This is a genomic window from Corynebacterium parakroppenstedtii (genome assembly GCF_019754935.1).
GTDB lineage: Bacteria > Actinomycetota > Actinomycetes > Mycobacteriales > Mycobacteriaceae > Corynebacterium > Corynebacterium parakroppenstedtii.
The window spans coordinates 1,325,450-1,382,690 of the sequence record NZ_JAGSOA010000001.1; the positions used below are offsets into that span (position 1 = coordinate 1,325,450).

57 protein-coding genes (1 of these 57 only partly in view) are annotated in these 57,241 nt (G+C 57.6%); 23 read left to right on the forward strand and 34 right to left on the reverse strand.

All coding sequences use genetic code 11. The features are described from left to right. Positions 1-40: 40 nt before the first annotated feature. Together efeO and efeB are read left to right on the forward strand one after the other, a co-directional pair. Entirely contained in the window at positions 41-1,381 is a 1,341-nt protein-coding gene (gene efeO, locus KCQ76_RS05630) for an iron uptake system protein EfeO (RefSeq protein WP_046203362.1), read from the forward strand. 119 nt (positions 1,382-1,500) lie between these two features. Further along, positions 1,501-2,949, forward strand: a complete 1,449-nt coding sequence (efeB, locus tag KCQ76_RS05635) for an iron uptake transporter deferrochelatase/peroxidase subunit (protein ID WP_046203363.1) — start codon at positions 1,501-1,503, stop codon at positions 2,947-2,949. Between the two features lie 71 nt (positions 2,950-3,020). Here efeB and KCQ76_RS05640 read toward each other — a convergent pair whose 3' ends face one another. The 3 genes from KCQ76_RS05640 to KCQ76_RS05650 form a co-directional block, all read right to left on the reverse strand. Beyond that, on the reverse strand, positions 3,021-3,374 hold the full coding sequence (locus tag KCQ76_RS05640; protein WP_046203405.1) for a metal-sensitive transcriptional regulator: 354 nt from the start codon (positions 3,372-3,374) through the stop codon (positions 3,021-3,023). Then, positions 3,371-5,788 (reverse strand): heavy metal translocating P-type ATPase, encoded by a 2,418-nt coding sequence (locus KCQ76_RS05645; RefSeq protein ID WP_082090010.1) that lies wholly within the window; start codon positions 5,786-5,788, stop codon positions 3,371-3,373. The genes KCQ76_RS05640 and KCQ76_RS05645 overlap by 4 nt, the downstream gene beginning before the upstream one ends. 66 nt (positions 5,789-5,854) lie before the next feature. Further along, entirely contained in the window at positions 5,855-6,064 is a 210-nt protein-coding gene (locus KCQ76_RS05650; RefSeq protein ID WP_046203407.1) for a heavy-metal-associated domain-containing protein, read from the reverse strand. A gap of 383 nt (positions 6,065-6,447) precedes the next feature. Here KCQ76_RS05650 and KCQ76_RS05655 point away from each other — a divergent pair, with 383 nt between their 5' ends. Next, on the forward strand, positions 6,448-7,914 hold the full coding sequence (locus tag KCQ76_RS05655; RefSeq protein ID WP_046203364.1) for a TIGR01777 family oxidoreductase: 1,467 nt from the start codon (positions 6,448-6,450) through the stop codon (positions 7,912-7,914). 25 nt (positions 7,915-7,939) lie between these two features. Here the strand turns inward: KCQ76_RS05655 and KCQ76_RS10985 are convergent, their stop codons facing one another. The 4 genes from KCQ76_RS10985 to KCQ76_RS05675 all read right to left on the reverse strand — a co-directional run bounded on the left by KCQ76_RS10985 (position 7,940) and on the right by KCQ76_RS05675 (position 11,543). Continuing rightward, positions 7,940-8,587: a GtrA family protein gene (locus tag KCQ76_RS10985; protein ID WP_231725440.1), complete on the reverse strand. Its 648-nt coding sequence runs from the start codon at positions 8,585-8,587 to the stop codon at positions 7,940-7,942. A gap of 100 nt (positions 8,588-8,687) precedes the next feature. Continuing rightward, complete coding sequence (locus tag KCQ76_RS05665; RefSeq protein ID WP_102215125.1) at positions 8,688-9,755, reverse strand: hypothetical protein; 1,068 nt, start codon at positions 9,753-9,755, stop codon at positions 8,688-8,690. 74 nt (positions 9,756-9,829) lie between these two features. Beyond that, complete coding sequence (locus KCQ76_RS05670; RefSeq protein WP_046203367.1) at positions 9,830-10,516, reverse strand: hypothetical protein; 687 nt, start codon at positions 10,514-10,516, stop codon at positions 9,830-9,832. Positions 10,517-10,658: 142 nt separating this feature from the next. Beyond that, a complete protein-coding gene (locus KCQ76_RS05675) occupies positions 10,659-11,543 on the reverse strand; it encodes a helix-turn-helix domain-containing protein (RefSeq protein ID WP_046203368.1) in 885 nt (294 codons plus the stop codon). Positions 11,544-11,585: 42 nt separating this feature from the next. Here KCQ76_RS05675 and KCQ76_RS05680 point away from each other — a divergent pair, with 42 nt between their 5' ends. The 4 genes from KCQ76_RS05680 to KCQ76_RS05695 all read left to right on the forward strand — a co-directional run bounded on the left by KCQ76_RS05680 (position 11,586) and on the right by KCQ76_RS05695 (position 14,424). Beyond that, the gene (locus tag KCQ76_RS05680; protein WP_046203369.1) at positions 11,586-11,816 is read left to right on the forward strand and encodes a hypothetical protein; all 231 of its coding nucleotides are present in this window, start codon (positions 11,586-11,588) and stop codon (positions 11,814-11,816) included. Next, positions 11,813-12,451: an SDR family oxidoreductase gene (locus tag KCQ76_RS05685; protein ID WP_046203370.1), complete on the forward strand. Its 639-nt coding sequence runs from the start codon at positions 11,813-11,815 to the stop codon at positions 12,449-12,451. Before KCQ76_RS05680 ends, KCQ76_RS05685 begins: the two co-directional genes overlap by 4 nt. A 97-nt stretch (positions 12,452-12,548) precedes the next feature. Then, entirely contained in the window at positions 12,549-13,451 is a 903-nt protein-coding gene (locus KCQ76_RS05690) for an alpha/beta hydrolase (protein ID WP_046205325.1), read from the forward strand. Positions 13,452-13,509: 58 nt separating this feature from the next. Next, positions 13,510-14,424 carry an alpha/beta hydrolase gene (locus tag KCQ76_RS05695; protein WP_046203372.1) on the forward strand — a complete coding sequence of 305 codons (915 nt, stop codon included), beginning with the start codon at positions 13,510-13,512 and terminating at the stop codon, positions 14,422-14,424. A 51-nt stretch (positions 14,425-14,475) separates the two neighbouring features. On the opposite strand, the gene KCQ76_RS05700 is transcribed toward KCQ76_RS05695, so the two are convergent. Beyond that, a complete protein-coding gene (locus tag KCQ76_RS05700) occupies positions 14,476-15,177 on the reverse strand; it encodes a hypothetical protein (RefSeq protein WP_102215126.1) in 702 nt (233 codons plus the stop codon). Then, positions 15,168-15,434: a hypothetical protein gene (locus KCQ76_RS05705; RefSeq protein ID WP_046203374.1), complete on the reverse strand. Its 267-nt coding sequence runs from the start codon at positions 15,432-15,434 to the stop codon at positions 15,168-15,170. Before KCQ76_RS05705 ends, KCQ76_RS05700 begins: the two co-directional genes overlap by 10 nt. Positions 15,435-15,636: 202 nt before the next feature. Here KCQ76_RS05705 and KCQ76_RS05710 point away from each other — a divergent pair, with 202 nt between their 5' ends. The 5 genes from KCQ76_RS05710 (at position 15,637) to KCQ76_RS05730 (ending at position 20,601) form a co-directional block, all read left to right on the forward strand. Then, on the forward strand, positions 15,637-16,911 hold the full coding sequence (locus KCQ76_RS05710) for an esterase-like activity of phytase family protein (protein WP_046203409.1): 1,275 nt from the start codon (positions 15,637-15,639) through the stop codon (positions 16,909-16,911). A 231-nt stretch (positions 16,912-17,142) separates the two neighbouring features. Continuing rightward, on the forward strand, positions 17,143-17,766 hold the full coding sequence (locus KCQ76_RS05715; RefSeq protein ID WP_046203375.1) for a DJ-1/PfpI family protein: 624 nt from the start codon (positions 17,143-17,145) through the stop codon (positions 17,764-17,766). A gap of 120 nt (positions 17,767-17,886) precedes the next feature. Then, positions 17,887-18,123, forward strand: coding sequence for a hypothetical protein (locus KCQ76_RS05720; protein WP_046203376.1), 237 nt, complete (start codon positions 17,887-17,889; stop codon positions 18,121-18,123). Positions 18,124-18,328: 205 nt separating this feature from the next. Then, entirely contained in the window at positions 18,329-19,762 is a 1,434-nt protein-coding gene (locus KCQ76_RS05725) for a decaprenylphosphoryl-beta-D-ribose oxidase (RefSeq protein WP_046203377.1), read from the forward strand. A gap of 77 nt (positions 19,763-19,839) precedes the next feature. After that, entirely contained in the window at positions 19,840-20,601 is a 762-nt protein-coding gene (locus KCQ76_RS05730; protein WP_046203378.1) for a decaprenylphospho-beta-D-erythro-pentofuranosid-2-ulose 2-reductase, read from the forward strand. Positions 20,602-20,701: 100 nt separating this feature from the next. Here KCQ76_RS05730 and KCQ76_RS05735 read toward each other — a convergent pair whose 3' ends face one another. The 6 genes from KCQ76_RS05735 to KCQ76_RS05760 form a co-directional block, all read right to left on the reverse strand. Then, positions 20,702-22,357, reverse strand: coding sequence for an alpha-keto acid decarboxylase family protein (locus KCQ76_RS05735; protein WP_046203379.1), 1,656 nt, complete (start codon positions 22,355-22,357; stop codon positions 20,702-20,704). 187 nt (positions 22,358-22,544) lie between these two features. Then, positions 22,545-23,366 (reverse strand): PspA/IM30 family protein, encoded by an 822-nt coding sequence (locus tag KCQ76_RS05740; protein WP_046203380.1) that lies wholly within the window; start codon positions 23,364-23,366, stop codon positions 22,545-22,547. A gap of 541 nt (positions 23,367-23,907) precedes the next feature. After that, on the reverse strand, positions 23,908-24,282 hold the full coding sequence (trxA, locus tag KCQ76_RS05745) for a thioredoxin (protein WP_046203381.1): 375 nt from the start codon (positions 24,280-24,282) through the stop codon (positions 23,908-23,910). A 226-nt stretch (positions 24,283-24,508) separates the two neighbouring features. Continuing rightward, the gene (locus KCQ76_RS05750) at positions 24,509-25,420 is read right to left on the reverse strand and encodes an ABC transporter ATP-binding protein (RefSeq protein ID WP_046203382.1); all 912 of its coding nucleotides are present in this window, start codon (positions 25,418-25,420) and stop codon (positions 24,509-24,511) included. Then, a complete protein-coding gene (locus KCQ76_RS05755) occupies positions 25,417-26,124 on the reverse strand; it encodes a hypothetical protein (protein WP_221914813.1) in 708 nt (235 codons plus the stop codon). The genes KCQ76_RS05750 and KCQ76_RS05755 overlap by 4 nt, the downstream gene beginning before the upstream one ends. Positions 26,125-26,170: 46 nt before the next feature. Further along, complete coding sequence (locus KCQ76_RS05760) at positions 26,171-26,437, reverse strand: hypothetical protein (protein ID WP_046203385.1); 267 nt, start codon at positions 26,435-26,437, stop codon at positions 26,171-26,173. Positions 26,438-26,813: 376 nt separating this feature from the next. Between KCQ76_RS05760 and KCQ76_RS05765 the strand changes: the two genes are divergently transcribed. After that, a complete protein-coding gene (locus tag KCQ76_RS05765) occupies positions 26,814-27,014 on the forward strand; it encodes a heavy-metal-associated domain-containing protein (protein ID WP_046203386.1) in 201 nt (66 codons plus the stop codon). A 77-nt stretch (positions 27,015-27,091) separates the two neighbouring features. Here KCQ76_RS05765 and KCQ76_RS05770 read toward each other — a convergent pair whose 3' ends face one another. The 11 genes from KCQ76_RS05770 to KCQ76_RS05820 all read right to left on the reverse strand — a co-directional run bounded on the left by KCQ76_RS05770 (position 27,092) and on the right by KCQ76_RS05820 (position 38,191). Continuing rightward, positions 27,092-27,430, reverse strand: coding sequence for a fluoride efflux transporter FluC (locus tag KCQ76_RS05770; protein ID WP_046203387.1), 339 nt, complete (start codon positions 27,428-27,430; stop codon positions 27,092-27,094). After that, positions 27,427-27,891, reverse strand: coding sequence for a fluoride efflux transporter FluC (locus KCQ76_RS05775; RefSeq protein WP_082090003.1), 465 nt, complete (start codon positions 27,889-27,891; stop codon positions 27,427-27,429). Before KCQ76_RS05775 ends, KCQ76_RS05770 begins: the two co-directional genes overlap by 4 nt. 7 nt (positions 27,892-27,898) lie before the next feature. Continuing rightward, positions 27,899-29,488 (reverse strand): cation:proton antiporter, encoded by a 1,590-nt coding sequence (locus tag KCQ76_RS05780; protein ID WP_046203388.1) that lies wholly within the window; start codon positions 29,486-29,488, stop codon positions 27,899-27,901. Between the two features lie 331 nt (positions 29,489-29,819). Next, positions 29,820-31,310 carry a replicative DNA helicase gene (gene dnaB, locus KCQ76_RS05785; protein ID WP_046203389.1) on the reverse strand — a complete coding sequence of 497 codons (1,491 nt, stop codon included), beginning with the start codon at positions 31,308-31,310 and terminating at the stop codon, positions 29,820-29,822. A gap of 902 nt (positions 31,311-32,212) precedes the next feature. Further along, positions 32,213-32,665, reverse strand: coding sequence for a 50S ribosomal protein L9 (rplI, locus tag KCQ76_RS05790; RefSeq protein ID WP_012732665.1), 453 nt, complete (start codon positions 32,663-32,665; stop codon positions 32,213-32,215). A gap of 28 nt (positions 32,666-32,693) precedes the next feature. Continuing rightward, positions 32,694-33,272: a single-stranded DNA-binding protein gene (locus KCQ76_RS05795; protein ID WP_012732666.1), complete on the reverse strand. Its 579-nt coding sequence runs from the start codon at positions 33,270-33,272 to the stop codon at positions 32,694-32,696. 79 nt (positions 33,273-33,351) lie between these two features. Then, positions 33,352-33,639, reverse strand: a complete 288-nt coding sequence (gene rpsF, locus KCQ76_RS05800) for a 30S ribosomal protein S6 (RefSeq protein WP_012732667.1) — start codon at positions 33,637-33,639, stop codon at positions 33,352-33,354. Positions 33,640-33,823: 184 nt separating this feature from the next. After that, on the reverse strand, positions 33,824-34,012 hold the full coding sequence (locus KCQ76_RS05805; RefSeq protein WP_046203390.1) for a hypothetical protein: 189 nt from the start codon (positions 34,010-34,012) through the stop codon (positions 33,824-33,826). Next, complete coding sequence (locus tag KCQ76_RS05810; protein WP_102215128.1) at positions 34,009-35,580, reverse strand: glycosyltransferase family 87 protein; 1,572 nt, start codon at positions 35,578-35,580, stop codon at positions 34,009-34,011. Before KCQ76_RS05810 ends, KCQ76_RS05805 begins: the two co-directional genes overlap by 4 nt. A gap of 26 nt (positions 35,581-35,606) precedes the next feature. Continuing rightward, entirely contained in the window at positions 35,607-37,751 is a 2,145-nt protein-coding gene (locus tag KCQ76_RS05815; protein WP_231725439.1) for a transglycosylase domain-containing protein, read from the reverse strand. A 38-nt stretch (positions 37,752-37,789) separates the two neighbouring features. Beyond that, the gene (locus tag KCQ76_RS05820; protein WP_052723090.1) at positions 37,790-38,191 is read right to left on the reverse strand and encodes a DUF5318 family protein; all 402 of its coding nucleotides are present in this window, start codon (positions 38,189-38,191) and stop codon (positions 37,790-37,792) included. A gap of 140 nt (positions 38,192-38,331) precedes the next feature. Between KCQ76_RS05820 and KCQ76_RS05825 the strand changes: the two genes are divergently transcribed. The 3 genes from KCQ76_RS05825 to KCQ76_RS05835 are packed head-to-tail and all read left to right on the forward strand — an operon-like array spanning position 38,332 to position 40,388. Beyond that, on the forward strand, positions 38,332-38,898 hold the full coding sequence (locus KCQ76_RS05825) for a MarR family winged helix-turn-helix transcriptional regulator (RefSeq protein ID WP_082090002.1): 567 nt from the start codon (positions 38,332-38,334) through the stop codon (positions 38,896-38,898). A 53-nt stretch (positions 38,899-38,951) separates the two neighbouring features. Then, on the forward strand, positions 38,952-39,869 hold the full coding sequence (locus KCQ76_RS11075; RefSeq protein ID WP_046203392.1) for a universal stress protein: 918 nt from the start codon (positions 38,952-38,954) through the stop codon (positions 39,867-39,869). 30 nt (positions 39,870-39,899) lie between these two features. Continuing rightward, positions 39,900-40,388, forward strand: a complete 489-nt coding sequence (locus KCQ76_RS05835) for a hypothetical protein (protein ID WP_052722444.1) — start codon at positions 39,900-39,902, stop codon at positions 40,386-40,388. A gap of 59 nt (positions 40,389-40,447) precedes the next feature. On the opposite strand, the gene lepB is transcribed toward KCQ76_RS05835, so the two are convergent. Next, positions 40,448-41,206 (reverse strand): signal peptidase I, encoded by a 759-nt coding sequence (gene lepB / locus KCQ76_RS05840; RefSeq protein WP_046203393.1) that lies wholly within the window; start codon positions 41,204-41,206, stop codon positions 40,448-40,450. A gap of 24 nt (positions 41,207-41,230) precedes the next feature. Beyond that, positions 41,231-44,353, reverse strand: a complete 3,123-nt coding sequence (locus KCQ76_RS05845) for a leucine--tRNA ligase (RefSeq protein ID WP_156441649.1) — start codon at positions 44,351-44,353, stop codon at positions 41,231-41,233. 118 nt (positions 44,354-44,471) lie between these two features. Between KCQ76_RS05845 and KCQ76_RS05850 the strand changes: the two genes are divergently transcribed. From KCQ76_RS05850 to KCQ76_RS05865, 4 genes are read left to right on the forward strand one after another with little or no spacing between them, the layout of a single operon-like run. Beyond that, positions 44,472-45,608 carry a hypothetical protein gene (locus KCQ76_RS05850; protein WP_046203394.1) on the forward strand — a complete coding sequence of 379 codons (1,137 nt, stop codon included), beginning with the start codon at positions 44,472-44,474 and terminating at the stop codon, positions 45,606-45,608. Between the two features lie 52 nt (positions 45,609-45,660). Then, positions 45,661-46,383 (forward strand): SDR family oxidoreductase, encoded by a 723-nt coding sequence (locus KCQ76_RS05855; RefSeq protein ID WP_046203395.1) that lies wholly within the window; start codon positions 45,661-45,663, stop codon positions 46,381-46,383. 23 nt (positions 46,384-46,406) lie between these two features. After that, positions 46,407-46,862, forward strand: coding sequence for an SdpI family protein (locus KCQ76_RS05860; protein WP_046203396.1), 456 nt, complete (start codon positions 46,407-46,409; stop codon positions 46,860-46,862). 4 nt (positions 46,863-46,866) lie between these two features. Then, positions 46,867-47,403, forward strand: a complete 537-nt coding sequence (locus tag KCQ76_RS05865) for an NUDIX hydrolase (RefSeq protein ID WP_221914814.1) — start codon at positions 46,867-46,869, stop codon at positions 47,401-47,403. Positions 47,404-47,529: 126 nt separating this feature from the next. Here KCQ76_RS05865 and KCQ76_RS05870 read toward each other — a convergent pair whose 3' ends face one another. Continuing rightward, positions 47,530-49,659: a YhgE/Pip domain-containing protein gene (locus tag KCQ76_RS05870; protein WP_046203398.1), complete on the reverse strand. Its 2,130-nt coding sequence runs from the start codon at positions 49,657-49,659 to the stop codon at positions 47,530-47,532. Continuing rightward, positions 49,649-50,563: an ATP-binding cassette domain-containing protein gene (locus tag KCQ76_RS05875; protein ID WP_160296135.1), complete on the reverse strand. Its 915-nt coding sequence runs from the start codon at positions 50,561-50,563 to the stop codon at positions 49,649-49,651. The genes KCQ76_RS05870 and KCQ76_RS05875 overlap by 11 nt, the downstream gene beginning before the upstream one ends. Before the next feature lie 289 nt (positions 50,564-50,852). On the opposite strand from KCQ76_RS05875, the gene KCQ76_RS05880 reads away from it, so the two are divergent. Beyond that, positions 50,853-51,830, forward strand: coding sequence for a bile acid:sodium symporter family protein (locus KCQ76_RS05880; RefSeq protein ID WP_330914479.1), 978 nt, complete (start codon positions 50,853-50,855; stop codon positions 51,828-51,830). Positions 51,831-51,871: 41 nt separating this feature from the next. Here KCQ76_RS05880 and KCQ76_RS05885 read toward each other — a convergent pair whose 3' ends face one another. From KCQ76_RS05885 to KCQ76_RS05900, 4 genes are read right to left on the reverse strand one after another with little or no spacing between them, the layout of a single operon-like run. Beyond that, positions 51,872-52,237: a branched-chain amino acid transport AzlD family protein gene (locus tag KCQ76_RS05885; RefSeq protein WP_046203399.1), complete on the reverse strand. Its 366-nt coding sequence runs from the start codon at positions 52,235-52,237 to the stop codon at positions 51,872-51,874. Further along, entirely contained in the window at positions 52,234-53,034 is an 801-nt protein-coding gene (locus KCQ76_RS05890) for an AzlC family ABC transporter permease (protein WP_241864697.1), read from the reverse strand. The genes KCQ76_RS05885 and KCQ76_RS05890 overlap by 4 nt, the downstream gene beginning before the upstream one ends. Positions 53,035-53,076: 42 nt before the next feature. Next, complete coding sequence (locus KCQ76_RS05895) at positions 53,077-53,682, reverse strand: YqgE/AlgH family protein (protein ID WP_046203400.1); 606 nt, start codon at positions 53,680-53,682, stop codon at positions 53,077-53,079. After that, positions 53,679-55,190: a CCA tRNA nucleotidyltransferase gene (locus KCQ76_RS05900; protein WP_060942039.1), complete on the reverse strand. Its 1,512-nt coding sequence runs from the start codon at positions 55,188-55,190 to the stop codon at positions 53,679-53,681. Before KCQ76_RS05900 ends, KCQ76_RS05895 begins: the two co-directional genes overlap by 4 nt. A gap of 151 nt (positions 55,191-55,341) precedes the next feature. On the opposite strand from KCQ76_RS05900, the gene KCQ76_RS05905 reads away from it, so the two are divergent. Continuing rightward, positions 55,342-56,235, forward strand: a complete 894-nt coding sequence (locus KCQ76_RS05905) for an NUDIX hydrolase (protein WP_082090008.1) — start codon at positions 55,342-55,344, stop codon at positions 56,233-56,235. After that, positions 56,229-57,241: the beginning of a hypothetical protein gene (locus tag KCQ76_RS05910; RefSeq protein ID WP_046203495.1), read on the forward strand. 1,720 nt of this gene lie beyond the right edge of the window; the window shows 1,013 of its 2,733 coding nt (coding positions 1-1,013); its start codon is at positions 56,229-56,231; its stop codon lies beyond the right edge, outside the window. Before KCQ76_RS05905 ends, KCQ76_RS05910 begins: the two co-directional genes overlap by 7 nt.

Genomic DNA, 57,241 nt, shown 5'->3' on the forward strand with positions numbered 1-57,241 from the left:
TTCCTATTCACCATTTCCCACTCCCCGAGAGAAAGCCATCATGACATCTCACTCGCGCTCCCCACGCATCATCGCAGCAACCATTGCATCCGTCGCCACTGCTCTCACGCTCGGCGCGTGCACGGACAATCCTCAGAACTCGGCCAGCGATGACAACACCAAAGCCGACCAGACGATTCAGGTCACCATCACGGACGATTCGTGCGAACTGTCCACGTCAGAGGTGCCGTCGGGCGTCGTCAAGTTTGAAATTACTAATAACGGCACAAAGCCCAATGAGCTCGAGATTCTGGCCGAAAACAAACTCCAGATTGAATCAGAGCAAGAAAATATTGGCCCCGGGACCACAGCAAACCTGACGACCGCGCTGAAGCAGGGGTCGTACCACACGGCGTGCAAGCCAAACATGGTTGGCGATTTTGTTGGGCTCAAGGATTTCACGGTCACCAAGGGCAAAGAAGTCACGCTGACTGACGACGAAAAAGAGGCAGAGGACCGGGCGATCACCAACTACACCGCGTACGTGAAGGATCAAGTCGGGCAGCTACTCACCGGGACGCAGGCGTTCACCGAGGCCTACACCAGCGGAGATACCGAGAAGGCCAAGCAACTATTCCCGCTCGCCCGCGCGAACTATGAGCGAATCGAACCCACTGCGGAGTCCTTCGGCATCAAGGAAGCGGGCGACCTCGACACCGCGCTCGATGCCCGCATCCAGGACCTTGCCGCGGACGCCGGCAAAGATGTCACTGATAAAGATGTGCTCAAGAAGTGGACCGGCTGGCACCGCATCGAGGCTGACCTGTGGGGCGGGGACGACTTCCACTTCGCCACTGACGAGGACCGGAAGAAGGCCGCTGACCAGCTCAATGAGGACACGAAGAAACTGTACGACCTGGTCTACGGCAACCTTGAGGGAACCGACGGCAAGTTCAAACTCGACCTTTCCGACGTCGTTGATGGCGCATCCAGCTTGATGGAGGAAGTAGCGACCTCGAAGATCGTCGGGGAAGAGGACACGTTCTCGCACACCGACCTCTACGATTTCAAGGCGAATGTTGAGGGTGCCACGGTTGCCTACGGCAACGTTGCTGACCTGGTGAAGAAAAAGGACGCGGACCTGGACAAGAAGATCACCCGCGCCTTCGACAAGGTCAATAAGCTTATCGACGAACAGAAGACCGGCGAGGTCACCGGCCTCGGTGACGGATTCGATGGCGACCCGACCTACAAACCGTATGACGAGATCGCCACCGTTCAGAAGGACGCGGGCGAGGCCCCCAAGGAGTCGGATTACACCGACACGCAGCGCGACTTCTCTGACGCGATCAACGGTTTGTCGGAGCCATTGTCGCAGGTTGCGGGAACGATTCTGCACTAGCAGGCGTGCAGGCTTTTCTGAACGCGAGTGGACGCGCGGAAGCGGATTCTGCTCAGCGGAAGCATGTGAGCGGGCGCGGATACCCCTGACAAGGGTTATAGGTACACGATGAGGAGGAAATGGTGTCACCCCACAAGGACAACCCTGAGCACAGGTCGAACCGCGGTGGTTACGGCGAACCGGGCCGCGATGCCGCTGGACAAGGACACGGTGACGTCGGCAAGCCGGATAGTTCGGCGCATGAACCGACGGGGTCGGCTGACGCGTCAAGCGGCACGTCGGGCGCCGAGGAACAGGGCCGTACGCGGGGTATTTCACGACGCCGACTCTTCACCACTGCCGGATTCGCTGGCCTTGCCGGGATAGCCGGCGCGGGCATCGGCGGTTTTGCTGTTCATGCTGCGGAAAACAAGGACACATCTGACCCAACTTCGCTCATTTACCCGTTCCGTGGCGAACATCAGCAGGGAATTACAACGCCGGCGCAAGACAATATGTACACCGCCGCATTCGACATCACGACCGATGATCTGGACGAGCTCAAGGACATGCTGACCTCGTGGACGTCCGCCTCGGAACAAATGTGCGCGGGTGAATTGATTGGTGGCGAACCGAACGCTAACCCCAAGGCCGTACCTCGGGACACTGGTGAGGCGTGGAATTACCCCGTCGGCGGTTTGACCATTACTTTTGGCTTCGGGAAGGGGCTTTTTGTCGACGGAGACGGCAAGGACCGCTTTGGTCTGAAAGCGAAAATGCCGGACGTCATCAAGGAAGGGATGCCCAAGTTCGCCAATGAGGCGCTTCGGTCTGAACAGAGCGATGGTGATCTGTTGGTTCAGGTGTGCTCCAATGATGCTCAGGTGTGCGTGCATGCGATTCGGAATCTGACGCGGATCGGATTCGGCACTGTGCGGCTGCGGTGGGGGCAAATCGGGTACGGGCGAACGTCGTCAACCAGTACTGACCAGGACACTCCCCGGAACTTGTTTGGCTTTAAAGACGGCACCCAGAACATCAAGAGCGATGAAACCGACGCTCTGGATAAAGATGTGTGGGTGACGGATGGGTGGATGTCCGGCGGCAGTTTCTTCGTCGCCCGGAAGATTCACATGTATCTCGAGGTGTGGGATCGCGTTATTTTGGAGGAACAAGAGGATGTGATCGGGCGTGATAAGCGCTACGGTGCCCCTTTGTCCGTTGAGGACCCCTCCGACGATCGCGAGTTTGACGATGTTGATTACACTGCCCGGCGCGGCGGAAAGCTGGCTGTACCAGCGGATTCTCATGTGGCTGTTGTTGCCCCGGAACATAATCAGGGTCATAGGATGCTTCGGCGTGGGTACAACTACACCGATGGAAATGACTCCTTGGGCCGGTTAAACGCCGGACTGTTCTTTATTGCGTATTCGAAGGATCCGCGGGAAGGGTTCTATCCGATATTGAAGAAAATGACGGAAAAAGACGCTATGCCTGAGTACCTTCAGCATCAGGCGTCTGCCTTGTTTGCTGTCCCCGGCGGTGTTCGAGAGGGCGATACTATGGTCGGCCAGCGGTTATTCGAATAATCCGCATCTCTTTGCCTCGCTCTATGCGGTGAGAGGAGCCGATCGATGGTTCCACCGGCTCTGGCATGACATTAGGACTTCACTAATCGGGCAATAGCTTGTGATGCCTCGTGAAGTTTTTGTTCGGCTTCATCGCCCCCAGCTTGGGCTGCATTAAGGACGCAGTGATTTAAGTGGTCATCAAGTAAGCCCAATCCAACGGCCTGTAAGGCCTTTGTTAACGCGCTGATCTGCGTCAGAATGTCGACACAGTATTTTTCGTCCTCAATCATCTTGGTGATGCCACGAGCTTGTCCTTCGATCCGCTTCATCCGGTGGAGGTACCGTTCCTTTTCCGAAATATAGCCATGGGGGGCGTGGGTTTCATGGCATGCATGACATAATTCCTGTTCAGCCGTGCTATCCACGGTAGTTGGTGTGGTCATTTCACCCATTCCTCCTCATCAGTGCGAGTACGCGTGCTCGTATTACGGCGGACGTCAATACCCCTACCAGTGTGGATACCGATGTTCCCATTAACGCTGGTAAACCCACGCAGCCGGAGGCTGTTGCCCACCACAAAGACGCTAGAAAACGCCATCGCTGCTCCCGCGATCATGGGATTAAGAAGCCCCAGAGCAGCTATTGGAATAGCGGCGACGTTATACGCGAAAGCCCAAAACAGGTTTGTCTTAATGGTCGCGAGCGTTGCGTGGGAGAGGCGCACTGCGTCAACGGCGCTGGATAGGTCTCCGCGAACTAGTGTGATGTCGGCTGCTTCGATGGCCACATCTGCGCCAGTTCCCATCGCAAGGCCGAGGTCTGCTTGAGCCAACGCAGGGGCATCATTGACGCCGTCGCCCACCATGGCCACGGTTTTTCCTCGGCTCTGAAGTCCACGGATGACCTGTACTTTATCGGCGGGAAGGACATCTGCTTTGACATCGGCAATGCCAACTTCATCGGCAATGCGCTGGGCAACAACTCTATTGTCTCCTGTTAGCAAGACAGGGTTGAGCCCTAGCTCTTTGAGTTGTTTTATTGCTGTGGCACTCGTTGTTTTCACAGTGTCTGCGATAACAAGAATCCCTCGGGCTTCGCCATCCCAAGCGATAGCGACTGCTGTTTTTCCAGCTTGTTCGGCATCATTTTTCGCGCACCGAAGTTCGTCGTCTAGAGGAATTCCGACGTCATTGAGCAGAGATTCCTTACCGACGTACACGTCGTGGCCGTCCACGGCCGCATGTACCCCGAGGCCCTCATGGTTCCGGAAGTCGGTGACCGTGTGAACCCCGAGACCTTGAGCGTTCGCTGCCTGCGCTATGGCGTGCGCAATGGGGTGTTCTGATGACGACTCCACTGCTCCCGCGATGGCTAGAACTTCATCACGGGATGAGGTGGCGGCAGCATGAACACTAGTTAGCGCCATGGTGCCCGTAGTCACCGTGCCTGTTTTATCCAACACGATGGTGTCAATGCCCCGAGTGGATTCTAAAACTTCTGGCCCCTTGATCAGCACACCCATTTGTGCACCGCGGCCTGTGCCAACTAAAAGTGCTGTTGGCGTGGCAAGCCCCAAGGCGCAGGGGCACGCTACAACAAGAATCGCGACCGCAGCTGTCATAGCGGTGGCGAATCCGTGGCCTAAAGCAAGCCAGACGATCAGGGTCAGTAGGGCAATGCCAATGACGGCGGGGACAAAAACACCGGAAATGCGATCGGCTAGGCGCTGAACCTGAGCTTTTCCGGTTTGGGCGTCTTCAACCATGCGCGCCATCTGGGCGAGCTGAGTATCTGCACCAACGCGGGTTGCCTGGACGACCAACCGGCCACTGGTGTTGACTGTTGCCCCGGTGACGTGATCCCCGGAGCCAACTTCTGCGGGGACAGATTCGCCCGTCAACATGGATTCGTCGATTGCTGAGGATCCACTCACTATAACGCCGTCGGTGGCAATCTTTTCGCCGGGTCGAACAACAAAGGTGTTTCCTACCTCGAGTTGCTCAACGGGAATGCGGATTTCTTGGCCGCCGTCGAGAAGGGTGACTTCTTTGGCTCCCATGTCCAGTAGCGCGCGAAGAGCAGCCCCGGATTCTCGTTTGGACTTTTTCTCGAAGTAACGTCCTGCCAGGATAAATAACGTGACACCGGAGGCGACTTCTAAGTAGATATTGGCCGACGCATCGGTGTGCGACGCCATCATGGTGAACGTATGTTTGAGCCCTGGTTCACCGGCGTGTCCGAAGAAAAGGGCGTATAAGGACCACGCAAATGCCACCAGTGTTCCCATTGAAATGAGCGTATCCATGGTGGTTGCGCCGTGTTTGAGGTTCGTCCAGGCTGCCTTATGGAAGGGAAGCGCGCCCCACACGATAACGGGAGACGCCAATGTCAGGGACAGCCACTGCCAGTTACGGAACTGCAGCGCCGGGATCATCGCCATGGCGATAACGGGGATAGCCAGCCATGCGGAGACAATAAGGCGTTGCCGAAAACGTGCTGTCTCCTGCTCGATAGGACTTGCGTCCTGCTTAGAGCCAACAGCGCTACCGCGCTGGGTCTGACTTTTCGAAGCACTGCTGGTCGTGCGCTCCCCAGGAGCGGAGGTACGTGGTTCACTGAGAGTGGCCGAGTATCCTGCTTTTTCCACTGTTTGGATGAGGTCGTCGGTCGATACTGTCGACGGCACCGTAACTTTGGCTTTTTCAGTTGCCAAATTCACTGTGGCCTGCACTCCATCGAGTTTGTTGAGCTTACGCTCTACCCGGTTAGCACACGATGCACAGGTCATCCCACCGATGTCGAGCTCAATGGTTGAGCCTTCGGCTGTGGCCACACCGCCGGTGGCAATCGGTGTCATGGAATCAGGGTTCGTCGCCGCTGTGTGTGGCACTTCTCTCGCTTCCCTTTACTTCAGCCGGTTGATTTACAGGCGGGTACCTGTGTAACCCGCTTCCTCTACGGCCTCAAGAACCTTCATATCTTTGATGTCGCCATCTGAGCTGACGGTCAACATTCCCGTTTCCAAGCTGACCTCATCAACATGGATACCGGGTAGTTCGCTGACTTCGTCACGAATTGCACGTTCGCAGTGGCTGCAGGTCATGCCCGAAATCTTGTACTTGTGGGTGTTCATGGCGATCTCCTTGTCGTCGCTGTTGCTGCTGGCGTCCGCGTGTTTATAGTCCACACGAATGCACGTGTCCGAGTCAGGGGCTCATAATTCCGCATTACCGGAATACACGCAGGCGATCACATACCCTCCGGGGGTATCTGATACACCCAACGCTATACCCCCCTTGGGTATTCCGCAACGATATTGTCGTCGCACCACACCCGCCCCGACGTAACTCGCCACAACATACCCCCACCAGGTACTCCCTACGCTTGTCTGTCCATCATGTCTATCCATCACGACACGTCACCCACTCTCCGTATCGGCCACGCGTGTCGGAGGTTTCTGCAACAATGGGCCACATACCGTCCATGATCCGATTACCAAGGAGGACGAAGAGAATTATGACTATCGAGTATTCACATACCGCACGGATCCCCTTTCCCCGGCGCGACGTCGTGGAGTATTACGAATCCGCTGGAGGCGCTGCGCGTTTATGCCCTGATTTTTCAACAACGTTGACTTCGGGCCCCAGCAAAGGTCTAGCGGAGGGCTCCGAGACTGAGTTAGAAATGGGCTTGCCCTGGCTAGAGGGCCTGGCGCCAGTGTCGACGACAGTAAAATGGAAGGCGCGTCATACTGCGTACACCCAAGGCGAGTCGTTTACGGACATGATGGTGCAGGGGCCTCTCGATTCATGGGAGCATACCCACACATTTTTGGACGATAAGTTTTCCGATTCCAATGGTGGTTCCTCACTAGTTCAGGATCAGGTAACAGCGGAGCTTCCGGGCAAGACGTCAGCACTGGGTAAGAATTGGCTGGTCAAGAAAAAGATTGACAAAGAGCTGGAGCGGACGTTTGATTTCCGCACACGCCAGACGGTGGCTGACTTAGCCTTTAAACAGCAATTACGTGATATCGGCAGCACGGATAGGGCTACTGATCCCACAACTCCTCAAACTTTTGTCATCGCAGGCGAAACCGGATTAGTCGGGCAAGCAATTTCGGCGCTCCTCCGTTCACTAGGCCACAGTGTTATCGCCCTAACCCGCAGTTCTCGCACGTCGCAAGTTCCCGGTGTCACATACAAGCGCTGGGATCCCAGCAACGGCACCCTTGACCCGTCTCTTCTGAAAGGTGCGACGGCTGTCATCAACTTGGCAGGGACGTCGATTATGGGGCGTTTTACTGATGACCACAAGAAATCAATTCTTCATTCGCGTCTCGACGCCACTACGACTCTTGTCGAGGCAATGAAAAAGGCCGCGCCGGATGGTGGACCGACTACGCTAATTAATGCCTCAGCCAGCGGGTATTACGGAGCTGATGCGGGTTCGGTGACGGAAGAGTCTCCAGCGGGCGACGATTTCCTTGCCGACGTATGCCAGCGCTGGGAGGACGCTGCGCTACAGGCGGAAGAGGCTGGTATTCGGGTGGCACTCATCCGGACTGGCCTGGTGTTATCCGCCCGTGGGGGCCTCCTAGGCGCCCAGCTCCCGCTGTATCTCATGGGTGGGGGCGGCCCACTGAACGGCGGTGAGATGTGGCAGCCGTGGATTGGTATTGATGACCTTGCCCAGATCTATATTTGGTCGGCGTTTAACCCCGAGGTATCAGGGCCGGTTAATGCCGCTGCTCCCAACCCGGTAAAGCAAAAAGAATTCGCGTCCATACTGGCGAAAGTTCTTCGTCGCCCGTCTGTCATTCCGACGCCACGTCTGGGACCGGATGCTCTGATGGGTAAGGAGGGCGCAGATCAGCTTGCTCTCTCGTCGGTCAAGATGGAACCCGAGGTGTTAAAGAAGAACAAATACACGTTCCGCTTCACTGATTTGGAAGAGGCGTTGCGCCACACGCTGGGGAAATGAGGTGAAAGCCCCCTAGCTGGTCCCGCTAGTTGGTTTTGAAGATGACCCACCGCTGGACAACGAAGTTTACGGCGGTGGCCACGCCCTGGCCAATGACATAACCGACGGTGCCGGCAATGAAAGCGCTGGCCCCGGCATTAAGCAAGAGATGGTTCACTGAGACCGCAAGGCCCCACTGGACGGCGAACATCAGTGCGTAGAGGGACATCGTCTGAACAAATTTCTTTGCCGATGCTTCAGCCTCAAAAGTCCAGCGACGGTTGATGATGTAAGCCGTGATGGTGCCGAAGATAAAGCCAATGGCCTTCGCGAGTGGGTACGACTGCCCAAACGCATGCTGGATGATCATGGTCAGGCCGTAGTCCACAACAGCGGAGATTCCGCCTGCGATCACGAATTTATAGAGGTGAGTGAGGACGCTCGCTCCCTGCGGAGCGGGGGCATCGACGCCGGCGGTGCCGGATGTGGTGGCACTGTCGTGCGACGCTGGGGTTCCATTCTGTGCAGCCGCGTCACTTACCGTTGCGACGTTTTCCGCCATACCGTTGTCTGTTACAGCATCGGAGTTATCCATTGCGGCACTCTCAGCAGCTAATGCCCCCGATAGGTTGGGTGTCAGTAGTTCCGGCTCGGCGTGATCATCGGTTGGGTGGTCAGGCTTGGTTTCACTCACGTCCTGGCAGCTTACTCTTCACCGCGCTTCACGGTCCTCCCCCGGGCTCATGTCCGCTATCGGCCGACCGGTCACCGTCATACCTAGTCCGCGCCGTTACCTAGTCCGCACGGATTATTGCGCGGCACAATTCAAGACGTTCCAGTGAAGACAATCGCTTGTCCCCCGTGAGCCCTATGTGCTCGAAGGCCTGCAAAGTTTCGCTGGCCAGTTGATCAATCTCAGGAAGTTTCAGTTCCGAACCGTCGTCAGCTACCCAGCCAATTGCTTCCATCATCGTTTCAATGATGTCTGCTCGCAGGGGGCCTTCAACCAGGGCTGCTTGGGCCAAGATTTCAGCAACTGCTGCATCACGGCCGGCCGGATCCTTTTCTTTCGGGAGGGAGCGGCAGACATCTAAAGTGTCGGGGTCTACGTTAATTTCTCTGCCTAAATCCAGCGCTTGAAGCAGCGGAATGAAGTCAAATATGCCACTGCGTTCAATAGCCAAGCGGATCATCGGTTTCGTCGCGCACAGAATGTGCTGCGTTGTCGCTGCACCGGTTAGCTCTGCATTGATGCTGTCTAAATCTGCGTGTTCGTCCCCACCGACACACAACGCGTCGGGAGTCCCGTGATCACGGAGATAGCACTCGGCAACGTCGATATGAAACTGCAGGTCATCGTGTTCATCAACATTCTTATCGACAACATCCTGATCAGCGCTCCCCTCCCCAGGTTTAGAGTTCCCAGCCGCATGTTGGTGGCGGGTCACATCGAGAGTGTCGCCGGGGGCATTGAGCAGCTCGTATAACGGCCAATCCTCAACGACATGCTCGCTTTCTCCAGCTATCCCGTCGATTTCGCCGACCCCATCGTTCCCGTCTGTACCGTGAAGGATCCATTCTGCGTCACCATCACACCCGAAGCATGTGTCCAACACAGTGAAGAGATCAGTGATGTGAAGGGCATCGTTAATCCCGATGATTCGGTATTGGGGTCCGTCTCCACCGCTTTGGTGCACAGAGATCACGAGGCTGGCGGGTTCTCTCGCGACGGATTCGCTGTCATCTGGTGCGGGTTCGCTTTGGCTCTGGGGAAAATGGCTGCTGTCACCGCTGCGCGCGCGATTCGCATAATCGCTCAGTTCGATGACGTTGTCATCGTCGCGGGCGGTGTTTGTGCTCATAAAACCCAGGGTAGACACAAATCCCGGGGCTGGTGCGCCAATTGTTCCCTACTTTGGGTTTGTGGGACCGTCTGCTAGCCCTCAGTTGTGCGCGTGACCAGGGGAATCGGCTGCGGCTCTTTGCTGCCAAAGTGCTGCAAATAATCGGTGGCTTTGGCCCGGCGCTGAGCGTCGATGCCGTTCCACGTGTCCACTAACCGCCGCATTCCCTCCGCCCAGGCCCAGCACTCTTTAGCCAGCGGGTTATCGACACCCAACGCGTCTGCGGCATCATAGGCAGGCTCCACATCCACAACGTCGGGATACGCTTGCCCCTTCAAGGTGCTCTTCCCGTCCGCTTTCCGACGCGCATTTTCGTCCTTCAGCGCCTCTTTATATGAGGCCACTGCTTCCTTGATCGCTACGACGGTGTCATCAACATTGACGACGCTCCACGTCGCACTCCCCTTATCGGACGTCGCGCTTCCTTCGTCATCGGCTTCAATCGCGGCAAGTACCTTCCTGCCGCTATCAGTCGCCACAACAGGATGCCCGTCGATAAGCATGGGAAGAACGGATTGATCGAGTTTCGCACCCGCCCAGGATAAATTGTTCGTTTCACCAGGCTGGATGCTTGTTTTCCCCGTGCCGACGATCCACGCGCCGACGAACTGCCCTGTTTTGGCTAGCGGATCGGTGTCGATATGCCACACTGCGGTGGGCCCTTCACCGGCTACCACTGCAATGACGGGGTAGTTGCCGTCGGATTCAGCAGACGTCATGTGGTCCTCTTTCTTGCCTCTGTTCGTTGAGTACCGCGAGGCGTTGTGTACCGCGAGTTATCGTGCGTACCACTTTATGACGTTCACCGTGCGAGCATCTCATTCAAGCACCTAGCCTTATGGCTTAAGCCCAGCACCCAGGTCATGGTCGCTGCATTTCAGATGGGCTGTTCGCGTCATTAGTCGCAGCCATACTGGCAAGCAAACGCAGTCCATCGCGCGTGGCTGGGTGGTCTGGTTCGGGGGCATAGCCCAGGAGTTGGAGACCAGGACTACCCGCCACATCAAGGGCCTCGTAGCGTAGCCAGAGTTCGCCAACCTCGGCGTCGTGCACGACCTTGGTTCCCCGTCGGTGATCAGCGACGTCACGCGCGGACCAGCGCGCATCGAAGGCCTCGCTCTGCTGGGACAATTCAGCGATCAGTGCATCGATGACCCGGCTAGGTGTGCGTGCCTGCTCAAGGCGGAGCATGGCGACCGCTTCATCAGCGATAGCATCCCAGTCGTCGAAGAAACGCAGCGAATCCTCGTCAAGGAACACGTAGCGCGCAAGGTTCGGGCGTGGCCAGTTCTCAAACACTGGGCGATACAATGCGCGACCAAGCTTGTTCGCAGCAACAATGTCGAGCGAACCATTCTGGACAAGTGCTGGGGCATCGACCATGGCATCCAGCAGCTGCTCTAACCCGAGCGGCAGGCGCGTCGCAGTCGGCTTGGCACGATGATGGGAGGGACTAGGCCGATGAGAGGGACGTTCGCCGGCCAACTCGAATAAGTATGTGCGTTCGGCATTGTTCAGTCGGAGGGCACGCGCAATCGCGGTCAGCACATCATCGGAAACGCCTTTTGCCAAGCCACGTTCAACCTGGACGTAGTAGTCAACGCTGATAGCCGCGAGTGAGGCCACCTCTTCACGCCGGAGCCCCGGCACCCTACGACGGGTACCCCGCGGTAAGCCGACTTCCTCCGGCTGTAGCTTGTCGCGACGTGAAATAAGAAACTCGCGCAGTTCGGTGTTGGCAGACACAACCTCAAGAGTAATGAGGAGCCCACTCCGTAGCCATAGGTTATGGGTACTCCCCAACAGCTCCCCTGCGACGACGAAACCCCAGTCATCGGCGCTCCCCGTATGGTGGAGGGTCAACGGCTGGGGTTGATGGAGTTAAAGATACGGCTCTTCGAACAGGCACTGACAACCCCTGGATGGCATGGGGAACCGTCGATACTCTCGGACATGTTGACGTTAATAGTCAGCGTTGTTATGTCACAACAAAGCAAGACAACAAAGGAGTTAGCATGACCAACGTTATCGTTCTAGGCGCCAGCGGCCAGATCGCCCGCCACGCCATCCCCATGATCGCAAACCAGGCCGGCCACGGGGACAGCCTCACACTGTTTGCCCGCAATGCTTCCAAAGTCGATGCGCCCGACGGGGCCCGCGTCGTCGAAGGTGATGTGCTCGACGCGGACGCTCTCGGTGCAGCGCTCGAGGGGCAGGACATTGTTTATGCCAACCTTGCAGGAAACCTCGACGAGCAGGCACGCGCACTTATCGATGCCATGAAGGCGGCCGGAGTAGCGCGCCTGATTTTCGTCGACGCGCTAGGAATTTACGATGAGCTGCCCGAGAAATTTAACACCTGGAACCGAGAGGCCATCGGCAACGAGGCGTTGACGATTTACCGCCGTGCAGCAGACATTATTGAGGACTCGGACCTGGACTACACGATCGTCCGCCCAGCGTGGCTGACTAATAAGGACGAGACCGATTACGAACTCACCCAACGTGATGAGCAGTTCAAGGGGACCGAGGTGTCACGCAAGGCCGTCGCTGCGTTCATCGCGTCCGTCGTTGCCGACCCAACCGAACACTCGCGCGCCAACGTCGGGATCGACAAGCCGGGTACCGACGGCGACAAGCCTGCCTGGTACTGAGAACCCCTGGTTGAGGATTCCGCTCGTCCATATCGTGGGTGGCGTAAGTCACTACCGGCTCATTTCAAGAAAAGAAGTTTCAAGGAAGGAACCTGTAATGCAGACTGACGTTAAGTTTTCCAGCGGAAACCAAACCATCGCGGGCACGTTGTTCATTCCCGACGACGCGCAGGGTGCAAGTCCCGCGATTGTCATTAGCCACCCATTCGGCAGTGTCCGCCAACAATCACCGATCAATTACGCAACACGGCTATCCAAGGAAGGCTTCGTCACATTAACGTTCGACGCCGCCTACCAGGGAGAAAGCACCGGCGAACCCCGTCAGCTCGAAGACCCCTTCATTCGTGTCGAAAACATCAAGGACGCCGTTAGTTACCTAGCGACGTGTAAGGAGGTCGACGCCGACCGGATTGGTGCTCTCGGCATCTGCGCCTCCGGAGGGTTCGTACCGTTCGCCGCGTCCAGTGATATTCGGATCAAGGCGGTCGCCACTGTCAGCGGGGCCGACCTGGGTGACGTGTACCGGTCCCAGGCTGAGACGCTGCCGAAATTCCTCGAAGCCTCGGTACAAGCTCGCACCGACCGTGCAGCGGGTAAGGACGTCGAAGCACAACCAATGATCCCGATGACCCAGGATCAGGCAAACGAGTACCCCGATCGTTCGATGTACAAGGAAGCCTACGACTACTACCGCACGGACCGTGCCAAGGATGACCGAGCACCGAATACGGTCGATCCGACGAGCTTCGACCGCATTGCTGTGTTCGACGCCTACGGTTTCATCGATCAGATCTCGCCCCGTCCGCTGCTCATGATTGCCGGAAGTGATGCGGACACGCTGCCGTATTCGCAGAACGCGATTGAGAAGGCTCAAGAACCAAAGGAATTGTTCATTATCGACGGCGCGTCACACGTCGACCTCTACGACAAGCCCGACTACGTCGACCCGGCTGTTGCCAAGATGAGCTCCTTCTTTCGCGAGAACCTCGCGGGCAACTAATTATTTAACGAACTGATTCCTCAAGGCGAACTGACCAGCGACCTGTAAAGGAACAAACATGAGCAAAAACATCAATATCAAGACTCTCAACGGTTATGGCACAACACTCTCTGCAGTAATCAACTTCCCTCCAGAGTTCGAGGCCTCACAGACCTATCCCGCCATCGTCGTTTCCCATCCCGGTGGTGGCGTGAAGGAGCAAACCGCAGGCCTCTACGCCAAAAAAGTCGCCGAATACGGATTTGTCACCGTCGTCTACGACGCGTCCTTCCAGGGCGCCAGTTCTGGTGAACCCCGTCAACTGGAGAATCCACATATCAGGACCGAGGATGTCAGCGCTGTCGTCGACTACCTCACCACTCTGGACTACGTCGATAACGAACGAATAGGCGCCATGGGAATTTGCGCCGGCGCTGGTTATACCGCCAACGCCGCGATCAATGACCCGCGGATCAAAGCCGTGGGCACCGTGAGCATGGTTAATATCGGGCAGATGTTCCGCAACGGGTGGGACGGATCGGTTACCGACGCCGAGGCGGCACCGATTCTCGAGCAGGCAGCACAAGCGCGGACCACTGATGCCGCCGGTAAAGACAACGAGTTCCCCCTCGCACCGATGAACGAGGACGATGCTCCCAATGAGGAGCTACGCCAGGCGTGGGAGTACTACCACACCCCGCGTTGCGAGCACCCCAACGCTCCAGGTTGGATGACTACGCGTAGCCTGTCGCAAATCATCACATACGATGCTTTCCACAAGGCCGAGGCTTATCTCACTCAACCGCTGCTGATCGTCGCCGGGAGCGAAGCAGGGTCGAAGTGGATGAGCGATGATCTCTACGAACGAGCCGCCAGCACCGACAAATCCCAACACGTGGTTGACGGCGCAAACCATATGGACCTCTACGACGGTGAGAAAGAAGTAGCTGAGGCCGTCAGTAAGCTCGGGCCATTCTTCAGCGACAGGCTCTAAGTCCCCAGGCTATAAGACCCCGGAGGGAATAGCACCGCAACCAGCGGAAACCTAAGCGCGCGCCCTCAGTGCGCTCAATCTGTCACCGAGGTTGGCGGTGTGCTTATCCTCCTGGAAGCTCAACGCAAAGCAAACAATGCCGACGAGCACCCCATACACTGTCCACGGCCGTGACTCAGTGATGTGCGCGCGGATGAACGCCAGCGCTTTTCTCCTGATGAACCGGGAAAAATAAAACGACCCCACGAAGTAGCCCACCACAGCGCTGATGGCCATACCCAATCGTGCCCAGCCCCACGGGCTTGGGGCTCTATTTTCATCATTTTTCGACGGTGTGGCCTGCGGTGATTCACTTTCCGACGACGAAGTTCCCGGCCCCTCGGCGGTTTCCAACCTCGTGGTCTCAGACGCAGCGGCCTCAAGCGATGTATCTTTTCCTGGGCTGGATAATTCCTTTGCCCCAACCCTCGGAGAATTATTATCCGCGCTTGCCAGATCTTCCGACGACTGTGTCGTCATCCATATCACCGCGAACGCGGATCCTAGTAGCCCGACCTTCGTCGCCACCCGGCGCGGCTTCGACTCGATGCCACCTGAGGCATACCAGCCACCGATCAGGGAAGATACCAATACACGTTCAACAAGGCGGGAAACACCTCGTTCGTCTGGAGGCAGTGCGTTGATACGGTCTCTCGCTTCGTTGAGACGTCGTGTGACTCCGTGGGGAAACTGATCTCTCCTGCTTAGGTGCATGGCACCAAGACTAACAAGGCTTTACTCATTGCCTCTTTTGCTTTTGCACCGGAATAAAGCTGCGCAGTCATCCGACCACCGATAAGCGCAGAGACCTGCCGTGCCACCGCACTAGGGCTCAGGACTTCCAAGCACGCTAAAGCGCCAGTAATAACGTCGTGCAGATCGCTCGCCATCTGTGCAGCAGATGATGCAAAGACTGGTTGCGTCCGGGATGCACGAATAAGTTCGAGCACGACGATAGCTTCTACCGCCACTTTCCTCTCGTACCAAACCAACACCCGGGATGACTCTTCTCTCGGCAGACCCCGCCTGCGTTCGTTTCCACGATGCAATATCGAAAAAGAGTGTGGGGGAAATAAACAACAACTAAACTTCCAGCGAACCTTCCGCAAAATTCTGCAGCGGTATAGCGAGCGACCACCATCACTACGCATGCCACCTGTTTTCATAGTGGGTGTGAAAATACGTACTCGCTCCAATCACAACCGGAAGATCACCCCTCTGATTGCTCCCCCACTTATTCTCACCACGCTCATTACGGGGTCCGCAGCCGCCATCTCAGCAACCCCAACCACCGCAGATTCGGCTGTCCCATCTTCTAGCGCTCCGAGCCCAGGCGCGACAAACCAATCCCGTTATAACGGCATGTTCGACCTCGGCAAGGCGACTCAAGATCCTAGTGTCGGCGGATTATCCGGACTGGCCTCTCTTGCTGATGGTTCCTATCTAGCCATCTCAGATGACAAAGGCGATTATGGTCCCACCCGCGCATACCGATTGAACATCGATAACAGTGGGCAGGCACAAGTCATCGGCCGGGTCGTTTTCACCAACCCAGATGGAAGTGCGTACGATCCTAAGGAATTCGACGCGGAAGAGATCCGCCAATTGCCCAACGGGCACCTGTTGTGGACGACAGAGGGTGGGTCACAAGGTGCAGAGAATCGTTCCCCCCTTGTCATCGAATCCGATAAAACCGGGCGTGAGATTCGCCGTATTCATCCCCCGCAGTACCACGTCCCCAACTATGAAGATGTGCCGGACACTAAAGAAGCTAAAGGCATAAGCCCCAATAAGGGGCCAGAAGGGATGACCATTTCTCCTGATGGAAAAACCTTTTACACGATCAACGAAAACTCTCTGGTGCAGGATGGACCAAGCAATACTCCCCAGTCGGGATCCAAAACGCGACTAACCGTCTACGACACTGCGACGGGGAAGCCCAGCGCGGAATACGTGGTTGACGTAGATCCCACGTATGCCCCCAAAGCCGACCGCGGATATGCTTCCCTGGCTACATCCCCGGATGGAAACCTTTACGCCCTACAACGCGGATATATCCCCAAACAAGGAAACCGCGCAGAGATCTACCGATTAGATGTAAACGGAGCTACCAACGTTCTCGGCCGGGAGCGCCTCACCGGTACCGAAGTAGCAGTCAAGCGCGAGAAAGCCTTCGATTTCGTTGATTCGAAACTCGGTAATAGCGCACATCCGGGTGGCAGAGGCGTTCCGGAGTCTCCCGAAAACGTGGAAGGCATGACCTTCGCAGCCCCGCCAGCAGGAACCTCGGCTACCAATTCCCTGTCCGCTGGCTCCCGTTCCAACGGCCGAGGCACTGGAGTATCTAAAACTCCAGTGGGAAACAATCGTGTTTACCTCATCTCGGACAATAACTTCAGCGATTCGCAACGCACGGTAGTCCATTCCCTGGACATCGCTCCTCGCTAGTGGCCCGCCACCAGCGGATACTCATTCGTGACACTGCTGCTAACACCCGACGATCGTAGGAGATAAACAGCACTCCACGATCTCGCCGCACAGTCTCGCGCAGCATCTCCACTACCTTCGCCGTGGCGATGGGATCGATCATCGCGGTCGGTTCGCCCGGCTCATAACCGATAAAAGGAACGTTCACAGTGAAACCATGACCGCAACTACGAGGTCCTCTATCATAAGTCCATGGCAGAGAACGTGGTTGAAAGGCACCTCGCGGTAATACTTTTCGACGGATTCGAGTTGCTTGATGCGTTCGGCCCTATAGAGTTCTTCAGCGCAATCCCCGATGTAAAAATTGAACTGGTAGCTCAGAGGAGCGGCCCCGTCCGAAGCGCTCAAGGCGTTGAGGTAATTGCGGAATTAGAGTGCGGCGCGCTTAACGATCCAGATATCATTTTGGTCCCCGGAGGTATGGGAACACGGACGTTGGCTCACGACGAATCGTTCTTGTCTTGGCTAACGGATATTGGAAACCGATCGGAGATAGTGGCATCAGTTTGTACGGGATCGGCGCTCTTGGCCGCGGCTGGTCTGCTCGAAGGCCATCGAGCGACGAGCAACAAACTAGCTTTTGAATGGGCGTCCTCATTTGGCGACGATATTTCTTGGGAGTATCAAGCGCGGTGGGTGCACGACGGTTGTCGATGGACATCCTCGGGTGTTGCAGCCGGCATGGATATGGCCGCCACGCTGATTGGACACCTGTTTGGGCGAAAAGTTCAAACGGAAGTAACCAAGCGCATTGAATACCAACCGCAGACCGATAGCACCACCGATCCCTTTGTACGCTTCCAGGGCCCGCGTTAAGCAACCGTTACGCGATTCGACCAGAGCAAAAGCACCGAAAAGACCCCAGCCCAGCGTCGATAATGAAATCCCGGTCACAGCAACGCTGAAATTTCAGCGTCACCCCGTACACTAGGGAACATGTTCGGACGAAAATCAGCGGCTGACAAAGCTGCGGCCGCCACTTATGAAGCTGCGGAACGCACCACAGTCCCGCTGGACGTGCCCATGACGCGGATGATGGCCCAAGAGCTACCTATCTTGGATAGTTCATCACGGCAACGGGTCAATGACCTGCTCAGAGAATATGATGGGCCGCTCATTACCAGCGTGGACATGTTGCCCGAAGAGATACGCGACATCATGAACCTCTACTAAAGCCCGTCTCCCCGGTGTAGGCTCCCATCGAGTCGATACTCGCCTATCACTGCGACAGGCGTACAGCTATGGCGTAGAACTATACGGGTGGTAGCGCGGGAGGCTTCGTGGCCACTCACGGCTCCGATGGTGGCTCCGACGGAGACTCCCACGCTCGTATGATCGCGCACAACCAATCTGACGTACCAAGGAGAAAGAGTTAGAAGTGAGCTCAACCACGACAGATCAACTACCGCTAGAGCACCGTCGTCTCACAGGGTGGGGGCGCACTCAGCCGGCTTCCAGTGAAGTCCTGTCCACACCCGACCTAGACCTGATCGCCCGCGCGGTGCGGGAGGTTGCCGAGCAGAACGAGGGTAAGCCCGACTACCTCAAGCGCGGCGTCATCGCCCGTGGTCTGGGCCGTTCCTACGGCGATCCGGCCCAGAACAGCGGTGGACTTGTTATCGACATGGCTGCGCTCAATGAAATTCACTCCATCGACCCGGACACGGCTATTGCCGACGTCGACGGTGGCGTCACCCTCGACCAACTCATGAAAGCCGCACTGCCTTACGGCCTATGGGTTCCGGTACTCCCCGGCACCCGGCAAGTCACCATCGGCGGTGCCATCGGCCCAGATATCCACGGCAAGAACCACCACTCAGCCGGGTCCTTCGGTAACCACGTCGCCTCCATGGAACTGCTGGTTGCCGATGGCCGCATCCTGCACCTCGAGCCAGAGGGCAGCGCCGATGACCCCGATGGCGAACTCTTCTGGGCAACCGTTGGTGGCATGGGCCTCACCGGCATCATTGTGCGCGCACGCATCGCGATGACTCGCACCGAAACCGCCTACTTCATTGCCGACGGCGACATGACCGCGTCGCTGGACGAAACCATCGAATTCCACTCTGACGGGTCGGAGAAAAACTACACCTACTCCTCGGCCTGGTTCGACGCTATTTCTCCCGAACCGAAGCTGGGCCGTGCCGCTATTTCCCGCGGATCCCTGGCCACCTTGGACCAGTTGAAGGAATACGCCCCCAAGCTGGCGAAAAAGCCGTTGAAGTTCAACGCGCCTCAGTTGATGACCGTCCCGGACATCTTCCCGAACTTCACGATGAACAAGCTGACCATGATGTCCATCGGTGAGCTATGGTGGCTGAAGTCCGGAACGTACCGAAATAAAGTGCAGAACCTGACGCAGTTCTACCAGCCACTTGACCTCATCGGTGAGTGGAACCGCGGGTACGGCTCCAAGGGCTTCCTGCAGTACCAGTTTGTGGTCCCGCGCGAAGCCGTCGACCCATTCAAAGAAATCGTCCGCGACATTCAGCGCTCCGGGCACTACTCCGCCCTCAACGTCTTCAAGCTGTTCGGTGAAGGCAACCGCGCACCTCTCTCCTACCCGATGCCCGGCTGGAACGTCTGCGTCGACTTCCCCATCAAGCCTGGCCTCGGTGAGTTCCTGGACGACCTTGACAAACGAGTCATGGAATTCGGTGGACGCCTCTACCTAGCGAAGGAATCGCGCACTTCGGCCGAAAACTTCCACAAGATGTACCCCGAGATGGACAGCTGGCTGAAAACCCGCAACACCATCGACCCCAGCGGCGTGTTCGCCTCGGACATGTCCCGTCGCCTGGAACTGCACTAATCCAATCCCACCGCACGAATTGCATCACTCCGCCGGGCCCTGTGACGGGCTCGGTACACAGAAAGGGTTCTTTCTTTATGCTTAACGCCGTTGGGCACGCACAATCCATCCTTCTCCTCGGGGGAACGTCGGACATGGGCCTCGCCATCGTCGAGGAATTCCTCTCCCGAGGCTCCGCCTCCGTCACCCTCGCAGCCAGGAAGAACAGCAAAGATCTCCCCGCCGCGATTGACCGGATGAAGAAAGCAGGGGCGTCCGAGGTCCGCACGATCGACTTCGATGCTCTCGACACCAAGTCACACAAGGCCGTCATCGACGAGGCCTTCAGCCACGGCGATATCGACCTCGCCATCGTCGCATTCGGTATCTTGGGCGACCAAGAAGAACTGTGGCAGAACCAAGAAAAAGCTGTTCAAGCTGCAGAGATCAACTACACCGGCTCGGTCTCCGTCGGTGTACTGCTCGGCCAGGCAATGAAAAAGCAGGGCCACGGGCAGATCGTGGCCATCTCGTCCGTCGCCGGTGAGGTCGTCCGACGCTCCAACTTCGTGTACGGCTCCACCAAGGCCGGGTTCGACGGCTTCTACCGCCAGCTGGGCGAGGCGCTGCGTGACAGTGGCGTCCGCGTCCTCGCCGTTCGGCCTGGCCAAGTGCGCACACAGATGACCGAAAACCTTGATGACGCGCCACTGACCGTCAATAAGGAAGACGTCGCGGCGGCCGTCGCGAAAGCTGTCGATGACAACAAGTCCGTGATCTGGGTCCACCCGCTGTTCCGCTACGTCATGATGGCCCTGGCTCACACACCGGCCGCTATCCTGCGGAAACTGCCTATCTAAGGCGCGCTAGCGACGCAGGTCCCGGCGCGAATAGACGCTGGCCTCAGTGCGAATAGCCGCAGGTCCCGGCGCGAATAACCGGGATCGGGCGTCAGTGCGGCTACTTTGAGTTGGCGTCGTTAATGGCCTTCCCGATTTTCTTCAGCAACTTCGGGTAGTCCTTCGGCGCGGTGCACACCTCAATGAGCACCAGCCGATCCTGATTCTCCTGCGCCGTCTCAAAGACGTCATTAAGTTCTGCGCGCGTGGTGGCCTTCAGCGTCACCACTTTATCGTCGGTGCCGCCGAGGGCCTGCGGAATCATCCGCCAATCCCACGCCGTGATGTCGTTGTAGTCGGCGTCCTCGCCGTGAATCGAGCGTTCCACAGCGTAGCCGTCGTTGTTCACCACAATGACGACCCCGTTGACTCCTTCCCGCATCCAGGTGCCTAGCTCCTGGACGGTCAGCTGCGCAGAACCGTCGCCGATAACGAGCACTGGGCGTCGCCCCGGGCAGGCGAGACCGGCGCCCATTGCAGCAGGGAGCGTATATCCGATGGACCCCCACAACGGCTGGCCAATGAAGGTCGTGTCCGCCGGGAAACGCATCTTCGCCAGGCCGAAGAAACTGGTCCCCTGATCAGCAACAACGATGTTTCCCTCAGTCAGCACCCCAGCTAACGTCGGCCATACATCGTCTTGTACCAAGGGCTCATCAGCACCCGCAACCCAGTGGTGCGGCTCCGGTTCTGGAACTGCCCCCGGGGTACGGTCCGCGAAGGACGGAGCAAGCTCAGCAAGTGCGTCCAACGCATCAGCAATGTTCAGCGGAGCAAAGGTTTTATCGCCCACCTTCGCGTAATTAGTGGCGATATCCACACAGCGTGCCGGGTCGATCTTCTGGCTGAAGCTGGCCGTCGTCGTATCGGTAAAGCGAACACCGGCCATAACCAGGCGATCAGCCCCCTCCACAGCTTTGCGAACATCAGGCTCGGAGGCTGCGCCCGCATACACGCCCAAGAAGAACGGGTCTTCCTCATTAACCAGCGTTTTGCCCCACATCAAGGTGGCATGAGGAATACCGGCGCTGAGCAGCCGGTTCAGGTTCTCCGTCGCCCCCATCCGGTGAACCAGGAGATCCGCCAACACCGTCACGTCGCGCCCCTCCAAGAATTCAGAGGCAGCCGCGCGGAACTCCGCCAGAGCACGGTTGGAGGTGTAGGACCGGGCACCGCCCAAAGGAGACGATGGCGGCTCAACCTCGACGCGGGCGACGTCGGTAGGCACCACAATGTATCCGGGCCGCCGATGTGTCTGCACCGCGCGGAGAACGCGATCCACCTCATCGACCGCATCGGCCGGGGTCAGATCAGCGACGGCACACGTCACTTCGCTAGCCATGCGTCGGAAATGGGAAAAGTCACCATCACCAAGGCTGTGGTGCAACAACCGTCGGGACGCCTGCGCATCCTTCGACGGGGCGCCGACAATGTGCACCACCGGAACGTTCTCCGAAAAAGACCCAGCGATCGCGTTGATAGCCGAGAGCTCGCCCACCCCGAATGTGGTGACCAGGGCACCGATGCCATTCATGCGTGCGTAGCCATCGGCCACGTAGCCCGCGTTCAGCTCATTGGCGTTGCCGACCCAATGCAGCGCATCATGCCCCGTAATGTGATCCAGGAATTCCAGGTTGAAATCACCCGGAACCCCAAAAACATCCTTAATGTGCAGTTCAGCTAAGCGATCTGCAATGTAATCAGCAACCGTATACATAGTTCTCCTTCGCAAGGCTCGGTGGAGCCTGCATCGTATGGCGAGGGGTTCATCACGTGTGCTCGACGTGGCAGGTTGGCCACGTGTACACGTGACGACGTCGATGTCGCTGGGTTCGCGACACCCCACCCATACTGTCAGGAAAACGTATTAAACAGGTTGCGGGGAGGTAAAAAATGTCGATGAATCATTTGCCCTGAGTAGTATTCGACCCCCCGGTGTCACCGGAATCGAGCTCACCCTGCCGCGTATCTCCCGCGTCTAAGGAACGGTTACCAGCCTGTCCACCATGTATCTGGGCCCTAATCTCTTCCAACCGAGCCGAAGCCTTGATATCACGACCAGCGGTTTCAATCTCCGCCATGCGGGTATCCACCGAACTCTCCGTGAGCTCCTGCTTACCAAGAGCATCCGCGTAGCGACGCTCGATCTTGTCGCGTACCGAATCCAAGCTAGGAACAGAATCATCCGTGGTACTCAGCGCGTTCATTGACTCAGCAGCTTTTGCGGACTCTTCTTGCATCTTCGTCTGGTTAACCTGCGCCCGTAGCTGATCGATCTGCCCCAACTGCTCCTTCAGATGGGCCTCCGACTTCTTCACCTGGGCCTTAGCCTGCTCCGCGGCCTGAGCATTACTGTGGTGAAGCTGCTTTGTCTCCTCAATCTGCTGTTCGACGCTGACCAGTTGCGATGCCACCACCTCAGCTGTGCTGTTCCACTCGCTCGCCTGCTGGGCATCCCCCTCCTGCGACGCTTTATCCGCAAGCTGCACTGCTTTCTGAGCCTGAGACTGAAGGTTTTCTTGATCCTTAATCAGCCGGTTGAGCTTCATCTCAAGCTGCCGCTGATTTCCCAAGACAGACGACGCTTGCTCCACAACAGCCTGGTGCTGTTTCTTCGCCGCCTCTGTGGCCTGCCGGATCTGCACCATGGGGTCTGCTTTTTCATCGATGGTGCTATCAAATTTAGCCATCGCGTATTTCCACCCTTTTGAAAAGGGGTTAGCCATCACAATCTCCTTAGCGTCTGTCAGCATCGGTCGACCCTACTGTGCGGTTCACGCGCGCTCTGCAGTTCAGGCGTACAGTGCACTATGGACAACATTGATCGCAATCGTAAACAATCCTGAAGCACGTGTCCGTGTCAGATGGCGAGTCCACCACACAATCCATACCGACATTACCCATCGAGCCCAAAACACAGTGAGTTTTAGGCGATATAGCGTCGGCAGGACCGGCATCTCCCCCACAGCCGTGCCAAGGAAGGAATGGAGTACTCATGGACGTTCTGAACAGCATCCTCGCACTTGCCGAGCACCTTCTGGCAATCTCCGGCAACCCCGGACCCGTCATTCCCGACGGCACCACCATCAAGTAGGTAACGACGTCGCGAGTCTGCTCTCGCTGACAAGTCTGCGACTACGAGTAGCTCTGTGACGTGCGAATACGCGCCCCACCGATACACCGACGGTTGGGGCGCGTCGTGCTATGTGCATGATATGTAGCCGGTTGTACATTTACGTCGCTACTCCCCCGATAGCGTCGATGAGGCTACTCCCCCGATTCTTTAGCTTCCTGCTCCGCAATCTGCTTCCGAACCTCATCCATGTCCAGGTTCTTAGTCTGCTCAATGACGTCCTTAACCTGACCAGCAGAATGGACGCCCGCATGACGGTAAACCAAAACGTTGTCCCTAAACACCATGAGCGTCGGGATGGACTGGATACCCAGCGAACCCGCGATCTCCTGGTTGGATTCCGTATCTACCTTGCCAAAAGTCACATCAGGGAACTGCTCAGAGACTTCCTCGAAAATCGGTCCGAACATGCGACAGGGGCCACACCATTCAGCCCAAAAGTCCAGCGCAACAACACCATGAGAGACGGTATCGGTGAAATTATCCTTCGTCACAGTAACTGTAGCCATAAATTCCTTTCACTAAGTTTAAAAAGACGGCGCTCCTGGCCACTTTAACTAGGCCACTTTAAGGGGCCGACGCACACGGTCATCACGCCGTCTACCTGCACTATATGAAGCAGAGACCTTTAGGCGGCCCATCATAGACCAGACAGTCTACAACTGCAGCGGGGATGGGTGCCTTCACATGCGAACGTGGATATTGCGGATACAGAAATGACGAAACCGAGGACACCTATTCATTCAGTTCTAAGTAGATGCTCTCCAATGACCTACTTTCCTTAGTGAGGCCTTCAATCTTGACACCATGCCGAACCGCTACTTCCGCGATCGTCGCTGTGTCTAATCCACTAATAGAAAGTGTATGCCCAGACACACCATCAATATGACCACCATTGGTGACCATGGCACGTTGAGCAGACTCAGTATCCCCTCGGACTGTTAAAAGAACGCTATTCGTCGTTCGCAGCTGGTCAAGTGGCTTTTGAACTATCGTTCGCCCATTTTTAATCATGACCACATAGTCAGAAAAGTGCTGTACCTCATTCAGTAAATGCGATGAAATCAAGGCTGTTCCGCCGGAACTAATATATTCCTTCAACTTATTCTGGAAGGCGATCGAGCCATCTGCGTCCACCCCATTATGCGGTTCGTCCAAAATCACGATCTCAGGATCGTTAAGAAATGCCACCGCGAGGCAGACACGTTGCCTCATACCCAGCGACACTTTCGCAAGCTTACGGTTACGAGCATGAGCGAGACCGTATTCGTCGAGAATGTCGGTGGCTTTCTTCTTAGTATCTGAAATGCCCTTCAATAGCATTTGACTGCGAAGGAAGGTAAGTATCGACACCCGTGTATCTATCCATTCGGGATCAAGAAGATAGCCAATCGATGCCCGGCAGTGATCAATCCCGACGACGTGCTCAGAAGAGTCAGGACGTCCTAGATCGATCGTGACCTTGCCAGAATCGGCATGGGTCAGCCCCGCAATAATCTTCATTATCGTCGATTTACCCGACCCATTTGGCCCCAATAACCCCGTGACCTTGCCCCTCGGCACATCGAACGTCATATTCTCCAAAACCGGGACCCGTTTACCAAACGACTTATTAATCCGGTCAACCGAAATTGCCGACGAACTCATGCCTCATACCTCCACAAACGTGCTGCACCACATGCGACGGCCACGACACACCACAACCCGACTTCAAGCAGACCCCTCGCCGAGGCCGCATTAGCTTGCGTCAGTTTATCCACGGCGAACGGGAGACTGTGATTGAGCAATAGTTCACCCTGGTCGTGGCCCATCGCCATCAAAACTGCGCCTGCCATCGGGAGAATCAGCATGATAATAACGATCACGGAGAATCCCAGGGTTACATTTCGAGCCAGATGAGAGATCCCACCAGTGATCACTCCAATGGCCACCACGCACACCGCCCATGACAGCCCACGGATACATTCCCTAGAGACAGAATCAGTGGTGACGTTAAAACTGGTTACAACAGATAAGGCTATTAAAAGTAAGCCAAAAAATAAGATAAACACTAGCCAAAAAGCCAGGGAAATAATAGCGCAAGTAAGCAGGCTAGCGACATAAGTGCGAGAACGGAAGGGAATGGAAAGAAGGGTGTAGTTTACTGATCCCTTCGTGTAATTACCAGCAATATACAGGGATAATATGAAGGCAACGAAGAAAAAAGCTAGCTCCGAGACATTAGCTAAGCCCCCCGTAAAGCCGATCGGCTTGTTGTTATGTCGCGACACCCCTACGGCTAAGCCGACCGTGGGGATGGCCATCACAACCAGCGAGACTTTCAGCGAAGTGGTGTGTATGAACGTCGTCAATTCGGACTTAATGCCATTGAGTACTAAGCCGGTTTTACTATATGACTCACTCGGTCTCATGTGCCGCCTCTTTCTCCACCCGTTTTTTCTTTTCTATTCCCTGACCCCAAACACCCATTAAACCAAAAAAGCCAGCGAGCGGCATAATAAAGTCCCTAAAGCCATGCAAGCCAACCGTAAACACAATGAAGACGACTACAGCTACATAAGGAACGAGGATAAAAAGCCCCGTCCAGTTGGGAAGATACCGGGGTAATAAATACTGGAGTGCGATGCACGCTACCGCTATGGCGGTGAATATAAGGCCGCCCACTTATTTCTCCCCTCTGCCCTCTGAGTTTCCCGTCGTGGTGCGCTGCGTGGCGTATTTAGCATGGCTCAATAGGGTACCGTTACCTTAACATGAGGGAGCGTCTCTGAGCTCGTCAGATTAACTGAAAAAGCTACCCCAAGCCCACTACAAGGCCTATGCGACGAACGAGCACCCCTAAATACCCCTAAACATGTGCAATATAGAAATTGTCACTAGTGCAAACTAACAACAATAACTAAAGTTTCGTTCCACACGGGGCTATTTCGCGCCCCACGCTATAGCCTATGGAGCACACACCCGCCTGTGAGGCACCAGCTAGCACTGGCCAACCATCAGTGGCCATCAACCCGACAGTACCCCACAAGGAGATACCCCAATGATGAAGAACTACACCATCACCGGCATGAGCTCCAACGAAGGAGCCGCCACCATCAAAAACGCGGTATCTCAGGCACGAGGAGTACAAAACGTCACCATCTACAACGACGGACATATGACCGTCGAAGGTGAAGACTTCGGCGACGCCGACATCAACGAGGCCGTCACTGAAGCTGGATACGCCCTCGAGCCCAAGTAGGCCTCGGCTTCTCCGCGTGGCGTCGTCGATAGCGAAGCGGTCGTGTAAAGGGCCCGGCGCGACTTACGCGATGCGCCTTACCCGGCGATGACCAGCCCAAGCCACGCCGCGAAAACCGCCACCCCCAGCGTCGATAATGCATATATAGCGCCACGGCGAGCGCTACCTTGAGTGACAGCCTCGACAGACGCCGTGGAGAACGTGGTGTATCCGCCCATCATCCCGGTCCCCAGGAAGCCCAACAGCGCTCCCCCGGACAGCCCGGCCACACAGAGGCCGAGGACAAACGAACCGGTCACGTTAATCACAAACGTGGCCCACGGGAATTCCGCCGGCCACCGCTCGCGGATCCACGCATCCACCGCGTACCGCAGGCACGCACCAAGTCCACCGCCAAGCGCCACAAGCACCATCATCGTTGCGCCACCTCACTACGGCCGACGCGTTCCCACCACGCCCCGGCAAACGCCGCGATCGCGCCGCAGATAACGCTGAATAACGCGTAGTACACCGCGAAACTCATGCCCATCAGGGACCCCGTTCCCTGCACACCGGCAGCACCTACCCCGGGGAACCACCGCGCAATGTCCACGGCAAGCGTCGAATAGGTGGTTAAACCGCCACAGAAACCGGTCCCCAGCAGTAATTTCGCGTTCACTCGGCCCAGGCGGGCGAACCGGGCGCCCAAGAAGCCGAGCAGAGCTGCCCCCACCACGTTCACCGCGAACACCCACCACATTGTGGGCACCACGGCGCTCACCACGGGGCTCGAGGTCAGCACATCACGCACCAACGTCCCCACGGCGCCACCAACAAAAACCAGCGCAGCCGACCTGGCAAAGTGCTTCGGCACCACAGGCCTTCTCACACGAGACACGACACGCCTACCTTTCCCGAAGCCCCATCACAGAATTTTCGCCACTCGCCAGCGTCATGCGGTCCAATTGCGCCAGCACTTCGTCGATAATGAACGGATCCGCACCCGGCTCGAACCGAGCCGACATGACCTCGACCTGGGCAGCCTCGATGGCCTCCAGGCGGACCGCCGTCACCTTCCGACGTACCTCGCGCAGGCGACGCACCGCATCCTCATAATTCTCCGGCTCATCGTCCTTCGGGACGCCCGTCATGTCGCGGAAACGGCGCGCGATCGCCTGGATAGCCTCCGGCGGGAGATCCTCGCCCTTCGACTGCAGCACATCCATCGCCGCATTATGCGCACGGCGCAACAGACGGTCCATCGTGGCGTCGGCAATCGCATCATTGCCCTCATTGACATTCAGCTTCTGCATGATCCACGGCAGCGTCAAACCGGGGACGACCATCGTGCAGAAGAGCACGGTGATCGCGATCAGCGGCATTTCGTTATAGACATTGATATAGCCCGCGGGGACGGACAGCACCAAGGCCAGCGTGACCAAACCGCGCATCCCGGACCACGTCAACACCAGCACTTCCTGCAGCCGGAGCGGGGACACGTTTTTCTTCTTGCCGTGCTTGTTCAGCAAATACTGGTCGTACATCCACACGAAACGCACCGCGAAGAGGACGCCGGAAATGACCAAACCCCAGACAATACCTTCGCCGATACGGGTCGAGGTCTGCTCCACCGCGTTACGCACCGACAAACCGATCAGGCCGAATGCCAGACCCGTCACCAGCAACTCTGCGGTCTCCCAGAACGCCGAGCCGGTCAGACGATCCTCCGCCGCCGTCGCCGACACACGCGACGTCATCTCCACAGCGGCCACCACCACCGCAATAACTCCCGACGCGTGAATCTCCTCCGCGGCGATATACACCGCGAACGGAACGACCCAGCTCAGGGCGTTGACCGTGTTCGATCCCGCGGTGTACTCCAACGCCCGGCCGGCAACGTGGCCGATCAGCCAGCCCAAGGCAATCGACGCCAGCGTAGTGTACACAAACCGCAACAGCGCCGGACCGACGTGGATCGAATCGTCGTTATACAGCGAGTTGAGCGCTAACTGGAAGGCAACCAGCGCGACGGCGTCGTTAAACAGGCCCTCGGTCTGCAGGGTGCCGATCACGCGCCGAGGAATTCCCGCCGGTTCCGCAACGGCCTCCACGGCCACCGGGTCCGACGGAGCTACCGCCGCGCCCAGCGCGATCGCGCCCGCCACGGACAAACCGGGGATCAACACCATCGACGTCCCCGCCACCGCCAGGATCGTCACCACGACCAGCAGCACGGATAACGACAACAGCGTCCGCCACTGGGAGCGGATTAGTGGCCACGACAAACGCCGAGCCATCGCCCAAATCAACGGCGGGAGGAATAACGGCAGAATCAGATCAGGCGGTAATGAAATATCCGGAATCGCGGGGAACACCATCGTGGCCGTCGTTAAGAGGGTTAACAACACGGGCCACGGGAGGTTGGTTCGCTCGCCGATGGACACGACGATGACCGTCGCAAACATCAGACCCACAATCACAATGAGGGTCTCCATGCCCGCCACCTTTCATTACTGCCTACATGCTGCCCCGGCCAATCCCGCGTGTACGGGTGCTTAACCGCTACGTGTACCGCGTACGTAGACGGGTCCGGGGCCAGCTCACCGATTGCCGAATGAGCACCAGGGGCACTTCACACGCGGGTATGAAACAGATGAGCATCCGCGTGGGCGCATCATTCAGCGATCGGGAACTACTACTCGCTATCCAAAATAGAGGAAAATGTCGGCCCGGCGCGATTTCGCGACACTGCAGGTACCGCGCTGGCCGGTGTGCGGGCACCGAGGACGGCCCGGAAAACCGCCTGTGAGCGGTATTCTCCTGGCCTTACGAGAAGTTGTCGGTGGCCAGGTTAGCGAACCTCGAGTACTTCAATTGCTCGGCAATCGGGATGGTGCCCACCGGTCCCCCGCGGTGTTTAGCCAAAATAATGTCTGCTTCTCCCTCGCGGGCGTTATCCAACGCACCCGGCTGAGAGTCCGGCCGGTACAGCAGCATCACCATGTCCGCATCCTGCTCGAGGGATCCCGATTCACGAAGGTCCGCCAGCTGCGGCTTCTTGTCGGTACGGGACTCCGGACCACGGTTGAGCTGCGAAATAGCGATCAGCGGAACTTCCACTTCCTTCGCCAACAGCTTCAGTTGACGAGAAAACTCCGAGACTTCCTGCTGGCGCGACTCCACCTTGCGGCCCGACGTCATGAGCTGCAGATAATCCACAACAATCAGCCCGAGGCCGTGCTTCTGTTTGATCTGCCGGGCTTTGGTCCGGATTTCCATCATCGTCAGGTTGGGAGAATCGTCGATAAAAATGGGCGCTTTCTCGAGCTTCCCCATCGTTTGAGCCAGCCGGGTCCACTCGGACTCGTCCATTTTGCCGCTGCGCATATTGGTGAGTTTCACCTCGGCCTCGGCCGATAGCAGCCTCAGAACGATCTCCATTTTGGACATCTCGAGGCTAAAAAGTGCCGACGGTGTCTCATTTTCTACCGACGCAGACCGCATGAAATCCATCGCCAAGGTGGACTTTCCCACGCCCGGACGAGCGGCGATGATAACCATCTGCCCAGGGTGAAGGCCGTTAATCGTTTTGTCGAGGTCAAGGAAGCCCGTTGGCACACCACTGGCTGCCCCACCGTGCATTTCGTACTCGTTGAGAAGATCGTTGACCTCCTCAAACGTGTCGGCCAACTCAACATAATCCGTGCTGGCGTCACGACGTCCGACCCCGAACACCTGAGACTGGGCGTAATCGACCACCTTGTCCACGTCCTGGCCGTCGATGCCGTTGTACCCCAGCTTGGCGATCTCCGTCCCCACCGAGACCAGCCCACGAAGCACCGCTTTTTCGGCAACGATCCGCGCATAGTAACTCGCGTTGGCCGCCGTCGGCACTTTAGTCATAAGGGTGTGGATGTATGGCGCACCACCCACGCGCTCCAAGTCGCCGTCCCTATTAAGGCGGTTGCTCACCAGCACCGGGTCGATTTGCAGCTGGGCGTCCGCGGATTCGCTATAAAGATCGAGAATGGCGTTAAAAATGGTTTGATGGCGCGGGTCATAGAAATCGTCCGCGCGGAGAATCTCTACGACATCCGTAATGGCGTCCTGGGACTGCAGCATACCGCCCAAAACAGCCTGCTCAGCCTCAATATCCTGGGGAGACTTCCGGCCGAATTCCTCATAATCCCGCGGATCGGGGCCGCCGGAAGGTCCAAACGACGCATCCTCATAGTCCCCACCCGAACCAAAACCAGACTCATACGAGTCATACGAATTATCAAAAGAAGACGCTGATACCGCTGAACGTGATGCCATGGGAATACCCTATCGTCTGCCGCCGACATAAACACTGAGCACAATTCTGAGAGGTACGCGGGGGTTCGAACGCTCCGCTCTAAACCGCTCTATCCCTCACTCGACCTCGCTAGCCCTGCTGGGCCCACCGGATCTCGCTGGATCTCACCGGAAGGAGTTGCTCAGAGTGACTCTTTACTGCTTTTCATAAAGCCCCGACGGCTAGGATGCAAATCTCAATAGCTCCTCCCCGACGGAGTTATCCACAGGTTTCGCACACCGCCTGTGGATAAAATGTGGAGAATTCAACGTTTCCCACGTCGGCTTGTGGAATTTGCTGTGGACAAGTTTTTATAGCGACCTGCAGAAATGAGCGTTTGCGCAGGTCAGCCCTGTGAAATTTTGATTTGACGAATCTCACAGTACCGGTGGAAAACCGCTCCTACGCTGGGCCTTTTTATCGTGAACTGGGGAAATATCCGAGCAAATTGGGGTAAAAAGCCGGTTGTCAAGCACCTAACCTGTGCGTGTTATCCCCAGCCCCATCCACGACATCCGACAACATCTCTATCACCATTAACAGAAGGTGAACGACGATGCTCTTGGGCGAATGACGGACTTCGCGTAGACGGTCCGCGCATACGAAAAACGGGTCCGGCATAGCCTGCCAGACCCGTCGTTATTTCACGCAGGGCGTGGTGTCGAAACACACCCAGCGTGGAGTGAAGAACACGGCGCGGTGTCGAGTCGCGCCTTATGTATCACGGAATGGCCACACAACGCGGCACATCCCTTATCAAGCCCCAACAACCACTGAGTTACCCGTCTTATACGGCAATAACCCGCGGCCGGGGCCTACACGCTGTTGTCGACCGGGGGTGTCGAGTCCCCGGAAGGAATTCAAAAAAGTGTAAAACCAGAAACTACTGGGATACGACCTCGAAGTTAATGGTGCCGTGGATATCCTCGTGGAGCTTAACGTCCACCGAGTACTTACCCGTCGACTTCACAAAACCCTTGGTCATGTCAATGCTGTGCTTATCCAGCTCCGGACCACCAGCAGCTACGACGGCTTGAGCAACGTCGTTAGGCTTAACAGACCCGAACAGCTTGCCATTGTTGGCAGTGCGGACGGCGACAGAGACGCCTTCCAGGTTTGCCAACTGCTCTTTGACCTCGCGAGCGCGGTCGGCGTCGCGAATAGCGCGCGCTTCCTGCGCACGCTTCAAATCTTGAACCTGCTTCTCGGCGCCACGAGTAGCGGGGACCGCGTACCCGCGCGGGAGCAGGTAGTTTCTTCCATAGCCGGCCTTGACCTCGACGATGTCACCAGGAACACCGAGATTGTCAATGGCGGCGGTGAGGATCAGCTTCATGATCCCTAGCCTTTCTTACGTTGATTAGTTAGAAGGGTGGCTCATCATCTGCCCCACCAAACCCTTGGCTGGAGCCCTGGCTGGGAGCGGAATTCCACGGATCCTGATCCGCGCCCGAGTTCCCTCCGGAACCGCCGAAGCCCTGGTTGCCTTGAGACTGCTGGCCACGATTGGAGTTAAAGCCTCCGCCTCGGTTTCCACCGAAGCCACCGCCGCCTTGGTTGAATCCGTTGCCTCCACCACTCGTCTTTTCGACGTTTGCCGTGGCGTACTTCAACGACGGGCCGACCTCGTCGACCTCGATTTCAAACACGCGACGCTGTTCGCCGTCCCGAGTCTCAAAACTCCGTTGGCGCAAGCGGCCATTGACGATCACGCGCATGCCTTTTTTAAGTGATTCGGCAGCGTTCTCGGCGGCCTGGCGCCACACATTGCAGGTGAGGAACATCGCATCCCCATCAACCCACTGGTTGGTTTGGGAATCGTAGCGGCGTGGCGTCGATGCCACACGGAAATTAGCCACAGGAGCACCCGACGGGGTGTAACGAAGTTCTGGGTCAGCAACAAGATTGCCGACGACCGTGATAGGTGTCTCTCCTTGTGCCATGATGAATCCTCTCTCTGCAGGACAACCGGTTTGATGGTCAGATAAAACCTGACACTGGTGTTTCTACCAGTGTGCCTTTTTAGGCGTCGGTCCGCAGAACTTTCGTACGCAACACCGAATCATTCAGGTTGAGCAGACGGTCGACTTCCAGCACAGTTGCGGACTCACAGGTGAAGTCCACGACAACGTAGATGCCTTCCTCTTTCTTCTGAATGGGATAGGCCAAACGGCGCTTGCCCCAAATATCAACCTTGTCAACGTTGCCCTTCTCTTTGCGGACAACATCGAGATACTTATCCAGGGACGGGGCTACAGTGCGCTCATCCTGCGCGGGATCGAGAATGATCATGATTTCGTAGTGACGCACGGACCTCATCACCTCCTATGGTCTAGTCGTATTTCGGCCGCGCCATCGTTAGCGCGACAGGAGGGTTCGTTGCGTCAAGCAACCCCCCGAGACTACCAAACCGCTGGCCAGAGGCAAAACCCGGAACCCCATAAAAAGAGCCGCCTGACAACACGGCCAGTTGGCTAATTGATGAACAGTCCGCCTAATTCATGAGCGTTGCCCAAAAGACCGCAACGGTCACTGGCACAACGGTGATGAAGAAAACGGCGATGCCGAAGAGCCACCACGTCACTTTTGCCGGCTTCTTGTACATGAAACTGGCAAACGAGGCCGTGAATAAGAAGAACCCGATAAAAACGCTAATGATCGTCAACGTTACTTGCGGAGTCATGCTGTAGTCCCCACATTCGATCGTCTACCGACGGCGCCCGGCCGGGTAGTTACCGCATCGCTAGTTACCGTCCGGCTACTCATTTCCGACGACAGACCGCGCCGCGACGCTACCGGATCCGATTCCTCCTGCCCAGGGACCTCAGCCTGGACCATCGTTCGTGGAGCGTCGGGACGTGTGCCACGCATCTGCTGGATCACCAGCACAAGGATGGCCACAACAAGCGCATCCCGCGCGATCACGAAGGAGTTAAAAAGCCAGTCCGGAGCGCCTTTATTGTCCGCACCCGTGAACCACCACATGCGTACGAACCAGTAAATAGCTTCCACCCACATCCAAGCGAATACCAGACGCCAGCGGGGGAGAGACAGCGCGACGAGGGGCACAAGCCACAACGAGTATTGCGGGCTCCACACCTTACTGGTCAGCACAAACGCGGCGATGATCAACAACGACAGTTCCCACACTGCAGGCTCACGTTTCACCTTCAGTCCGAGAATCAAAATTCCGACGCAACACAGTCCAAACAGCACAAATGAGATGATCGACTGCGCCTTCACCGGAACAGTGGTGAAGTAACTAAAGCCAGTCAGCCATGAAAGCACGCTGTAGATCGTCGAATCTTCAGCTGCTCGCTTCCCATTCCGGGTGAAGAATTCCGCCCATCCAGCAGGCGAGGCGATCATGATCGGGATATTCACCACAAGCCAGGTGACCACAGCCGAGACCACGGTGTTAATGAATTCGGTGCGCTCCCGCCAACGGTGACGGATGACCAGAACCAGGAAAGCGCCCAGGATATACGCTGGCCAGAGCTTCGCGGCCGTGCCTAAACCAATGAGCACCCCAGCTCCTGCGTACTTCTTCCGGGTCCACAGGAAAATGGCACCCATCGCGCACACTGTCGCTAAAGAGTCGAAGTTAGTGAAGATGTGCACACCCACGATGGGGCTGGCAGCAACCAAAATGACGTCCCACACGCGGTGACCGGCCAGCTGGTAGGTGAACCACAGCGTCCCGATCCACGCAATCGCGAGGAACACAGCGTTCACACCGAAATAGAAATCGACGCGAGGCACCGACCATCCGACGAGGTCAGCAAGCCAGTGCAAGGGAGCGGCCAACTGTGCGCATAACCACTGGTACAGACCGGTGAGAACCGGGTACTCCATATGGCGGGTGCCACCATCGCCGGCCCAGGAGTAGACATACGGAAAGTGCCCGTCCTTCAGGCCTTCAATGCTGTACAGCGGGATGGAATCCGCGTAGCACCCCGAGATGTACTGACGGTTCGCGGTCCAATTCACACCGTCACCGTCGCCACGAAGACAATTCGCCTTCGACAGCCAGCCCAGCGACATCATGCCCAGGGCCAGGCCCATCAGGACGCGGAGGGGAGTGGCCCATACTGCTCGCCCGACGAGACCGTGGCGCGCGATAGGCCCTCCAAGGAAATGAGTCCACCGTTGCGCTGCGGGCTCCGTTAGGCTCGGCTGAACCCTCAACACGTCGGTGTCCTGCTGTTCTTTTCCTCTACCTGCACCCAACGCCACTATGTCCTTCTTCACTCTGTACGGGCCGACTCGTCGATGAACTACGGAGCTGGCTGATCGTTATTACCCAAGTCCGGAACGGGAACCTCCACACCGGGGACAATTTCCTGCGTCCGCGTCGGAATATTCAGACCACCATTGTCGGGCGCTTGCGGCGTCGGGGCGGGAGTCTCCTGCGTCTCGGGCGCGTACTGCTGCTGTGGCGCCTGCGTCTGGGGTGCACGAGTACGCTGCGGCTGCTGCTGTTGAACCGTCGTCGTTTGGGTATAGGTCTTCTTCGACCCGCCCGAGTTCGTATTCGCCTGCTTGGAGCCCGACGAACCTGAATCACCAAAGGCCATGTAGTCTTCGCCCTGCAAAGCACTATCCATGGTCTGCTTCCAAATGTCGGCGGGGAGTCCAGCACCATACATCGGGCGGCCCGAGTAGAAAATGGGCTGGCCGTCGTTCGTGCCGACCCAGACCGCCGTCGCTAATTGCGGGGTTGCACCAACAAACCATGCATCCTTGTTATTGCCAGTATCGCCCAACTGAGCCGTACCGGATTTGGCTGCCGAGGTCCGGCCTCCAGCCAAGCCGTGGTTACGCGAGTACGACGCGATCGGCTTCATCGCGGAGATGACGTTATTGGCGACATCCTTATCAATCCGCTGGTCACCCTCAACATCCGACCGGTCCAGCAGCACCTTGCCTGACGACGTCTCCACCTTCTGAACAAAGTGCGTCTGGTGGTACATGCCGTTATTCGCCAACGTGGACAAGCCAGTCGCCATGTCAATTGGGCGGGTTAAGTACTGGCCCAAGATGACGCCGTCGTAAACCTGACCATCTTTTTCCTGCAATGTCTTTTCGCCATTGACCTCAGTGGGGATACCCAAGCGGTGGGCCATATCCGCTGTGTCCTTTGAACCGTGCTTCAAATCGTGCTGCATACGCACAAAGCTCGTGTTCAGCGACATCTTCAGTGCCGTGGCCAAACTACACGAACCACAGGATTCGCCCTCAGAGTTCTGAATAGTCAGGTTATTGATAGTCACTGGGGCCGAGGAGTACACGCGGGACAGCGACATTCCCTGCTCAAGGCCTGCGGCTAAACCGAAAATTTTGAACGTCGATCCGGTCTGAAGGCCGGTGTTGGCGAAATCCCAACCATTAGGATCATCGCCTCCGTAATACCCCTTCACCGCGCCATTGCGGGGATCAACCGACACCACTGCGGTCCGGTAATCATCCGGGTAGCCCTGCATGCGGTTCTTGACCGTCTCCGTCACGGACTTCTGAACCTTAGGGTCAATCGTCGTCGTGATCTTCAGACCCTGGGTGTTGACATCCTGCTCACTAATGCCGGATGCCTCGAGCTCGGACATGACCTGCGACTTAATCAAGCCATTCGTGCCCTCAACTTCGGACCCTGTATCGATCGTGTTCGGATCAATAACTTCCGGGTATGCCGCGTGTGCGCGCTCTTCGCCGTTAACAGCGCCCATTTCGGCCATACCGTCCATGACGTAATTCCATCGCTCTTCGGCAGCCTGGCGGTTAGTCCACGGGTCTAATTCCGAGGGACGCTGGATGGAGGCGGCCAGCACAGCGCCTTCCTCCGGCGTGAGGTCCTTCACGTCCTTGTTGAAATACGCCTTCGACGCCGCGGCGATACCATACGCGTTACGTCCAAAATAAATAGTGTTCAGATACGCGCCGAGGATTTCGTCTTTCGACCACTCGCGTGCCATCTTCGCGGAAATAACGAGCTCCTTCGCCTTACGCGTGTACGAGTGCTCGTTGCCCACCAGGGCGTTCTTCACATACTGCTGGGTGATCGTGGAACCACCACCAGAAGATTCCTTGCCCGTCACAAGCCCCAGCGCGGCGCGTCCGAAACCTTTAACGGAGAAGCCGGGGTTGGAATAGAAGGAGCGGTCCTCCGCGGCCAACACGGCTTGTCGCACCGGTTGAGGGATCTCGGAGAGATCAATGTCCGTGCGGTTACCGTCGGGCGGGACGATGCGCGCCAACTGGGTGGAGGAATCCGACGCGTAAATCGTCGCAATCTGATTAGTTTGTAGCTCTTGAGGCTCCGGAACCTTCGTCACCGCGTAGGCGGAAAAGAATGCCACAACAGGCGCAAGAATGAGGACAAGGAGGATCACACCTGTCCATAGCAGCACCTTTTTCCAGGTAGACATCTTGGCCTGCCTTTGTGGTTGTTTATTACTCACTATTCCTATTTCTCCTCTACGCGAGGTTTGGACGTACCACTTCCTACGCGAACAAGCATCTCACGAAGCAGCACGTTCCACCGGCAATGCACGCATACCTCCACGATGTGGGCGGTAATGTCGCCATAGGTTTCCGCCAGGGCCTCAACCTCTCGACGACTACGCGCGGTCCCTGCTATTTTCCCCAAGTTATCGCCGAATATCCAGATGACATTTTTTAACGTCCTTTTTCCACATAGCGGACGCGGACGATCTTGTGGTTCACCATGAAAATCAGCTGCATCGATCAGCCGGCGCGACGACTGCCGCAATTCCGCCGCAGAGATCTCTCCGCGGCGGTATTCAGCCAGCAACCGTTGACGATCAAGCTGATGATTCCTCGTCTCTGTCCAGCTCACCCCGGTCACTATAGGCACAATAGCCTCACGTGTATAGCCCTGACACCGTCGGCTCGCATAACTCTTCGCTGCACGCAAGCAGCTTTAGCGCGGGTGAGAATCACCATATAATAGGTGGAGTCCACTTCTGACTAACGCACCTGGTGACAATGACCTCAACTGACAAGTCCATCAATAAAAATTCAGGCGACGCCGCTCCGGTCGACGCCACTTCTGACCACGCCACCACGCAATCCTCGACACAATCCTCTGAGGACATTTCTATCGAAGACATTGCGGCACGGCTCCGACCACTTCTCAACAGGCTCGTCTTAATTTATTACCGTCAGTCGGTTCACACCGCTCTTACCGCTAGCCAAATCTCCATACTTTCCGTGCTGGAACACCACGGTTCCATGCGGATTAGCGACATCGCCAAATTCGAGTCCATCCGCATGCCCACCGCATCGAACGCGATTCACCGTCTCGAGTTCGACGGACTTGTTGTGCGAGAGCGCGATAAACACGACCGCCGCGGAGTAACCGTCGCCCTGACGGACCACGGTAGGGAAGAGCTCGAGCGAGTCAATTCACAACGCAACCTTGAGTTCGCGCGGTTTATCGCTCAATACACTGAAGACGGCAAAGAGCTCGCACTTGAACTTACCGACGTCCTCGAACGCATCCTTAATGATCATGAGGGTGGCCCCGACGACGAACACCCAGCACACGACTAACACACGTCCTTCTCACGTCCCAACCCCAGCCTTCCGACCAACGGAGCACCACCGTGACTAACGAATCCCCGGTTCGCATCCTCATCGCCCGACGCCCCCATCCCACCGAATCCAGTGCCGAGGAATTCGCCGCATGGTTCGCCCGTACCTCGCCGGCCATCATTCGGACCGTCACCGTCCTACCATCGATATGGCCATCCGGCGCTCCCGACGAACTGGGGGAGGACTACCAACGCTGGATCCGCAAGGAAACGAAAAAGTGCGAACGCGCTGCTCTTGAGGCACTCAAAGAAGCCCGAGTTCCCGACGATTCCCTGGATGCCACCCCCTTCGAGTTCGTCACCGCCACCTCCGAAACCGACGCTCTCAGCACGGCTGCCACCGATTTCAACGCGACGATTGTTCTGCTCGGATCCCACGCTTCTGCGCCCGAGGGCCGATTTGTCGCGGGATCCACAGCAGATGCTCTGCTTCACTGCGCACCTGTATCCCTGGGGCTGGCCCCGCGTGACCTGCGCGCATCCAAGAAAGGCGTCACACGGGTCAACTGCGCCTACGTCGATACTGAACAATCACAAGAGGCGCTGCGGAAAGCGTGCGACTATGCACACCGCTGGGATGTTCCCCTCCGCCTGGTGGCATTCACGCCTCACGGTCCGTCGATGTATCCCACCGAAACGCCGTACAAGCACGCCAAAGAGGCCACCCGGCAATGGCGCGACCAGGCCCAGAGCATCCTCGAGCGTGGACAAGAACGGGCCCTCGCGCGCTTCGACGATCTCCGCGTCGATCTCGCCATCGGATCCGGCGAGGACTGGGAAAGTTCCATCACCGACCTAGATTGGAAGAAAGGGGACCTCCTGGTCGTGGGCAGTTCCACGCTGGGCGTGTTCGGGCATACCTTCCTAGGTTCGTCGACAAACCAGATTGTGCGGAATTCGCCCGTCCCCACTGTTATTGTTCCCGTCTAAACCAACATTTTCGCTGTAGAGGAGGTTCGAGTGGATAGCCACGGGAAATCTCATTCTCACCGCTCCGATGACCCCGACCAGCACGTCACCGTCGATAAAGCAGACTCCACACCATCCAAACCATCCCAGCTGGATTACGAACTCGACCCATTATTGCGCCTCGAACAACACACACGGTCCACGCACCAAGCCATCGTGTATGTCATCGTGGTGCCGCTGATTACGCTGCTCGCGGCCGGGATCATCCTGTTCATTTCCCACAACCAGGGTGGCCCCGATTGCGACGCGGGGGAGTCGGCATGGATATGTTCGCGTACCTACGAAATCCTCTTCCCTGTGGTGCCGGGGGCGATCGCCCTCATCGGCGCGCTCGGGGCAGTGTGGACCACCTATATCAAGTGGGCACGGTATGACCGCTGGCGCCCATGGCTCGCCATTTGCTGGGTACTCATTCCCTTCGCGCTCGGGTGGATCACCAGCACCGGGTGGATGGCTATCGCCGGGCTTGATTACCGGTAGGGGCGCCGGGCGGTAGGCGCGGCGGTGATATGCCGCCCGCACTACCGGCAACGCGCCGGTTAGTCCTTCTGAATATCCGGGTGACCCACAGTACCGATCCGATTGAACGGCAGAATACGGGCATCCACCCGGCCAATAATGTTCTTCTCAGGCACTGTGCCCTGGTACTGGTCTTCCATGTGGTAGCGAGAATCCGCAGAATTCGTACGGTTATCGCCCATCAACCACACATTCCCATCGGGCACAGTGATCGGGCCAAAGTACCCGCCACCACAGGCTTCTGAGCCATGCTCAGTATCGACCTCCCGCTGCGGGGGCTGCAGAGTGTACGACGAATCGATCGTCTTCCCATTCACCTTGATGCCGTCGTCTCCGGGTTTGCACTCAACAGTTTGCCCGCCCGTCGCGATAACTCGCTTCACGACGTCATTCTCCGGGGGAGTAGCCAGCCCGATATAGGACGCACCAGTACGCAGTACCTTGCTGAAGCCACTGCTCTCATCCGACGTGCTCTCACCGAACTCCCCTTCGTCCCAAGACTCGGGGCCTCGGAACACGACGACGTCGCCCGGCTTGGGAGAAGTGAAATCGTAGGCAAGCTTATTGACGAAAACGCGGTCGTTATTACAGCCCGTGCACCCATTGAGCGTCGGCTCCATGGATTCCGAGGGAATAACGTAGACGCGTCCGATAAAGACCTGGAACAGCACAGCCACGAGGAGCGCGCAGAGGATAATGATCGGGATTTCGATATACCAGGGGCGTTCCTTCTTCACCGTGGCCGCAGCGGGGGTTGACCCCTTTGATTTTCCAAACATGCTGTTTTCCGTTCCGGGTCGGGCCTAGATCACCACGTTGACCATACGGCCAGGGACAACGATCACTTTCTTAATCTCATGATCGCCCACGTACTCTTTCACCTTGGCGTCATCAAGCGCCGCAGCTTCAATATCTTCGCGCGAGGCGTCCGTCGCTACATTAATACGGCTACGGACTTTCCCCTGCACCTGAACAGGAATCTCGACGGTGTCGTCGACAAGCCACTTCTCCTCGAACGTCGGGAAGGGGCCGTGAGCCAAGGACTCGGTGTGGCCCAACCGCGACCACAGCTCTTCCGCGATGTGCGGGGCCAGCGGGGCAACAAGCAGCACAACCGGTTCGACGATCTCGCGGGGAGCGCCGCCCGCATAGGTTTTCGTCACATAGTTGACGTACTCGATGAGTTTCGCCACCGCGGTGTTATCCATCAACTGGGCATAGTCCTCGCGGACAGCGGCAATCGTGCGGTGCAGGGCGCGGCGATCATCATCGGTGGGGGTCGCATCCGTGACGACGAGGTCCCCGGTGGATTCGTCGACCACCAACCGCCACAGACGCTGCAAGAAGCGCTGCGAACCCACGACGTCCTTCGTCGCCCAGGGGCGAGATGTATCCAGCGGGCCCATCGACATTTCGTAAATGCGCAGCGTATCCGCGCCGTAGTTGTCGCAAATGTCTTCGGGGGAGACGGCGTTCTTCAGGGACTTACCCATCTTGCCGTACTCCTGGTGGACCTGGATTTCGCCGTGCTTATTGGTCTGAACACCGTCCATGTTCCGCCCGTCGCTGGGGACCCACCAGAAGGAACCGTCGCGCTCAACGACCTCCGCGGCGGGGATGTACACGCCACGGTCGTCGGTGTACGCGAAGGCCTGGATATAGCCCTGGTTGAAAAGGCGATGGTACGGCTCGCAGGAGGACACGTAGCCGAGGTCGAACAGCACCTTGTGCCAGAACCGCGAGTACAGCAAGTGCAGCACGGCGTGCTCGACACCGCCGACATACAGGTCCACACCGCCGGATTTCTTCTGATCCGTGGGGCCCATCCAGTACTTTTCGTTCTCGGGATCGCAGAGCGCGTCCTGGTTGGTGGGATCCACATAGCGGAGCTCGTACCAGGAACTTCCCGCCCATTGCGGCATCACGTTTGTATCGCGTCGGTACTTCTTGGGGCCATCGCCCAAATCCAGCTCGACATTGACCCAGTCCGTCGCCTTGGCCAACGGCGGGTGCGGCTCGGATTCCGCGTCATCGGGATCGAAGGACACCGGCCGGTAGTCGTCCACATCCGGAAGCACAACGGGCAACATGGACTCCGGGAGCGGGTGAGCGACGTCGTTCTCGTCGTACACAATGGGGAAGGGCTCACCCCAGTACCGCTGCCGAGCGAAGAGCCAATCACGCAGCTTGTACTGGATTTTTTCCTTGCCGACGCCACGCTGAGCGAGCCAATCGATGGTGCGGGCTTTCGCGTCCTCCAAGTGGAGGCCGTTGATGTCTAGGCCGTCGTCGTTGGCAGAGTTCACTGCGGTGCCAGCGCCCGTGAAAGCCTCGACGGTGACGTCGCCGCCGGAAATGACCTCGGTGATGGGCAATTCGAAGACGCGCGCGAAGTCATAGTCGCGCTCATCGTGCGCGGGAACAGCCATGATCGCGCCCGTGCCGTAGCCGGACAGGACATAGTCGGCGATAAACACGGGGATGCGGCGGCCATTCACCGGGTTCGTGGCGTACACGCCCAGGAACACACCGGTCTTTTCCTTGTTCTCTTGGCGCTCCAAATCGGACTTCGCGACGATGGACGCGCGGTACTCCTTCACCGCCTCGGCAGGAGTGGCCGCGCCGCCGGTCCAGCGGGCGATGGCGTCGTCGGACAGCGAGCGCTCGGCGCGGAGATCCGGCCACTGATCTGCGACGACCTCGTCGACAAGCTCATGTTCTGGCGCCAAGACAAGGTATTCCGCACCGAAGAGGGTGTCGGGGCGGGTGGTGAACACGGGGCACGTGGCGTCGGTGTGGTCGGGGCCGTTCGTCGGGATGGTGAAGGTTACTTCCGCACCCCGGGACCTGCCGATCCAGTTGCGCTGCATGGACTTCACTTTGTCGGGCCAGTCCAGCAGGTCGAGGTCGTCAAGCAGACGATCCGAGTACTGAGTGATCCGCATCATCCACTGGGTCAGTTTCTTGCGGAAAACGGGGAAATTGCCACGTTCCGAGCGGCCGTCGGCAGTGACTTCTTCATTGGCCAAGACCGTGCCGAGCCCGGGAGCCCAATTCACCGTTGACCTGGACCGATAGACCAAACGGAAGGTTTCCACGATGTGTTCACGCTGAGCATCATCCAGCGATTCCCATATTTCGGCGGAGCTCTTGCCGGCTTGTTCAGCGGCTTCTACTGCCGCACCCGTGTCGGGATCGACACTCTGGTAGCCGGGGCCGGAGGTCACATCGACCGCGCCCGAGGCCAGCTTTTCCCGCAATTCCGAAACCGGCCGGGCTGCGTTGGCCTCGGGGTCAAACCACGAGTTGAAAATCTGGAGGAAAATCCACTGGGTCCAGCGGTAGAAATCTTGGTCAGTCGTAGCAAATGACCGACGAGGATCGTGCCCCAGCCCCAGGCGCCCCAGCTGGCGCTTCATGTTTGCGATATTCGCCTCGGTGGTGGTCCGCGGGTGCGTCCCAGTCTGGACCGCGTACTGTTCGGCAGGGAGACCATAGGCGTCATATCCCAGGGTGTGCAGCACGTTCTTGCCCAACATGCGGTGAAAACGTGCGTAGACGTCCGTCGCAATATAGCCCAAGGGGTGGCCAACATGCAGACCCACGCCCGATGGATACGGGAACATATCTTGGACAAAGATCCGATCGTCGGGAAGATCCGAACCTCCATCGCGGGGGGCTAAATCCCCGGTGGGGTTGGGGGCGTTGAACGTGCCCTCGTGGGACCAACGCTCATGCCAGGCGTTTTCGATCTCCGCAGCCAGCCCGGCGGTGTAGCGGAAACGTGGTTCGTCGTGATGAGCCGACGACGCACTCGACCGCGAAGAAAGAGAGCCTGACGAAGTATTGTGGGAGGAGGACACTGATGTAGTGGGATGACCAGTTGACTGGCCCCCATTCGGGCTCTTTTCTCTCGGATTTGTCATGGTCACATAGTCTAGTTGGGCCCATGATGAGGGCAACTACAACGGTCACCGCTGACAAACCCGGTCATCAACCCGCTCGTCTCGAACACACGAATCCTGACGAAAACAAGGAGCATGTATGCCGAACACCACTGTTTTTTCTGACTTCGTCAATTTCTACCGCGAGATGTATTCGCCGGAGACACTGTCCGCATCCGACATCTTCGCCAAAAAGACTGAATCCTTTTCTATCGACGACGTTGTTCACCCTGCTGACCAAAAGTGGTTTTCCGAGCACAACAAAGAAGCAACGATTAAGAAAGGTTCCGTCGTTTACCTGGGGGATGAACCTTTTTACGGCCTTCTCTCTGAGGTCGACGACGGGATTATCAACCGCACCTTCCCGCACATCGTCGACCGCCCTGCCTCGAACCACATCAAACTCATGGTTCTTGGCGATAACGCAATCTTTAAAAACAAGGTTTCTGGATACTTAGCTGACGGGTTAATCCAAGTTAAAAATACGGAAGGCCATCAAGGCTCCGCCGAAGAACCTATTAAGTACTTCGATGCTCTTCTTCAAAAAATTGACCACTCCTTGCCGCTGGTTCGACGTCAACGCGGCGAGCAGCTTGGCCATTCACTGACCCGCACAGCGCAAGCGCTGGCAGAGATTCTGGACCTCAATGACCAGCAGAATGCGATGATGACCGGCCGCGAAGATCTCTCCGTAAGGGACAACGAGTTCCCGCTTATTCCAGCGTGGGAGCTTCGCCACGCACTCATGGACAAGTGGCCAGGGAACCGGATGACCACCGATGGCGTATTGCATATTTCCGGGGATGACCTGCCTAAGTCCAGTGAAATCGGCCGGCTAGAGCTCTACCCGTGGCGTAGCCTCCAGCGGGGTGTCATTCCGGAGTGGATTAAAGAGGCGATCGCTTCGGGCGACGTACCACCGTCGGTAAGCAAAGCTGCGTCTGTGATCATTAGCATTCTTGATCGCCTGGACGATGACGCGAATGATCTTCTTTTCGTTGTGGCTAATCCTGAAGAATGGGCAGACGCTATTCGCGGGACCGCAACGGCCGCGGGCCACGACAATGTTGACCAGCTGATTGATCGTTTCACGAAGAAGCAATTGCTGTATTCCGACACCCGAGATCTCTCCATCGACAACCTTCTCGACGCCTGCATCGGCGACGGAGCTCAATCGCAGCAATCCGCCGACAAACGCCTCCACGGTTTGAGTGGCGTCGATATCACCACTAGCTAAAACCCAGATCAGCGGCCTATTTTGGCCGCATACCACTGAGGAGCTACACCCCATGACCACACCGCCCACCACATCCTCCGAACGCCCCGTCGCCCTCATCACGGGAGGGACCCGCGGTATCGGGCTAGCCATCGCCCACGACCTCGCCACCACACACACCGTCTACATCGGCGGGACCAGCGAAGAGAGCGTCAAGAAGGCCCAAGAGACCGTTCCCGATGCGCGACCATTCATCGCGGATCTCACCGACCCGTCATCCGTCGGCAAGGCTCTCGAAGCTTTCCCCGAACCGGCGCTGGATGTGCTTGTTCTCAGTGCCGGGATATCGGTCGGTGGCACTATTGCCGATGTCTCCCGCGAAGACTGGGTTCGGGTGCTTGACCTCAACGTTATTGCACAGGTAGACCTCATCCGGCAGCTGTTGCCCAAGTTACGCGCCACGCACGGCGACATTGTGGCCATTAATTCCGGCTCCGGGCACAGGTCACGCCCCGGGAGCGCCCCGTACTGCGCCTCGAAGTTCGCTCTCCGCGCTATTACCGACGCACTACGCGAAGAAGAGCGCGGTGTTGTGCGTGTGACCTCGGTCCACCCAGGTCGCGTCGATACTGATATGCAACGCGAAATCCAGGCAGAGAAGGGAATGGCGCCCGAGGATTACGACGGAGCCATTTATGTGCAACCGGAATCTATCGCGGCCGCGGTGCGCACAGCCATCGATGCCACACCCGAATGCACCGTGGAGGAGATCCGCGTCCGGCCTGTGATCGCGTAACGCGGCGGGCTTACACTAGAACCATGATTGTCGGCATCATTCTGGTTATTCTCGCTATTGCACTGGGTGTCGTGGGCCTGGCCGCATGGGGAGGCAAACTTCCCGGGAACAGCTGGGTGGGCATTCGTGTCCCCGAGGTTCGACGCGATCCCGCCATGTGGGAACTTGCGCACAAAGTGGCCGCGCCGAGCTGGACAGTCAGCGCGTTGGCTCTGCTGCTCGGGGGAGTCGTCGCTTTTGGGGCTTCCGGATGGGCATGGCTGTGGGTTGCAGTCGCTGTGATCGCATCGGTGGCGCTCATCGGTGTGGGTGCTGCGATGGGCGCGCACACTGTCGCGGTGCTTGACGCTCAACAACAAGCCGAAGAGAGCAATACGTCCTGCTCCTGCGGTGGTGGTGGGGCTTCACAACAACCCAGTAAGCCCGTGGCCGTCGATATCGATGCCGCTCGACGTGCCGCACAGGCTGCGGATTCCTAGGCCGATGGCTACACCGCCCTTCATCATTCATCTTCGCTCAAAAATTGGCCACGACCCTTTGTGGCTGCCCGGGGTCACCGTCGTCATTCTTCGCGACGGTTCTGCTCCCGGTGCGGATGGTTCCGCGCCCGGCGGGCGTGAAGTTCTGCTGGTCCGTCGCGTCGATAATGGGCAGTGGACCCCTGTGACGGGCATCGTTGACCCAGGTGAGCACCCCCATGTTGCGGCTGTTCGGGAAGCCCAAGAGGAAACGCGGGCGCTCATCAAGATCGAATCTCTTTTGAATGTCCAGGCGGTCGGGCCGGTGACGTACCCGAATGGCGACGTGACGTCCTACGTGGACACAGCATTTCGTGCCTCGCTTCGGGACGATTCGCCCGAGGTCGGTATTGGCGACGACGAATCCCAAGCTGTTGCCTGGTGTGATGTGAACGAATTGCCCGATATGAAACCGCGATTCCGGGCCATTATTGCTCGGGCGTGCGACGACGCAGATCACGGTGGGGCAGCGTCATGGGGGCCGCTTCCCGGGGCGGAGTAAGTCCGACGTGATGCCGTCGAGCCCCGCTTAACCAGGCATGAACATAGAAAAATCCTCCCAATCCGAGCAGGACTGGGAGGATTACAGCGCTAGGGCTGAGAGTTAGTCCCTCGCCCCGCTAGCCCCTTACACCACCGCCGGGTGCAGGGTAGACATCGTGTACACCCGCTTGCGGGATACTCCCCAGACCAGGAAGACCATGGTGAGCACCGCAACGAAGGCCAACACGAGCGCGGAATTCCAGAATTGAGCGTTCAATTCACCGACCCCGGCTTGTCTCATTCCTTCGACGAGCCAACTAAATGGCATGAATGGGTGAAGTATCTGGAAGAACTTGGGCGATGTTTCGATGGGGTACAGCCCGCCCGCGGACGCGAGCTGCACCACCAAGGCAACGATGCCCAACAACTGCCCCTTTCCTTCACCGAACCAGATAATCAGCGCCTGCTGGAAGATCAAGAATCCGAAGCCGCCCAGCAACATGAGAGCAGTCCAGGCAAGGAGGTTTTGGGGGCGAATATCCAACGTGAACCAGCTGATGCCAACCAGCAGCGCGACCTGCAAAACGCTGATCAACAGCGCTGGAGTGGTGGTGCGGATAGCCAACCGCAGCGAGGACACCGACGCAGCAAGGTTCCGTCGGGGGAGTGGACGAACAACCTGCCACACGAACAATCCGCCCAAGAAAATACCGAAGCCAGCCAGGAACGGGGCTAGGCCTTCGCCCATCGACGACACCTTGTGTACCCAGCTCTCGTTCAGTTCCGACGGACCAGCCATGGTGTCGGCGTTATGAGCGACCATCTGCGTCGTAAAGGCTGGTACGCGATCCTGCGAGGATGCCAAACTATCGTGCAGCGTGCCCGCACCCTCTGACAGCTTGCCGGTTCCTCCGGCTAGCTGCGTCGTTCCGTTCTTCAGGTCCTTTTGGCCATTATTCAGCGTGGTCGCGCCATCCTGGAGCCGGCTCGCGCCACCCTGCAACTGGCTCAGACCGTTGCTGAGCTGCCCTGCACCTGCGTGAGCTTCACCCAGCTTCGAGGCGATGGTCTGGCTACCATCCTGGAATTGCTGGAGCGCGCCACTGATCTGAGTGCTGCCGTCGGCCACTCGTCGGGAACCATCGGAAGCCTTCTGAGCACCCTCGGCGAGCTGGTGAGCAGCTGAATTGGCCTGATTAACGCCGTCGAGAAGTTGACGCACCTGAGGCAGCTGGTTGATACCGGGGATTCCCTCAATCGCGGCCAGCTTGCCTTTCATCTCATCGAGCCCAGCGGCCAGTTGAGCATTGCCCTGCGCCAGTTTGGCGTTACCGTCGGCAACCTGCTGAGCACCGCTCACAAGTTCCGTCGATTTCTCGTGGGCAAGACCTAACTTGTCAGTGAGCTGCTGGGCACCCGCTTGGAGCTGCGCAGACCCATCATCCAGCTTCTTCGCACCCGCGTGAGCTTCACCCAGTTTCGACGTGAGCGTCCCGGCGCCGTTCTTCAACTGCGAGGATCCATTGAGAAGCTTACTGGCACCGTTGTCCAGCTGGGTCGCGCCGCTATTGGCGGTCTTCGCACCATTAGCCAACTGGCCGGAACCGTCGGCAGCCTTACCCATTCCTTCGTGGATTTCATTCAGCGACGAGAACACCTTGGCGCTAGCTGTGTTAGTGATCGACTCATTAATCGTCGAGTGCAGGCGCTCAGCTGCGGCTTTCAGCAGGACAGACGCCGATTTCCCGTTCGCGTCGTTATAGTCGAAGTTCAGCACAGCCTGGTGCGGATTCTCAGTACCAATGGACGCCACGGACGATGAAAAATCCTGGGGAATCACAACGGTAGCGAAGTACTTACCGTCCTCCAGACCTTTCCTGGCCTCCGATTCCGAGGGGAATTGCCAATCGAAGGTGGGGTTGGCCTTAACATTCTGAATGATTTCCGGGCCAACATTGACCGGTTGTCCGTCTTTTTCTGCCGGACGGTCATTATTGACGACGGCGACCTTCATGTCGCTGAGGTTTTCCGTCGGATTCTGGTTAGCCCAGAGGAAGAACGCGCCGACGAGCAGCGGGATGGTTGCCAGAATGGCGAGCGCGACGGGGAAGATGCGTAGGCGGTGAATTTCCGAGTTCCGCCCGATCAACATGCGCGGCATGATGCGTTCGCGGTAGGCCGACGCGCCTTTCCCGCGCGCGGTGAGGCCTCGTCGTTTCGGCCGAGCAGGCGAGGAACCCGCGTCTTTACTGTGGTTGGGCTTGTTATTCGCCATGGTTGGCCTCCTCGGCGGCGAGAGCATGGGTGTGCTGATACGCAGGTGTGCTGCCCGTTCTGCGGCGGGCCGTGTTATCCAGTGAGGTGTCGAACGTGCCCCCGAGGCTGGCGTCGTCCTGAGAAGACGTCATGGGGGAGCGGGGGATATCGACGCGCGTTTCCTCATTCGCAAGTTCATCTGCAGATTGATCTGCGGATTCGTCGATGATGCGGCTTTCATCCCGGTTGTCGGGGCGCTCGGCGAAGATCTGTCGTACGCCGTCCGGGATGGCGCCGACGTTGGCGGTGTTCGCGACGATCGTGATTCCTAGAGCAGCGGCACGCTGCAGCGATTCCCATAATGCAGCCTGGTCGTTCGGATTGCGGAGGGAATCGACATCGTTATAGCTGATCACGGAGGGGCGACACACGAGCGCGACGAAGAGCCTCGCCTGCGCCTGCCCCAACACGGTGAGGTCTTCAATGGGAACGTCGGGCCCCGGGGGCTCGGTTCCAAAAGCTGCGTGGAGGCATGAGGTCATATGCTCGCCCTCCCACCCGGGCCGACGAGCAATGATCGGCGATTCGAGTGAGATCCGCTCGTAGGCTGTTTCCGCGATGGTCAGTGCGGGATCCAAATCATCCAGGTCGTCGAACCCAGCGAATGTCGCGATCTTTTGGACTTTCCGCATGTGTTGGGGAATCGTGATTCCACCCACGGTGACTGTTCCGCCCGAGGGCTTCATGCGGCCCACCAGGGTGAGTAGCAGGCTCGACAGTCCGTTGGACTGGCCGGCGACGAGCGCAACCGTTTCTCCCGGTTGAACAGTGAAACTTAGCGGCCCGTACACCGGACCCCTCTTTGTCGACAGCTCGACGTCCTGTGCCGAAATGTCCACAGGCATGAAGCTACTTCGCACCACGCAGCTCCTTATCATCTCAAGATTTACTTTTGTACTGAAAAGCTTGTGAGCGAAATAATAACACAACGGTTTCCACCCACTAATTATTTTTCGTTTAAAAGTGTGATGGAGTTTCATGCGCGGCTTCCCGCTCACGCGTGACGTAGACCTGAGATACCTAGACGAATCGCCTCTTTCGCCACCTTTACGCAGGTAGTAGCCCCTTGAGCGCCGGCGGTGTTTCCTCCAGCGTTTGCGGCGCTTTTCCTACATGCCCCCGCCCCAGCGCGAAGGTTTTTAGAATAGTGACGTGAATATTCGCAAAATTGCCTCCTGGCGGCCCGATCCGTTGATCGTCATGATCCTCTCAGCAGTGACGATCGCCATCCTTTTCCCTGCTCGCGGGTCTTTCGCCAGCGCGTGGGATACCGTCACCACCGGGGCAATTGCATTTCTGTTTTTCCTCTACGGCGCGCGCCTCTCACCCGCCGAGGCGTTCGAGGGTCTCAAGCACTGGCGCCTTCACACCCTCATTCTGGCTTTTACCTACGTCGTCTTCCCGATCATCGGTATCGCACTCTTCCCACTTCAGCACCTGGTGGGCCACAACCTGTATGCCGGCTTTTTGTTCCTCTGCCTCGTGCCGTCGACGGTCCAGTCGTCGGTGGCGTTCACGTCCGTTGCCAGGGGGAACGTGGCGGGCGCCATCGTTAGTGCGTCGACGTCGAATCTGTTAGGTGTCGTAATCACGCCTGTTCTCGTGATGTTCTTCATGTCGGGGTCGGGTTTCCACGTATCCGGCAGCGTGTTTATCGACGTTGCGCTGCAGCTACTTGTGCCATTCATGCTTGGCCAGATTGCACGTTTGTGGCGTCCAATCGCGAAAATGTCGGCAAGCCCGGTGACGAAGAATGTGGACCGGCTGTCCATCGCTTTCGTGGTGTACGGGGCGTTTTCGGAGGGAATCGTGTTGGGCGTGTGGACGTCGATCGCGTGGTGGCAGCTGGTGATCGTCGTCCTGCTGTCCCTTATTTTGGTCGAGCTGATGCTGTGGTTGACCTGGACCGCCGCGAATCGTTTCGGCTTCGATTACGGCGACCGCGTGGCCATTCAATTCTGCGGGACTAAAAAGTCCTTAGCGACGGGCCTCCCCATGGCCGCCGTCATTTTCCCCCAGAGCGCTGCGGTGATCATTTTGCCGCTGATGGTGTTCCACCAGATTCAGCTGATGGTGTGCTCGGTGCGCGCGAGCCGATACGCGCGCCAGTTGGACGAGCATGCCAGCTAGACGAACACGCCAGTTAAACGAATCGGCCAGGACAAACGCCGCTACGCCACAACGTTGAGAAGCACAACGTAGAGTGCGGTTCCACCGAAAATTGAGAGCGTCACACTGTGCCGCCACACGTGGAGCAAACACGTTCCCGCGATGGCTACAAGGACAGGCCACCATCCACCGCTGTCATGCGACGTTTCCACAGCGGTGTAGACAATGAGCACCATGGTTACGCCCACGGGCATGGTTCGGCTGAGGTGGGCCACGAAATCCGATCCCCGCAAACGCGCAATAAACGGAAATGGGAATGCGCGCAAAGCAACAGTGACGACACCGATCACGAACAGCATCGCGAGCGTGTGAGACAGTGACACACCTTCGGGTAGCCCATAGTCACCATAAGCCAGCGTTTGAGTCATCGTTGTGTTTCCCCTTCACCATCGATGGGTTCAAACTGGTCACGGCTAGACCGCAGCGTGAGGGTGTCGTCAACAGTTGGAGACCAAAAGCGCACGAGAAGCACCGCAAGGTAGAGCCCTAACCCGATAACCATGAGAGATTGTTCTGACACTAGCCATCCGACGGCCGCGCAGATCAGGGCGAGGCCGGGTAGTGACCAGTCGGGATTCGCGGAAAATGACTCCATGGTGAGCACAATGAATAGGGCGACGAGAGCGAAGGACATCCCGTCGATGGTGGGAATGTACTGGCCGACAAGAGCACCAACTATTCCCGACGCCAACCATAGGGCTTGCACAACGACCTGGATTGTCAGGACGTGAACGCCGCTGATCGAGCTGTTCTTCGCCATGGACGTCGACGCGATGGCATAGGACTCATCAGTCAATGCGTAGGTGGAGTAGGCGCGCCAGGCGCGGCTCTTAATCGCGTGGCGGGGGAAGGTCAGGCCGTAGAACGCGTGACGGAAGTTCACCATCAATGTTGTTAACCCGGCAGAAAACAGCCCAATTCCGCTGCTAATCAAGCTGATGGTCAGGAACTCCATGGATCCCGCGTAAATGATGGTGGAGAGTATTGGTGCCCACCACCAGGCAAAACCTGATTGCACGACCAGAAGGCCAAAGGAAAGCCCTAGCGGAATCAGCCCCAGCCCAATTGCCCAGGTTTCAGCTAAACCTTGCCGGAAGTCGGGACCTAAAGAACCGCCGTGTGCGGGGTTGTTCTGCGGTGATCCGCGGTGTGGTGGTGTGTCCATAACGTGTTCTCTACGGGTGCGAGGTGACGGTTAATTCTCGGTTTAATTCTCGTTCGGGTCGATAGGGTAGGTCGCGAAGAGGGGGAGTGGTTGCTCTTGACGACGCATCACCTGCCCCCAGACATCGACATTGGCGGGAGCGAGGACGTCTTCGGTTAATGCCGGCGCCACGTACCAGTTCCCGCGCTCAATTTCGGCGTTAAGTTGGCCTGGCCCCCACCCGGCGTACCCGCCGAACATGCGAAGACCGTGCAGCTTCCCTTTCACCTCGTCGGGGTCGGCGTCTAAGTTAACCGTCACAAATCGGTGCGCCGTGGTGGAGAACAACGTGGTGTCGTCGATGACGGTATCTGGCTTCGCTACGCCGACGGCGAGAACAGTGTTGTGACCCACGGGTCCGCCGAGATAAATCACCTGAGGTGCGGTAATAAGCGGCGTCCACTGGGGCAGGACATTGTGTGTTGCCATCTCTGTGCGTTCTGTCAGATCGACGCCGACGGCACCGTCGGGACCAACGTCGAGAAGGAAAATGACGGAGCGAGTCAGCTCGGCAGATACCGTTCCGGGTGCAGAGACCAGCAACATTCCCGCCTCAGGCGGGGTTTTACTCAGCCCATTGAACAGGCGATCACTGTAGATATCACTCATGAATGTTGCTCCTCTGACTCCTGTTCCTCAGTCCACCATTTCTTCAGCTCTAAGATGGCGTCTTCGCGCTCTAAAGGCCCCTGATCCAGGCGAACATCTTTCATGTGCTTCCAGGCTTTTCCTACCATCGGTCCTGGTTCAATATCTAGGATCGTCATAATGTCGTTTCCGTCAAGATCTGGACGGATGCGAGCGAGATCCTCTTTATGCTGAATCTCCTCAATACGACGTTCGAGATCGTCGTACAAGCGTTGTAAACGCCGGGCTTTCGCCTTGTTCCTGGTTGTGCAGTCGGCCCGCACGAGCCGGTGAAGCCGGGGCAAAAGGGGTCCCGCATCGGTGACATAGCGACGAACAGCGGAATCATTCCACGCCTTCTCGGTATAGCCGTGGAAGCGCTGGTGCAGATAAATCAGTCCCGAGACGTCTTTGATGAACTGCTTACTGTATTTCAAGGCCCTGAAGCGCTTGCGGGCCATTTTCGCCCCCACCACGTCGTGGTGATAAAACGTGACGCCTCCGCCGGGTTTCGGGGCCCGCGTGCTGGGCTTTCCGCAGTCATGGAGCAACGCCGCCCACCGCAGGACTAAGTCCGGACCATCTGGTTCACGGTCAATAGCTTGGCGCAGCACCTGCAGCGAATGGGCATACACATCTTTGTGTTGCATGTGCTCATCACGGGTCATGCGCATGGCCGGGATTTCGGGAATGATGTAGTCCGCCAATCCGGTGTCGACCATGAGTTCAATCCCGTCGGTTGGGTGGTCCCCGAGGATTAATTTGTCCAGCTCAGCGTGGATCCGCTCCGCTGTGATCCGTTGAATGTCCCCCGCCATCCTCTCCATGGCCTCACGCACACGTGGAGCAACGCGCAACCCCAGTTGGGACACAAAACGGCAGGCTCGGAGCATGCGGAGGGGGTCGTCGTGAAACGAAATCGCGGGATCGTCCGGTGTGTCGAGATAACCGCGGACGAGGTCGGTTAATCCGTGAAGCGGGTCATGAAACACCTGCGAACCGTCGCCACGGACCTCAACAGCCATCGCGTTAACGGTAAAATCCCTGCGGGTTAGGTCCTTGTCTAAGGAATCACCGAAGGTGACCTCTGGGTTTCGTGATTCACCGTCATAAGTGTCGGCGCGAAAGGTCGTCACCTCTATATCTTGGCCACTGTGTTGGCCCGAAACTGTGCCGTAGTCAATGCCCGTATCCCACACGGCATCGCATGTGCTCTCCAAAAGCCGGTGGATATCATGCGGCCTGGCATTCGTCGTAAAGTCAAGATCACTGCTCAAACGCCCTAAAAGAGCGTCTCGGACGGAACCACCGACCAAGTAGAGGTCGCAATCATCATCATTAAAAGCCTGGGCAAGCGGTGTCATCACGGGGATTAAAGAGGCTAAGTCTCTGTGCGCTCGTGCCAAATATTCTGCCTCCATAACGGACGTGTCATGTGAGGAGCTCGAATCGGACGGACGCGAATGGGAGAGTGAGGACGAACCAGCCATGTCAGATATCGTACCGGTCGCCAAGACGTGTCTAGTCCCCACCGATCGTTATGACGCGAGTTATCCACAAGTGACCATTTATCCACAGGGAACGCGCAATGTGACTGGCCTATCTACCCACATGCGTTCGTCGGCCTCTATCCTGAAAAGAATGAGTAGGAGCACACGGCCACAGTCAGCGAGTCAAGACTCGTCCGACGCTGGCCACACGGGGGGCGCCGGATCGCCACGGCGCACGCGGCGCACAAACGGGGGCCGACGCCGGCGCAGCACCTCTAGCTCGAAAAATAACCGCCAGGGTGGCGATAAGAAGAAGGGTAACCACGCTCAGGGGAGCGGTTCATCGAGGGATAAAAATAAGCCACATCAGAAGCGTTCGGCGACATCGCGACGAAACAGCTCGCGGAATGCTGGTTCACGCAACAACTCACGCAACGGTGGGAAGCGTTCGAGGCCTGGTAGGCCACGTGACCAGCGCTCCGGCCGGGGGTCGTCCCGAAACTCGCGGCGGAATAAATCCCGCGCCCTCGCTTCCGTGTACATGCCTACTTCGGAAGAAACCTCCGCCGGTGGACTCGTCGTCTCTGGATTAGCTGAAGCCGTTGACGATGCCGGGATCGTGAATATGGATCGCATTTATGTATGCCTGATCGGGCGGCTTGACCGTCGTGGGCGGCTCCTGTGGTCCATTCCCAAAGGCCACGTTGAGCAGGGCGAAGACCATACCACGACCGCCGAGCGTGAAGTGTGGGAAGAAACCGGGCTCACCGGGCGCGTTTTCGAGGACTTGGGGACCATTGATTATTGGTTCGTGTCCGACGGAATCCGCATCCATAAAACGGTCCATCACCATCTGTTGGAATATGTTGACGGCATATTTAATGATGATGATCCTGAAGTCACCGAGGTCACGTGGGCTCCTGCCTCTGAGCTCGTCGAAAGGCTAGCCTACGGGGATGAGCGGAAATTGGCCCGGCGCGCGCACGAGATTCTGCCGGATCTGGCACGTCAAGCCCATGCGGAGGGGAGGATGACGCCATGGTGAAACCGTGGAGAACACGCATCCTAGGCATGTGCAGCGCTAGTGCTGTAGCTTGTGCCGTCGGAATTCTCCCGGCGACGATGACCAATACGGGATCTCAGGGCCCTACGGCTCAGGCAGCGGAATCGACTCAATGGACCAACCCCTCGGCGCGGGATGGTCACTCCAAGAACGATATTGATGTCTCGATTTCGCAGATCAACCCGACGATTGCCACGATCGATGGGCATGTTGCGTTCACGGTGAAGCTGACGAACTCAACATCAAGCACGCTCGACTCGATTACGTATTCTTTGTCGCGTTCCGACGCCGTCGTCGACACCGCATCTGCCCGTCTCCGGCTGGCGGATAATAAAGATGTCTTTAATCACGATCTGATCAACGGGTCTGTGGACCACGATCAAGCCAATGATTCGCAATCCACGGGGTCAACGTCGGCACGCGAATCGGGCAAGAAAAGCACGTCGGCCAAGAACAGTAAAACCACCACGTCCTCGGGTGATAACTCCGCTGTCACTCTCAAACCGGGTGAGTCCACCACGTTGACTTTTGATCTTCCGGTCACGGACGGGAATGGCAAGGCCACGCCGTTGGGCATTACTGATCCGGGGACCTATCCCATCGTGATCAGTGCTCAGGCGGGGTCATATGAGGGTTCGTCCAGGTTCTTGCTTCCTGTCCGGGATAAAGCCAAACCGGAGGCTGACAATAAACAGGCCAGTGAGAATCAGCCTGTACCGCTTACTTTTTTGTGGCCTCTGGCCAGCCGGTCGGCCATCGTCCCAGGTGAAACTGGTGAAGCTCCTGACTCAGCTCCCCTCCTGCTCAGCGACGAAACACTCGCCCATGAGCTTGCTCGGGGAGGGCGGCTCGACGGCCTGTTGTCGGCCTACGCCAACGCAGCCAGCAAGAATAACGGCATTAAAGAGGCGAGCTGCCTGGCCATCGACCCCGACCTGCTCACCACTGTGGAGAGAATGACTCACGGGTACTCGGTGACCAATGAGAG

Excerpts from the sequence above, each read along its gene's own strand:
- KCQ76_RS05640 (WP_046203405.1), bottom strand. The coding sequence starts at position 3,374 with ATGACCACACCAACTACCGTGGATAGCACGGCTGAACAGGAATTATGT.
- KCQ76_RS05900 (WP_060942039.1), bottom strand. The coding sequence starts at position 55,190 with ATGGCTGGTTCGTCCTCACTCTCCCATTCGCGTCCGTCCGATTCGAGC.
- KCQ76_RS05740 (WP_046203380.1), bottom strand. The coding sequence starts at position 23,366 with ATGGCTAACCCCTTTTCAAAAGGGTGGAAATACGCGATGGCTAAATTT.
- KCQ76_RS05855 (WP_046203395.1), top strand. The coding sequence starts at position 45,661 with ATGACCACACCGCCCACCACATCCTCCGAACGCCCCGTCGCCCTCATC.
- KCQ76_RS05715 (WP_046203375.1), top strand. The coding sequence starts at position 17,143 with ATGGCAGAGAACGTGGTTGAAAGGCACCTCGCGGTAATACTTTTCGAC.
- KCQ76_RS05665 (WP_102215125.1), bottom strand. The coding sequence starts at position 9,755 with ATGAGCACAAACACCGCCCGCGACGATGACAACGTCATCGAACTGAGC.
- KCQ76_RS05750 (WP_046203382.1), bottom strand. The coding sequence starts at position 25,420 with ATGAGTTCGTCGGCAATTTCGGTTGACCGGATTAATAAGTCGTTTGGT.
- KCQ76_RS05825 (WP_082090002.1), top strand. The coding sequence starts at position 38,332 with ATGACCTCAACTGACAAGTCCATCAATAAAAATTCAGGCGACGCCGCT.
- KCQ76_RS05870 (WP_046203398.1), bottom strand. The coding sequence starts at position 49,659 with ATGGCGAATAACAAGCCCAACCACAGTAAAGACGCGGGTTCCTCGCCT.
- KCQ76_RS05905 (WP_082090008.1), top strand. The coding sequence starts at position 55,342 with ATGAGTAGGAGCACACGGCCACAGTCAGCGAGTCAAGACTCGTCCGAC.
- KCQ76_RS05695 (WP_046203372.1), top strand. The coding sequence starts at position 13,510 with ATGAGCAAAAACATCAATATCAAGACTCTCAACGGTTATGGCACAACA.
- KCQ76_RS05690 (WP_046205325.1), top strand. The coding sequence starts at position 12,549 with ATGCAGACTGACGTTAAGTTTTCCAGCGGAAACCAAACCATCGCGGGC.
- KCQ76_RS05795 (WP_012732666.1), bottom strand. The coding sequence starts at position 33,272 with ATGGCACAAGGAGAGACACCTATCACGGTCGTCGGCAATCTTGTTGCT.
- KCQ76_RS05805 (WP_046203390.1), bottom strand. The coding sequence starts at position 34,012 with ATGACTCCGCAAGTAACGTTGACGATCATTAGCGTTTTTATCGGGTTC.
- KCQ76_RS05650 (WP_046203407.1), bottom strand. The coding sequence starts at position 6,064 with ATGAACACCCACAAGTACAAGATTTCGGGCATGACCTGCAGCCACTGC.
- KCQ76_RS05770 (WP_046203387.1), bottom strand. The coding sequence starts at position 27,430 with ATGATGGTGCTTGTGGCGCTTGGCGGTGGACTTGGTGCGTGCCTGCGG.
- rplI (WP_012732665.1), bottom strand. The coding sequence starts at position 32,665 with ATGAAGCTGATCCTCACCGCCGCCATTGACAATCTCGGTGTTCCTGGT.
- KCQ76_RS05860 (WP_046203396.1), top strand. The coding sequence starts at position 46,407 with ATGATTGTCGGCATCATTCTGGTTATTCTCGCTATTGCACTGGGTGTC.
- dnaB (WP_046203389.1), bottom strand. The coding sequence starts at position 31,310 with ATGGCATCACGTTCAGCGGTATCAGCGTCTTCTTTTGATAATTCGTAT.
- KCQ76_RS05655 (WP_046203364.1), top strand. The coding sequence starts at position 6,448 with ATGACTATCGAGTATTCACATACCGCACGGATCCCCTTTCCCCGGCGC.
- efeB (WP_046203363.1), top strand. The coding sequence starts at position 1,501 with ATGGTGTCACCCCACAAGGACAACCCTGAGCACAGGTCGAACCGCGGT.
- KCQ76_RS05645 (WP_082090010.1), bottom strand. The coding sequence starts at position 5,788 with ATGACACCGATTGCCACCGGCGGTGTGGCCACAGCCGAAGGCTCAACC.
- KCQ76_RS05850 (WP_046203394.1), top strand. The coding sequence starts at position 44,472 with ATGCCGAACACCACTGTTTTTTCTGACTTCGTCAATTTCTACCGCGAG.
- KCQ76_RS05885 (WP_046203399.1), bottom strand. The coding sequence starts at position 52,237 with ATGACTCAAACGCTGGCTTATGGTGACTATGGGCTACCCGAAGGTGTG.
- KCQ76_RS05765 (WP_046203386.1), top strand. The coding sequence starts at position 26,814 with ATGATGAAGAACTACACCATCACCGGCATGAGCTCCAACGAAGGAGCC.
- KCQ76_RS05670 (WP_046203367.1), bottom strand. The coding sequence starts at position 10,516 with ATGACGTCTGCTGAATCCGACGGCAACTACCCCGTCATTGCAGTGGTA.
- KCQ76_RS05815 (WP_231725439.1), bottom strand. The coding sequence starts at position 37,751 with ATGTCTACCTGGAAAAAGGTGCTGCTATGGACAGGTGTGATCCTCCTT.
- KCQ76_RS05680 (WP_046203369.1), top strand. The coding sequence starts at position 11,586 with ATGGGTACTCCCCAACAGCTCCCCTGCGACGACGAAACCCCAGTCATC.
- KCQ76_RS05730 (WP_046203378.1), top strand. The coding sequence starts at position 19,840 with ATGCTTAACGCCGTTGGGCACGCACAATCCATCCTTCTCCTCGGGGGA.
- efeO (WP_046203362.1), top strand. The coding sequence starts at position 41 with ATGACATCTCACTCGCGCTCCCCACGCATCATCGCAGCAACCATTGCA.
- trxA (WP_046203381.1), bottom strand. The coding sequence starts at position 24,282 with ATGGCTACAGTTACTGTGACGAAGGATAATTTCACCGATACCGTCTCT.
- KCQ76_RS05685 (WP_046203370.1), top strand. The coding sequence starts at position 11,813 with ATGACCAACGTTATCGTTCTAGGCGCCAGCGGCCAGATCGCCCGCCAC.
- KCQ76_RS05780 (WP_046203388.1), bottom strand. The coding sequence starts at position 29,488 with ATGGAGACCCTCATTGTGATTGTGGGTCTGATGTTTGCGACGGTCATC.
- KCQ76_RS05890 (WP_241864697.1), bottom strand. The coding sequence starts at position 53,034 with ATGGACACACCACCACACCGCGGATCACCGCAGAACAACCCCGCACAC.
- lepB (WP_046203393.1), bottom strand. The coding sequence starts at position 41,206 with ATGTTTGGAAAATCAAAGGGGTCAACCCCCGCTGCGGCCACGGTGAAG.
- KCQ76_RS05845 (WP_156441649.1), bottom strand. The coding sequence starts at position 44,353 with ATGACAAATCCGAGAGAAAAGAGCCCGAATGGGGGCCAGTCAACTGGT.
- KCQ76_RS05720 (WP_046203376.1), top strand. The coding sequence starts at position 17,887 with ATGTTCGGACGAAAATCAGCGGCTGACAAAGCTGCGGCCGCCACTTAT.
- KCQ76_RS05895 (WP_046203400.1), bottom strand. The coding sequence starts at position 53,682 with ATGAGTGATATCTACAGTGATCGCCTGTTCAATGGGCTGAGTAAAACC.
- KCQ76_RS05865 (WP_221914814.1), top strand. The coding sequence starts at position 46,867 with ATGGCTACACCGCCCTTCATCATTCATCTTCGCTCAAAAATTGGCCAC.
- KCQ76_RS05735 (WP_046203379.1), bottom strand. The coding sequence starts at position 22,357 with ATGTATACGGTTGCTGATTACATTGCAGATCGCTTAGCTGAACTGCAC.
- KCQ76_RS05700 (WP_102215126.1), bottom strand. The coding sequence starts at position 15,177 with ATGCACCTAAGCAGGAGAGATCAGTTTCCCCACGGAGTCACACGACGT.